Below are 57,364 nucleotides of genomic sequence, written 5' to 3' on the forward strand. Positions count from 1 at the left end.
CGCCCAACGTTGGCAATCCACTAGACCAACAATTTCATGACGGCATCGATGAGATCGCCCCTCAGATCAGCCGCTCCTGTCATCAGGCCGGTGACGTACGCGCCGTTGATGAGCAGCGCGATCTGAGACGCGGTACGGTCGGGATCACTGGCGCCAAGCCTGGCCACTATGGTCGCGAGCCTTGCCCGCATTTCCTCCTTGTTGTTCCGGGCGATGACCCGGCCAGGATGGTTGTCGTCAGGAAACTCCGTCACCAGGTTCAGGAATGGACAGCCGCGATAGTCGGGGTGCCCGATCCGCTTCGCGATGCCGGATAGCAGCGCGTCCAGCAAGGCGCGCGGATCATCTGCGTGCTGTTCTTCCGTGCGATTCCACCACGCCCAGAACAACCGATCCTGTTCGACAGCGACGGTGGCGATCAAGGCGTCCTTGGATTCAAACAGGCGATAGAGGCTCGTCTTCGACACGCCGGATCGCTCGACGACCGTGTCAACGCCGATGGCGCGGATGCCCTCGCGGTAAAACAATTCGCTTGCCGTCGCGAGGATGCGCTCGCGCGCGCTCACTTCGCCCTTCGGCGGGGCTCCCCGGCGGGGTCGGGCTCTTGCCTCCATCACTGCATGTTCCTCTCATTCCGATTTCTCGCTTGACAAAGTAACAGACCTGTTCGTAATATTCAAGCTACTTACAGGTTAGTCACTTTATGGAGAGTAGCCATGCAGGTGATAGAAGCAGAGACCTTCTCAGGCTGGCGCAGGACATCGTCGATGGCGAAGCCATTGCGCAAGGCTGGGACTGAATCATGAATCAGTTGAGCGAGCGCTATCTGGAAGATTTCGCAGTGGGGCAGATGTTCGGTTCAGGGCGGCTGCGCATCGACAAAGAACGGGTCCTCGCTTTCGCTGCTGAATTCGATCCACAGCCCTTCCACCTCGATGAGGCGGCGGCGCGCGGTTCGATTTTCGGTGGACTGGCCGCCAGCGGCTGGCACACAGCCGCCGTGACGATGCGGCTGCTGACAGAGAGCGAACTGAAGCCGGCCGGCGGCATCATCGGCGCTGGCCTCGACGAGTGCCGCTGGCCCCGGCCGGTGCGTCCCGACGACGAGTTGCGCATCGAGTGCGAGGTGCTCGAGGTGCGCCCGTCAAAGTCCCGTCCGGAGCAGGGCCTGATCAAACTCCGAACGACCACCCTGAACCAGGACGGCGAGGCCGTGCTGGTGCACGTCGTGAACCTCGTCGTGCTGCGCCGGAATCAACATTCGCGTTGATACCGCGAAGCGGGACGAATCTGGCGTGAACGAGCCAGGGAAGTGTCGCATTCGAAACCAGCTTCTCGTGTTCGCGGCAACGAATCCGACCGTGTCGCCACAAGCGACAACCGCCTTGGGATAGGGGTGAATATGGACATCGGTTTCATCGGTTTAGGTGTCATGGGACAGCCCATGGCGCCCGTCTCGGGCTCGCGCAAGCCCGCCGAGGCTGGCCAGCTCGTGGCGATGCTGGCGGGCGAAGACGCGGCCGTCGAAAGCGTGCGCCCTCTGCTCGAGCCAATGTGCCATCAGACGATTGTGTGCGGCCCGGTTCCGAGCGGGCTTCTCATGAAGCTCGCGGTGAACCTGTTTCTGATGACCACGGTCACCGGCCTTGCGGAAGCGGCGCATTTTGCCGAGCGGCATGGTCTGGACATGCAGCAGTTCCGCGCCATCGTGGACGCCGGTCAGATGGCGAGCGACATCTCACGCGTGAAAATGCTCAAGCTGGTGATGCGTGACTTCGATGTCCAGGGGTCGATCACCAATGTGCTGAAGGTCAATCGATTGATTGCGGAAGCGGCCAGGGAAGCCGGGGTCGCGTCGCCGCTATTGGATGTCTGCCATGCGCTATTCGGTGAGACGCTGGCGTTGGGGCACGGACAGTCCGACATCGCAGCCGTCGTCCAGGCACTCGAGGCAAGAACCGATTCCGGCAAATGAGGTCAATGGAGCAATCGCTATGGATAAGTTGCAGGGAAAGGTGGCCGTCATCACTGGCGGCTCGTCGGGGATAGGCTTCGCCGCGGCGAAGCTCTTCGTCGCCGAGGGCGCCTACGTCTTCATCACCGGCCGTCGCCAGAAGGAGCTCGATGAAGCCGTGAGGGCCATCGGAGACAATGTGACCGGCATCCAGGGAGACGTCGCCAATCTGGCTGATCTTGATCGTCTCTATGAGAACGTCAACGCGACAGGGCGAAGAATCGACATCGTCTTCGCCAACGCCGGCATCGCTGAGTTCGCCGCCTTGGGCAACATCACTGAAGCCCATTTCGACAAACTGTTCAGTACCAACGTGAAGGGAATGCTCTTCACCGTCCAAAAGGCACTGCCGCTCTTGAATGATGGCGGGTCGATCATTCTCACGGGTTCCGTCGCGAGCGCCAAAGGGACACCCGCCTTCTGGGTATACGGCGCGACCAAAGCGGCTATCCGCAATTTCGTGCGAGGATGGACCGTGGAGCTGAAGGACCGTCGCATCCGTTCAAACGTCCTTAGCCCGGGCCCCATCGATACACCGGCCATTGATCAGCAGCCTCCAGACGCGATAGCGAGAATCTTGTCTACCATCCCGATGGGACGCATGGGGGAAGCCGACGAAGTTGCCAAAGCTGCCCTGTTTCTCGCTTCGGATGACTCGAGTTTCGTCACGGGCATCGAACTCTTCGTGGATGGCGGCAGAGCGCAGATATGAGCGTCGATTGATTCGTTTGGCTGACATTCCGCAACCCGATGCCGTGTAAGGCATGCCCGGGCGCTGTACCTGCCTGGGCGTCCATCAAAGAGGAGTTTCATCATGAAAGGTGTTGTGCTCACCGCATATGGCGACCCGGCAACGGGACTTGAATTCCGTGAATTGCCAGAACCCGCCAGTCCGGGCGCGGGCCAGGTGCTGGTCGGGGTCGAGTACGCCCCAGTCAACTTCAGCGACATTCTCGTCGCGCGGGGCTTGTATCCGCTGCATCCCGAGTTGCCATCGGTGATCGGCAACGAGGGTGCGGGGCGTGTGCTGGAGATTGGTGCCGGAGTCAGCAACGTCAGGGTCGGCGATCGCGTGACTCTTCCGATGGGCAGCTTTACCTGGCGCGAGCGGATGGTCGTCAACGCGGACGGCCTGGTCGCGCTTCCTGCCGGTGCTGACCCTCGGCAGTTGGCAATGCTTACCATCAACCCGCCCACCGCGCATCTGCTGCTCGAGACGTACGTACAGTTACAGTCGGATGACTGGATTGTAATCAACGCAGCCAACTCGGCCATAGCACGCTGGATAATCAGTTTCGCCAGGCGAAAAGGTGTCAGGACGCTCGGACTGGTGCGCCGGGCCGAGGCAATGAGTGCCGCGCGAGAAGCGGGATGCGAGCTGGTCTTGCTGGACGACGATAACGCGCCCGCAAAGATCGCCGGGGCGCTGGGCGAAAAGCGCCTGCAGCTTGCGCTGGATGCTGTCAGCGGCGAGGCAACCAGCCGCCTGGCCAGGCTGCTGGGGCCTCGCGGTACCCTCGTGTCGTACGCTGCCGAGAGCTTTGCGACGATGACGATTAGCCCGTTCGATGTCATCTTCAATGACTTGACCGTTCGTGGCTTTTCTCTCGGTAATCCGGACTTTGCTGCACAGATTCCCGGCGCAATCATGCAGGCGGCAGAGATGGTGGCCTCGGGCGAAGTCGCGATTCCAGTGGCCGAAACATATCGGCTTGAGGAAATCGGCGCCGCAATCTCCCATCAGGCACGAGGAGGAAAAGTTCTTCTGAAAGTTGGGGACCAGGTGCAGCGTGCGAGGCCCTGACCGCTACCGAAAGACCGAACGTGTTGATGTCGCCTTAGCCCCTCACGAACACGGCGCCGTTGTACATCGTCGGGTCGATCGGCTCGCCTGGATTCGACGCGGAAATGTGAACATACCCTGTCAAATCTGCGCTCTGCGTGCTCTCGTCGTTTTGATGATCGGCCACAGAGAGGGGGACAGTCTAACGCCGTCGCATTTGGCCGGCCTCTCCACCGGACCCGCGCATGCCGCCGAAGCCGCGCTGCATCCCACCGACTCCGTGTATGCCTCCTGGGGGAAATGGTGCGCGGCGGAAGCCCGTCACGACGTGAACACTGAAATGGTTGTGATCGAGTTGACGGAATTTATTAAAGCGGTGAAAGCGGTGGAAATTGTCGACAAAAATGAAGCTCATGCCAGAGCTGATAAACAGCGGTGGTCCCCACCACCACGGATCAGAGTACGGGTAAGTCGCTACCGGATACCACATCACGTTGCCATCTGGGCTCTGCACGAACTGCCATGTCCCGTCAGGCTGCAGGCACGCACGTCCGACGACCTGCTGTGCCGTGCCGTCGATTTCCGCCTGCCCCACCACCGCGCGGCAATTGCCATAGTTGCCCGGCACATCTGAATCATCATATGTTTGCGCGAGGGCAGGCGCAGAAGCGCCTAGACAGAAGAGCAACGTCCCGATCCGAAATAACCTGTTCATGATGGGGTTCCGCGTGGATCCCCGACGTTTCGACGCGCGGCGTCACCGGCGTCGCCCAGCACATCGGTGTGCTTGCGCAACTTCGCGCCCCGGCGGGACAAGGCTTCCCGCCGGGGACATGGTTGCCTGCTGGTTAAACGACCGGATGCGCCGGTTTATTCCAGGGCCATATGTCGCGACGTCGCATCCCGCCGTCGTGCGAACCGACCGGCGGTCAATTGTCGAAACGGCACTGTGCATCATCAGCCTGTCATCTTGCCGCCTTAAGATGTTTTCCCCGTGCCCCTGGTCGCGGCCTCATTGTTACTGGGAGACGAACATGCTAAGTCCACACGAATTTGCCACCCTCATGCTGGTCCGCAGTGCACCGGACCAGATCGATATGAATCGCACCGAAGTCGACACGCTGCTGGAGCGCCAGCTCCTTCTGCTGGAGCAGATCGCTGGAGGGCATCAACGGCCTTCGCTGACACCAAGCGGCCACTCGTTACTGGAAGCCGCCAGCCGTCTCCCACGGGCGCATTCGCGATCACTGGCGGATTGTGAGTGGGGCGGCGACGAACCGTTTTAATTGCAAGACGTACGCCACAAGGTGGGTCCGGGTCCGGCGTCGGCCTGGCCATGGCGACAGAGACGCATTTAAATACGTAGCGCAGCCGGGAAGGGCCGGTGCACCCCGTGAACACCTGCATCGTCTGGGAGATTAACGGGACTGATCCCGTACGTCCGAAATTAAAAAACCGGGACCCATCTGGCTTAGCTCCAATCCCGCACCAAACGAGTCAACGATTCATGTGTACCGTGGTGGTGGCGTCCATCACGCCGAAAATGAATGGCAAAGGTTTCAAAGTGGACGGGGTTCGTTCGTTCTCTATAGATGGGGGCACCACGCGGTTTTCGGCTGGTGGCTGCTTGCATTGCATACGACCCTTTGCAGGGGCCGACATGCCCGGGGGCCGGGATGGCGTTCGACGCATGCCAGACGCTGCTCACGTGCGTTGACCCGGCGTGGGCTCGGCAAGCAGTGGCCGGACTTGATTAACCTGGCGGTCCGGTCGAACAGTGCGGCCTGCACGTTCATAAGGAACCCGATATGTTGACTCACATCCATATCCGCTTCGCTTTGAACCAGAAGGACGACAACGCTGCAATCCTCGCGGAGTTGAAGTCGGCCCTGAAGCTGGTCAAGAACGGCCCCATCTTCATCATCGGAAGCTGGCAGACGGGCGACTTTGGCCACGTCTATGCCGCAGCGGTGCGCCATTTCTCCATCGATGCGGTGACGCCGTTCTCCATCCTCGTCCTGCAAGCGGAAGGTTTCGGTGTGGGCGGGCTGCTCAAAGACATCGAGTTCAGCGTTCGCTCCGTCAGCGAGCGGCAGAACGGCACTTTCACGCTGCTGCACACTGACGCGATCAGCAAAAACCGCGCGATCGCCGCGATGACGGAGCTGATGAAGACGGTCGAGAACGCGCGCGAACCCTTCGACGCAACCTTCTGGGCAAAGACCGCCGTCCAAAGCATGACCCAGGGACAGCCGCTGACACCGGTCTGGGCAGACCTGGTGCGCGGGGGCTCATCGACTCATTACGATGCCTACACTGCGATATGCACTTCGTTCATGCAGGAATATATCGAGAGGTTCGGAATTTCGAAAGGTCGCGAAAAATTTGTCTGCCTGTGGGGCCGCACGTCCGGAATGCCAAAGCCGGGACGGCTACTGGGCGGTGCCAATCCTCAGTACGACTCATCCGAATCTGGCAACCAGCAGCTTTGTCTGAACCTCAAGTTCAAGATTCCATCAATCAAGGCCATTCTTATCGTTGGTGATGGATTCAATCACGAAACCAGGCAATTGAAACATGTGTTCAATCTCGGTGAATTCTGGAAGCGCCAGAGCAGCATCATGGGACGATTCCAGGAGAACGGTTTTTTCGACTATATGACGGCATTCTATGACTGTGATGTCGTCCACCTCGGCATGAAAAGCGGAGGTATGGATGTATTGGGGATCTGGGGCCAGAAAGTCGTTTTCATCGATTCCCTGAGATCGCCGGAGGTCACCAAGGCACGTGTCGGGGCCTGGACGACCAAGAACCTGCTGCCCGTTCCGATTAGCGAGATGCCGACATCAATGGGCAAAGCCATCGAAATAGCCCGAGCCAAAAATCCAAAATCCTTTAAGACCACGTTTTCAAGAGAAAAAGACGTTCAAGCCATGGAAAAAATAGCCCATGAGGAGAAGCTGGATGATTTGTTCAACAATGAAGATCTCGGCAAAATCGCATCAGCGGTAAGTCAAATGTTCGGTTAACTCGTGCAAGCGGCCTTCGCGCGCCGATCCTGCCCGTCACGTCGTCCGCCTTCGCAGACGTTCGCGACTCGCCCATCACCCGAGTTGCGAATACCAGCTTCATGGTTCGCGAGAGCCTCGTCTAGCCCCGAGAGAACGTGACCTCGTATGTGCAGCGCTTCCCGTCCATAGGGTCGACGGTCTCCGGCGTGGTGTAGATGAGTCGGTCGCCTCGAAACGCCAGGAAACGCACCTGCCGCGTGCCGGTCCAAAGCTCATTCCAACTACCGTCGAGAATGTGGATAACGCGATCGGATTCGACTACATACGTTCCGACGTAGGCGAACATCGGCTCAACGAGGCGAGATGACGATCGCCGCGCGGCGGTTCTGGGCCCGGCCGGTGGCCGTGCGATTGTCGCCCACCGGGTCGAGCTTGCCTCTCCCGATGATGTCGACGCTACCGGCAGGAAGCCCGGTGTCGACCAGTTCGTTCGCCACGGTCTCGGCACGGCGCTTCGACAACCGGACGTTGTAGGCCTCCGTGCCCACCCAGTCGGTGTACCCGTAGACGCGCACGCTGGTAAGCCCCACCGACACGAGCGTGTGGCCGATATGCTCGACGGTCCGGCGAACGTCAGGCTTGAGATCGTAGCGGTCGAAGTCGAACAGGATCGGTTCGCTCGAGCCGAACTCGAAGCCCTGCTCGGTCTCGTCGAATCCTTCCGACCTGAGCGCCTCGACCTGCGTATGGGTCAGACCGCGGTAAAGCGGCGGCGTATGGCAGCCCCCGAGCAGCATACACAAGAGCAGTGCGCTCCCAATGCCCACCCGCGAAATGCCTGCTGGAAACCAGTGTCTCATCATCGCATCCCCCTCGAGTGCGCCCGCCCTGCGCGCGCGCTGTTTCGCACCCTTGCGACGGCCCGGATGCTACGTCAGGTTCTGGCGTCACGCCTGTCCGGCGACGCTTTCGGCAAACTGCCACGAGCCCGGCCGCGCGCGCTTGGCCCGGTACATCGCGGCATCGGCGACGCGCATCAAACCGATTGCGTCGGTCGCATGATCGGGATACACCGCAACGCCGATGCTCATCGTGATGGCCACCGTACGGCCATCGGGCAAGGCGATTGTCGGCGCCATGGTGGCCAGTACGCCCTCGGCGATACGGCCGGCGCTGGCCACTTCGCGCATTGGCGCCAGCATCGCGGCGAACTCGTCGCCGCCCAGGCGCGCGACCAGATCGGCCTCGGGCAACTGCGTGCGCACCCGCGCAGCGATGCCGATCAGCACTGCGTCGCCTGCTTCATGGCCGAGACAGTCATTGACCTCCTTGAAACGGTCACAGTCGAGATATAACACGGCAACCCGCTGACCCGTCTGCGCGGCCCCGAAGAGGGCGCGCTCGAGGCGCGACTCGAACTGTACACGGTTGGGCAGGCCCGTCAGGGCGTCGTGGTTGGCCTGGTATTCGAGCGAGGCATTTTCTTCGCGCAGGGTGTTTTGCCATTCTTCGAGTTCATCGAGCAAGGCGTTGAAGTCGTCGCCGAGCTGGTTCAGTTCCGCGATCGCTACAGGCTCGACCCGCTGCTCGAACGCGCGCTCGCGCCGCACCGCGTGGGCGACGCCGGCCAGCGCGCGCAGCGGCGCGATGATGTTGCGCAGCAGGCGCTGCGAGCTCACATAGGCGCCGAGCACGCTGATGGCGAGGCCGGCCAGGATCCCGCCGATGCCACCGAGCAGGAAGCCGAAGAACTGGCGCCCCTGTCCGCGCACTTCGACCCGACCGACGACGATGCCGTCATGCAGCACCAACGTGGTCACGGGTCCCGGCAGCGCAATGCCGGCGACCTTCCGCTCGAGTCTGGCGATCGCGCTGTCGACGGGCAACTGCCACGCCGCGAACGGCAGGCCCTTGCCATCAGTGACGATGACCTCGGCCACATCCTCTTTGTTGGCGATCAGCCCGATCGCCTCGGCCGCCGCGATGCGGTCGCCGAACACCAGCGCCGCCTCGACCGTATAGCCGAGCGAGCGGGCCAGCAGGTTCAGATTATTGCCGGCATAGGCACGTAGCGCGATCACCGCGACTACGATCAGTGACACGGCGGCCATCGCGACGGCGACGAACGCCAGGCGCAGGTGCGCGCGGCGCAACACGCTTTGCAGCGTCGGGCGCGGAGGTGAAACGGGGGGCGCGGGCTGTCTCATGGCGTCAGTGGTCGCCGGGCGAGCTTGAGCACATTCGGCTGAACCCGTACGCCGCTGCGCGCCACGGCGTCGAGATTGATGTCGAACGTGATGGGTTCGTCATCGACATTGAGGCAGAACATGCTGCCGGTCGTGCAGGACGGGTTGTGTTCCGCGATGGTCAGGACCGGGTGGCCGGCCACGGCGGCTCTGACCTGCTGCCACTCATCGTCGCTCAGGTTGCCGGAATAGACGACGTCGCAGGCTGCACCGATGGCGGGATCGTCAAAGCCGATGCGCTGCGCGTCGAGCGGCGTCGAGCCAGCCTGCAGCGTGTCGACCAGGCCATGCGCGTAGTCAGGCCGGCCCGTCACGCACAGGCGCAGGCGCGCGGGCGGCGTCGGCCAGTGCGTGAAACTGATGATGCCCAGCACGACCTGACGCACGGCGGCGTCGCGCGGCGAAATGGTGGGATCGGCGCGGCTTGTGGTGTTGGCGGGCGCCTCGCTGGCTGGACCGGCTGCATTGGCGGGTGTCCCGGGGTGCGCGGCCGGTGCCGTAGCCAGCGCGCAAGCCACTGCGAGCAAGGCGTGACGAAGCAACGCGGCCCAGCCACGCCGACCGAACATCGTCTGCGCCGCGATCGTCGCCGCGCCCCCTGGCGTCATTGCGGCCGCACGAGGGGCAGCCGCCCAGCACACTCTCGCATGCATGATGAAAACACTCGTTGGCGTCGATCCTGGCGCTGCCTCCTGCCTGCCGTCATTCGCAAGCGCACGGAACGGTAATCTTACGCACAAAGTCGCGCGATCAACCAGTGGGAAACACCCGCCAGCACTTTGGGGAGAAGGTTGACGGCCTTCCCGATCACACAGGATTCACGCCGCAACGAATCGAGGTCCACGCCCGGTGATCAGCCGAATTTCGGCATATTGGTCAGCCTTGCATCGGCGACAACAGTGGCGACGGCTTGAGGTCCGACACGCTGCCTGTTGCTACCCACCTTGAAAGCAGGCTGGCGGGTCGAATCAGCGATCGAAGCGTACGGGTCATCAGATTGTTCGGCACGCCTCCGCGCACATCCGGCACGCATCGCTGCATGCACCGCAGTGCTCGGGTGCATGACCTGCGCATTCGTCCGCACACTCGTCGCAGATCCGCGCGCAAAGCGCACAAAACTCAGGGGCGAAACGGCTCTGCCGCGCCAGCGCGGCCGACGTAAGCCGGCATAGTGACGCGCAATCGATGTTGAGCCGAATGCATTTTGCCAAGGCCGCGACGCCGGGCTCTTCAAGGCATGCGGATGCGCAGCGGGCGCAGGCGGCGGCACACGCGTCGCATGCATCGATACACGGTTGATAGGCTTCGGGGTTCATTGTATCGAGCTCCAAATACGAGAAAGGTGGGCAGGCTTCGCACAGGCAGGCGCCCGCTTTTCGCCGGTGTACACGATCGCACGGCACGGCGCCCGCTTCCCGTTTGATGGACGAGAACTGCCGAGCCGGGCGGTACGGGGTGCATGTGTCGTACGGATTCGGCCAACGCTCTGCGTGGCAATGGACCCGCAGCCGACGGCATGCATCAGAATTTGCCCCGTGGTGCCAGTCCGGGCATACGGGTGCGCAGCGGCAGGCCATTACGCGCATATACGTGTAGACGAGTGTAGTCCACCGCAAGTAACGTCGGCGACGTCATCGTGTTGACTTGCCCACCCCCCGCATGGCCCCGCCTTCGGCCAGATTGTTGAGCCAATCTCGTACGCGCGCATCCGGACGGCGTCCCGGGGTAGTCGTACTTTTCGTGCGAAAACTGGCGATTACCGTGAGTCAGTGTCCGGTTCGCAAGCCCAGCGTCGACTACGGCGATTCCAGCAAGGGTTTTTAGGGTAAACGCTGAATAACAAAGTCCGCAGTTACGCCAGGTGTTTCTGACGGAATTCCTGTAGCGTCGCGCGCAATTTGACACAGTTTAGCGACTGATCAGAGAGAAGGTGAGTCGGGTCAGGTGGGAGATATCAGCGTCATATTGACGGCTTTGACTGCCCGATTGCAGGCAACCCACGCTTTCGCCTGGGCGGTCTCGATGCCGGTCGCCTGGTATCGATCCGAACCAGGTTGCGGCTGCCGCATCTGGCGGCATACGGGGCGCTGTCGGCTGCCGCTATTGACGCATCGGCGGTAGTGCCATGCAGCGCAAAGTCCCAATAGTTGAGGCTCCTGGACCACAACAGGACTACACTGGGGATGGGACAAATCCCGGAGTAGCGCCATGAGAAACATAGACCCTCGAAGCACCTTTCGCGGTCTTCCCTTGCCTCCGGAGCAAGACGCAGAAGTCAGACACTACATAAAGAGGCAAAAGCAGCGAGGCCTGCCCTGGGACACGCCTGAACTGGCGGCCATGCTTCGTGACATGCTGGAGCCACCGGGCAACGACGACGGTGAACCCAGTGCCACGGTCGACGAAGCGATAGCGGCCACAGAGCGCGCGTCGGCTTCCATAGACGAGGCCATGGACCCCATTGAGGCCAGCGAGGAGCGCAATGCCGCCATGGAAGCCGAGGGGATGAGGGGACCCAGGCGTTGAATTCCTGACGGGGCCTGCAACGGGCACGGAGATTCGCCTGGCGCGTCCAGATCGTAACGTGAGCCATTCAGGGACACCGTTCCCTTCGACGTGGACGCAGCCGACGACCAGCACGACGGCCGTGCGACAGAACAGTCAGGGCCTCGCGCTCCGAACCCGAACAGGTCACGTCCATGACCGCTCAAGGAAGACGCCTGGCAAGGCGTAGGGGCGAATTCCGCCGCTACGCGATCATCTCCTGATTCCTGCTCAAACTCCGCACATTCTTTTTCCTCGCCGACAGGCAGGCGCGATTTCCCGGCCTTTAACCTGAGTGCTGAAATGCGCATGCCAACCACGTTATTAAAACGTGGCGGAGCGTCTCCTCGGCACGGCACACAGGTTGAAAACACATCGGTCCGGGATCGTCTTAGGTAAGTAGCGCGCTCGCAATTCAGCGCGGAGTTTGAAGAACTGCCCGTGCTTATCCACAAGGCAGGTTGGACCACAATCGCTGAGGGGGCGCTGGTTGCTGCGATGCTCGCCACCCTGTCAGGATCAACGCAGGCGCGAGCGCTAACAATGGCGACTCGTTTCGATGGTTTGGTGCCGGCACATGGAGAAGGGTCCCAATTCCTTCAATAACACAACTAAATAAGCATAACGAACCATATGAATTGAGCGTTCATTGGTTCACTTCGCATGGGTCAGGAAGATTCTTACATGTGCGGGGGGAGGTAACCCAGGCATGATGCATTGGAACTGGAGGTGCCGAAATGACTGAAACCCATGTCGAGTTACCCGGCAGTCGTCGCCCGTCGAAGAGCGACGCGCGGCGAATGCGCGATGTCGACCCGCACGCGCACATCGAAGTCACTATCACGTTGAAGGCTCCGGCATTGCCGGATGTTACGGCGGCGTCGGGACCGGCATTGACTCCGGAGGAATTCGCACAACGTTATGGTGCGGCATCCGGGGATGTTCACGCGGTTGAGACAGTGCTGCGAGGATACGGACTGACGACAGAGGAACTGGCCCCGGACCGCCGCAGCCTCAGGATGAGCGGAACAGCAGCTGCAATGGAGGCAGCATTCCATCCGGGCCTCGGGATTTATCACAACGCCGAGCAGGGCGAATTTCGCGGCCGCGAGGGAACGCTGAAGGTACCCGCGGAGCTAGCCGGGATCGTGACCGGTGTGTTTGGTTTGGACCAGCGCCGGGTGGCGCGTCGTCGATCTGCGCAACAGGCGGAGTCCATCGGAAAGCCACTCACGCCAGCGGAGCTGGAAGTTCTATACAACTTTCCGCCGGGCGATTGCGCTGGCCAGAGCGTTGCCATCGCGGAATTCGGTGCTCCGCTTCAGTCGGGTTCCTTTCTCGCACCGGCCTATCTTCCTGACGATGTCAGTGCATTCTGCGCTGCGCAGGGCAGGGCGCTACCGAACATCGAGATCGTATCTGTCGACCTTGCGCCGCTGACTGCCGCGCAACTTCACAGCCTGCCAGCGAACGTGGGCAACGAAGTGTTGGACGAGACGGGCGAAGTCATGATGGACGTGGAAATTGTCGCGGCGTTGTGCACAAATGCGACCGTCTACGTCTACTTTGCCAGCTTCGATCAGAAAGGCTGGGTTGATCTGTTAACCCAGGTGGCGTCAGGTCAGCCTGCCACGCCGGTGAGCCTCTCGATCAGCTATGGCCTTGCCGAGGACTCGCCGGACTGGTCCGCAGCGGCCCTCAAGGCAATCAACAATGGACTGCAGGCGGCAGCTCTGCAGGGCATTACGGTGTGCGTCTCGGCCGGAGACGATGGCTCGGGGGCAGACATGAGCGGGACCCAGGCCCACGTGGAATTCCCGGCATCGAGTCCCTATGTGCTCGGCATTGGGGGCACGATGCTGACTGGCAGCGCCGCTTCAGAAGTTGTGTGGTGGGAGTCACCGGGAAGGCGAACCACGAAAGGGGGAGGCGCGACTGGTGGCGGCGTCAGCACCTTGTTTGCGCGGCCTGCATGGCAGAGCGTGAGCGTTTCTTCGCTCAACCGGGGTGGTATCGACGGCCGCGTCGTGCCAGATGTCGCGGCACTCGCCGGCCCTCCGCTCTACGATCTGATTCTCGACGGACAATCGTCGCCAAACGGTGGGACGAGCGCCTCGGCGCCCCTGTGGGCTTCGTTGATTGCCCGGGTCAATGCTGCGCTGCCCGCCGGCAAACGACAGCGTTTCATCACCCCTATGCTGTATGCGCAAGACGCCGATGGCCAGCCACAAGGGCAGGCAGTGTGCCGGGACATTACCAGCGGCCAGAACGCTTCTCATCCAAGACCTGGCAAGGGATATTCAGCCGGCCCAGGATATGACGCAGTGACGGGTTGGGGCGTACCGGACGGCAAAGCCTTGCTCGCTGCATTGACAAGGGCTTAGGGCCTGTTCACGCTAATAACGGGCTTGCGCTGGCCGCCAGAAGGGCCGAGCGCAAGGATTGGGACGAAGCGAATACTGGATGTATTCGCGAGGAGCATGACGCGGCGATCGGCCCTTCTGGCGGCCAGCCCCGCGAAGGTTTTTTTAATCAGGGGAACGTGCCTTTCCGCCCGCATTGCGGCGTCGGGCGTCGCTTGTTTGGCTCGGCCAAACGGCGCTCCTTCCTCCTTGCACTGCGGGCGGAAAGGCACGTTCGCAAGCCCGTTATTAGCGTGAACAGGCCCTAGGGCAGTGGGCTGGTTTTCGCGCATGTCCTGACGGTTTTTCACGCGGTGGCGTGATCTGATGCGCCTCGGTCCTGCCGTCGACACGGCGGATCAAATGAAGGCGATGTGAACCCATGACGCGACCTGGCTTCATCGGTTCAGAACTCTGCGAGGTAACGACAAATGTCAACAGCTGCAACTGCTATTCAACCCGACCAGCCCTATGCCGATCCCATTGCCTACGGCAACGGTCCCAACGATTCGATCACCGATAGCACGGAGCAGGCGGCGATCACACACCATCAGATCGTCCTGAGCGGGAAGGCGATCGACTACACAGCGACGGCCGGCCATCTTGTCACGCGCGATCCGAGTAGTGCGCAACCCGCGGCCAAGATCTTCTACGTGGCGTTCACGGCTGACGGCGCCGACCACAACACCCGGCCGGTCACGTTCTTCTATAACGGCGGACCCGGTTCGTCGTCGGTTTTTCTCCTGCTGGGCTCGTTCGCGCCGCAACGCATCAAGACGGAGATGCCGAAATTCACGCCGGCTGCGCCCTACACGATGGAGCCTAACCCGGACAGTCTGCTGGACAGAAGCGACCTCGTGTTCATTAACCCGGTCGGCACCGGTTATTCCGCCGCGATCGCACCGAACAGGAACAAGGATTTCTGGGGCGTCGACGAAGACGCAGGCTCGTTGCGGCAATTCATCGAGCGTTTCCTGACCGTATACGATCGCTGGAATTCGCCCAAATTCCTGTTCGGGGAATCGTACGGCACCGCCCGCTCGTGCGTGCTCGCCTGGTTGCTGCATGAAGCCGGCATCGACCTGAACGGCGTCACGCTGCAGTCGTCGATTCTCGACTATTCACAGGCCGGAAATCCCATCGGGCTGTTGCCAACCTGTGCCGCCGACGCCTGGTATCACCAGAAGATCAACGTCACGCCGGCCCCTGCCAACCTGCCGTCGTATACGCAGACCGTGATTCCGTTTGCGCTGACACCGTACGCGGCTGCCCTGGCGGCGTTTCCGAATCCCGATGCTGCGACTGTGCAGAAGCTCAGCGATTTCATCGGTATCCCTCCGGTGGTGCTCGATAGCTGGAGCCTGAATGTGGCAGCACCCAATGCGATCGGCAATACGGCATTCCTTACGACCCTGTTGCAGGCGCAAGGTCTTGAGCTTGGAGCTTATGACGGCCGGGTCACCGGCGTAGGGACGGGCATCGCTGCCGTGATCAATCCAAATTCGGGCGGCAACGACCCAACGATGACCGCGGTCAGCGGCGTGTACACAGCCATGTGGAACACCTATCTCAACGACACACTCAAGTTCACGTCGGTGTCGCCCTTCACGGACTTGAACGATCAGGCGTTTGCAAACTGGGACTTTGGTCACATCGACCCGACGGGTGCCCAGAAGGGGAAGGACGTGAACGGCAACATCGTGCTGTACACCGCTGGCGATCTCGCGGCGACGATGGCGCTGAACGTCGATCTGAAGGTTCTGTCGGCGAATGGTTATTACGATGCGGTCACGCCTTTCTATCAGACTACGATGGACTTGCAGAACATGCCGCTGCAGGACGCTACGGTGCGCAAGAATCTGACCGTCAAATATTACCCGTCGGGTCATATGATCTACCTCGACGGCGATTCGCGCACCGCGCTGAAATCCGACCTTGCGTCGCTTTACGACAGCACGACATCCGACCAGGCGGCCATGGCTCGGGTGCGCGTCCTGCAGGCGAAGAAAAGGCCGGCCACGGGATCCAGGACGTAGCAGATACTGCTCGTGGCGAAGCCGGAGGGACGCTCCGGCTTTGCCACAGGTGGCGCCGCCTGGCAGAACACGGATCGCAGCGAACGCCGGGAAGTGTTTTCGACCGTGTCTGGCAGCTCAACCATGCGCCGGGCGCGACGGGCGGCCAGGCACTTCCGGTCGCCAACCTGCCTCAGAGACTTCTGTTTGGCGATGAGAGTGTTTGAGCGTCTTTCGCACCCCGAGCCACGCGAACCGCACCCGTCCGGTGACAGTGTTATCGCGCCGCCGCAGAGGCGTTTTGCGCGAGGATGGTCGCGAATACTTCCGTCAGTGACGTCGTTCCGAAACGTCGTTCGGTGGCGTTCGTTTCGACGTCGATATGGCCCGCGTTGTGCGAGTCGTAGAGGTCCGTAATCAGTCGCGCGTGAAGCTCGCTCAAGCCCGTGCGCAGCAGCGTCGATGTCCACCGATCGCGCGGCAATTCATGCGCGACGATCTCCCGGCCTGCCGCTTCGCCAAGCGAGCGTGCCACATCGAGGGCGCAAGGCCGCCCGGGTCCTTCAATGCTGACGACGCGCACTTCCGAATCCGGCGCGCCTTCGAGCAGCAGCGCCGCGCACGCGTCGCCGACGTTATGCGCCGACACCGTCGGGAATTGTTTGGTCAGCGGGTGGTGAAAACTCGGCAGCACGCCTGTCGAGAGCGCAACCGGGAACACGCGCGCCCAGTTCTGCATGTGCTCGGCCGAGCGGAGCAGCGTCAGATGCGGCACGGCGCGTTTCAGCCGTTCCTCGAGATAATGGAAGAGTTGCGTGATGCCGGTACCGGCGTCGAGTTCAGCTCCGTAATCCGATATCGCAAGCACGTGCCGGGGCGGATTTGCACTCAACGCGTCGGCAGCAACGTCGATCATGTCACGCATCCCGCGTTCGGGATCCGGATGAGCCGACGGCACGGGGCACAGCATCTGTACTGCCTGCGCGCCCTGGATGGCTCTCGCGACGGAGTCGCGATCCAGCAGGTCCGCAACCACCACTTCACATCCCGACGCGGCGAACGTTCGACCCTGGTCCACAGTCCGCACGACTGCGCGCACGGACTGGCCCGCATCGCGAAGACGTTTTACGGCGACTTGTCCTGCCTTACCGGATGCTCCGAATATGACGTACATGAACCGCTCCTTGTCTGGTGGCTTGAGGGCATCATAGGAGCGTGTTGCAGGCGAGACGCGCGGGTGCGGATCAATTTGAGCAGATTCGGATGATTTTCATCTCGGCGATGTGACGCGACATCGGGGGCAAGCAGACTGGCCTGAAACGCATCACAATGCACGCACAAAGAGTGGACTTCCGGAAAGGAGATGTCATGCAACTCGCGACGCCGCATCTCACGTCGAATCTCACACCGCAAGCGGGTCGCACAGTCAGCCTGCGTTCCAGCGCGGCGCTCGGCTGGCAGGGTTTCGGCGTCGAAATGGTGGGCATTCCGGCGGGCGAGCACCGGATTCCTGCGACCACGCATCACAGGATAGGCGTACACGTCGGTACGCCCGTCAAGGCACGATGCCTGTGCAATGGGCGCCGGGTCGCCCGCATTCAGGCGCAGGGCGACGCCGACGTCATCCCCGCTGGCCTTGACGGCGTATGGACCGACGAGTCGGACTGCACGATTCTGCGCATCTGGATCAGCGATGAATTCGCACGCACGACCGCCGGGCAACTGGGCCTGAATCCTGAGCGTGCGCACATCAGGCCACAGTTCCAGCTTCGTGACCGGCGTCTGCAGCATCTCGCCTGGGCGCTGCGCGCCGAACTCGAAGCCGAGGAAGCATCGGATGCGCTCTATGCGGAGAGTCTGTGCACGGCAGTGGTCGTGAGGCTGCTGGAAGGGGCGCCCGAACCCGACAACCGCCGGCGCTCGCTCGCCCCCAACGCGGCGGCGCGTGTCATCGACTTCATCGAAAGCAATCTCGACAAACGCCTGACGCTCGCCGAACTGGCTGCGCTGGTCGACCTCAGCGTGCCGCACTTCAAGGTGTTGTTTCGCGAGACGCTCGGCATGCCGGTCCATCAGTACGTGATCCACCGCAGGGTCGAGCGCGCGAAAGCCCTGTTATTGCAGGGCCGTTTGAGCGTGACGCAGATCGCGCTTGAAGCGGGCTTTGCGCATCAGAGTCACATGGCGCACTGGGTGCAGCGGCTGCTCGGCGCAACGCCGCGCGAGATAGCGAAAAAGCGACGCGATGGCCTCGATGACGATCGGATCCTCCCGGCAGGCAAGGATTAGTCAACGGGGCAAGCAGGCGTTTGCCTTAAAGCGCTACGCGCGCTTCCTCTCCGCTCAGCTTTTGACGCGCTCGGAGCGAGGATCGTAGGGCGCCTTCAGATGAACGGTAGCCGGCAGCAGTTCACCAGCGACGTCGATTGCGTATCTGCCGCCTGTCAGATAGTCCACATCGGCGGCGCCGTCCGGATTATTGATGTAGCCCATCGCAACAGGACAGCCCAATGTATGGCCGAATGCGGCCGAACTGACGAAGCCCACGGGCACGCCATTGCGCAGGATCGCTTCGCCGCCCCAGAGCATCCGGTCGCTGGCGCCGTCGGCGGTCAGGATCGCCATGCGGCGGCGAACCGGCTCGTCGCGCAGAGTCAGCAGCGCGTCTCGGCCGCGGAACGGCATGTCCGTCTTCAGCTTGCAGGCGAATTCGAGCCCGGCTTCGAAGGGATTGACGTCCGGCGTGAGTTCGCGGCCCCACGCGCGATAACCTTTTTCGATGCGCAGGGAGTCGATCGCGTAGTAGCCTGCGTTGACGAGGCCGAAGGATTCGCCGGCAGCGTGCAGCGTTTCATACACACCGACCGCGAATTCGACGGGCACGTACAGCTCCCAGCCGAGCTCGCCAACGTATGTCAAACGCGTCGCGCGCACCGTCGCATAGCCGATGTCGACTTCGCGGCTTTGACCGAAGGCGAACGCCTCGTTGCTCCAGTCGGCTTTCGACACACTCTGCAGCAAGGCCCTTGAACGCGGCCCCATGACAGCCAGCACCGCATGCTGACCGGTGATGTCGACGAGCGTGCAGTGTTTGTCGACGGGGATCAGCTTTTCGATGGTGTCGAAATCGCGCGTGGTTTGCGCCGAGCCGGTGACGATCAGATATTGATCGTCGGAGAGTCGGCATAGCGTGAAGTCGGATTCATAGCCGCCCCGCCCGTTGAACATGCCGGTGTAGACAGTCGTGCCCGGCGGCACCGCCACGTCGTTGGCGACGATGCCTTGCAGGACCGCCTCCGCGTCGCGTCCTTTCACGAGGAATATGGAGAACGACGTCATGTCGAAGAGCGCCACGCTTTCGCGACACGCGCGATGCTCGGCACCGCTCCAGGGCAGCCAGTTCTGCTGGCCGAATGCGTAGTCGACGCGCGCCTCGGCAGGCGAGGGCGCGAAGAAATTTGCGCGCTCCCAGCCCATCTTGCTGCCGAAGCATGCGCCGTCGTCCTTCAGTTGCGAATAGAGGGGCGAGCGCCGGAACGGCCGGGCGGTGTCCAGCTCGCGATTCGGCCATGGCATGGCGTAGTGCAAGCCGAGCGTTTCCTTGACGCGATCGTGCAGCCAGGTGTCGTTGCCATTGAAACGCGCGAAGCGGCGGATATCGACGGGCCACAGGTCCATCGTCGGCTCTCCGGCGACGATCCATTCGGCAAGCGCCATGCCTGCGCCGCCGGCCGACGCGATGCCCATCGAATTGAAGCCGGCGCCGACAAAAAAGTGACGCAGTTCGGGGGCTTCACCGAGTATGAAATTGTTGTCGGGCGTGAACGACTCCGGCCCGTTGTAGAACTGCCTGACCTGCGCGGTCTCGAGCGCGGGCACCCGTTGCAGCGCGTTCTCCATCAGGATCTGGAATTGATCCCAGTCGTCGGGTAGCAGCTGGAATTCAAAGTTTTCCGGAATGCCGTCCATTCCCCACGGCTTCGCATTCGGCTCGAAACCGCCCATCACGAGCCCGCCCACTTCTTCCTTGAAGTAGATGTATCCATCGGGGTCGCGCATCACCGGCAGGTCGGGATGTACGCCTGCAATCCGCTCAGTCACGATGTAGTAGTGCTCGGCGGAATGCAGCGGCACCGTGACGCCGCACAGGCGGCCGATCGCTTTCGCCCACTGGCCCGCGCAGTTGACGACGATTTCCGCATCGATCGCGCCCTCGTCGCCGTCCTTGTTGCGCCATGCGAGGCCGCTGACTTCGCGGCCACCGGCGGCAGCCTGTCTGGTGTGGACAGCGGTCACGCGCGTGTTCTCGACGATGTGCGCACCGTGCGTTCTTGCGCCGCGTGCCAGCGCCTGGGTCAGGTCGGTCGGGTTGGCCTTGCCGTCGCCGGGGAGCCATACGGCGCCGAGCAGGTCGTCCGTGCGCATGACCGGCCACAACTCGCCGGCTTCGATCGGGCCGATCACGTCGCACGCGACGCCGTACGCACGCGCAACAGCCGCGGTGCGTTTCAACTGGGTCATACGCTCGGCCGTGCGCGCGACCGACAGTGATCCACACTGTTTCCAGCCCGTGGCGAGGCCGGTGTCGGCTTCGAGTTCGGCATAGAGCGCGGTCGAGTAGCGGATCAGCTTTGTCATGCTCTCCTGCGCGCGCAGCTGGCCGACGAGACCGGCCGCGTGCCAGGTCGTGCCGCACGACAGTTGCCCCTGCTCGAGCAGCACGACGTCGGTCCAGCCCATACGGGTCAGGTGATACGCCACCGAACAGCCGACGATGCCGCCACCGACGATCACCACGCGCGCATGCCCAGGAATATTCGTGGACTTATGTTGATCCATGTCTTAAATACGTTGAAGCATATGGAAATGTGTGTAGATTGCAACCAACCGACACAAAATGCAACATCGGCGCGAGAAATAGAGGATGCGGGGGCCAGGATTACGCTAGCCGGGAGCAGGCACTGCAAGGCGGAGCAAGCTGCTCCGATCGCTGATCAAGGGTAGCCGTAAGCCGGTAAAAACCTTGAGAGTCGGGCGCGAGAGCGCGAAAAATCATCTCGATCGCCTGTCGATCAACACAGTGCCACACCACGAACGTTGATTTGAGTGGATTTACGTTGAATTGTGTTTCCAGAGACCTTGCGCCTTTGCTAGACTGCCTCAGACCCCATAATTCCGGACTTTGCCACTATGTTCTCCACGCAACGGCAGGCTGAAATCATGCGCATCGTGCGGGAAAAACAGACCTGCACGATCAATGAGCTGGCCGACATCTTTGCGGTGTCCGACGAAACCATTCGTCGCACCATCAAGCCGCTGATCGGCGACGGTCTGCTGGTGAAGGTCCACGGCGGCATCATGCTGCCGGATCATCTCGACGAGCCGCCATTCCAGCGCCGGATGCAGGAAAACCGCGAGGGCAAGCAGATGATCGCGGCGCGCGTCGGCGAGATGGTGCAGGACGGAGACTCGCTGATCCTCGACGGCGGCACGACTTGCGTTCATATCGCGCAGGCGCTGTGTGCGCGCTCCCGCCTGACGGTCGTGACGAACTCCGCCGAGATCGCCCGCACGCTCGCGCCGCGCAACGAGAACCGCGTGTTCATGACAGGCGGCGAACTGCGTCCCGACGACGCGTCGGCCTTTGGGGAAAACGTGCTCACGTTCATCCGGCAGTTTCACGTTCGATACGCGATCCTCTCCGTAACAGCCATCGACAACCAGGGGCGTTTCATGGATTCGCTGCCGTGGGACGCTGCTTTCGCGCAGGCTGCTTTCGCGCAGGCCGAAGAGCGCGTGATAGCCGCCGATCACAACAAGTTCGGTCACAGCGCGCTAGTGCGCGCCTTCAATGCCGACGAGATCGACCAGTTGATCACGGACGCGCCGCCGCCCCCGGCGCCTGCTCAGGTGTTTGCGGCGGCAGGCCTGAAAGTGAGCGTCGGTGCGCCGGCGCAAGCCGGATCGCGTGAGCCGGTGGGCGTGACAGCCTGAAATCTGGCCAACACCGTCGCCCGAGCCGCGCTGCACATTCCCGGGAGCGCAAATAAACATTGCACGCTGTGCGAGGCTTTCCACCTTGATTGGTTTTCACATTGATTAACGATTTTGACGTCCTCGCTTTACGATTTCTGACGGTACTTTCTGATAGATGATCAAAAGATAATCACTGAGGCTTTGATAACCAGCGCGATCCACCCAGCTTGGGCCGGCGGAGCAATCGCCTGTCTGGCGGGGCTGGAGAACTGTGCAAAACCCCATCGCCCGGCTAGCTTGTTCAGATCGCCATTTGACAATTCTTAAACGATTTAATCTCGCACCCTCCTTATACTCTGGCGCACGATTGTCAATTTTCGTGAGAAAGTCGGACATCGATGGCGTCGAGACCGGCGGGCGCTGGAGCAGCGCGTATCGACCACCCGCACAGCCACGGTTGGCGCTTTTGAGAAACTGAATGCGTGGGCGCTGACGCAGCCCGACTACGCTCCGGCGGCGTGGAACCACGTGCAAATCCATCTGGACGCGGCACTCTCGCGTCGACAGGCCGCGCAGGGTAGCGAAGAAGGGCAGGAAAGGCGTGGCGATGATGCCGCAAGAACAGGCGGCGATCGCTTCGCTGGCCAGCCGGGAAATGGACGGCGCCAAAAGACGGGGTAAAACAGCGGCCGTGTGATCGAATCCAGCCTGTCGGCCATGACTAAGGGGATCAGATTACAGATCGACTTCATTTCCGGTCGGGTAGCGCTTTTCGATTATGATCAAATGCCCGTCCGGAAGTGTGCGTATCCGCCCTTAGAGCGGACTGTTTGCTGCGATATATCCATGGGAACTGCGTGCTTTATGCCGTTGCCAATCGGGTACTGGATGATTGAATAGATAGCGTGGCCAGCCAGTTACGAAAATGAGTTTGCGTTGCGGGGGTTTATGAGAATTGCTGTCCTGGATGACGATCAGGCCCAAACCGATTTTATCTGTCAGACATTATCGGGAGCAGGGCATATCTGCCACGCGTTTTCCTCAGGCCGCGAACTGGTGCGGCAGTTGAGGCGGCAGACGTTCGATCTGCTCGTGCTCGACTGGAACGTGCCGGACATGTCGGGCGAGGAAGTCTTGCGCTGGGTCCGGCAGAGCCTTTCCGAGCGACTTCCGATCCTGTTCATGACGAGCCGCAGCCGCGAAACGGATATCACGTCGATACTCAACCTTGGAGCCGACGACTACGTCGTCAAGCCGGTCGCCGGCAGCGTCCTGCTCGCGCGCATCGGTTCGCTGCTGCGCCGCGCCTATCAGTTCAGTGCGTCCTCCACGCGCGAAGTCTATGGAGACTACGACTTCGATCTGAGTGCGAAGCAGGTGCTCCTGAAGGGCAACGCCGTTGCGCTGACACAAAAGGAATTCCAACTTGCGCTGCTGCTGTTCCAGCATCTGAGCCGACCGCTGTCGCGCACTCACATTCTCGATGTGATCTGGAAGCAGGTCACCGAAATCCCGTCACGTACCATGGACACGCACGTGTCGATGCTACGCGCCAAGCTCAATCTGCGTCCGGAACATGGTTATCGGCTGACGCCGATATACGGCTATGGCTATCGCCTTGAACGGGTGGAAAGCACCGGGACGCCCGAGCGGGGTGACGCATGACGGGTGCCGGTGTGGCGGTAACGCGCACGCCGGCGCCAGTGCCCATGCGAAAAGCGCGCCGCACGGTGTCGTTGCTGGCGCCGTGTCTTGCCGCGGCGTTCGGCGCTTTGTGGACCTCAGCGTCGTTCGCGCAGACGCACCCGGCGCGTACCTCCAATGCCATGGCGCCGTACATCGCAAAGCGCGGCGACACGCTCTACGACATCGCAGGGCGCTATCTGCGCGATCCCTCGGACTGGGTGACCTTGAGCCGGCTGAACCATGTGCCCACGCCGCGCCGTTTGCAGCCTGGTGTGAAATTGCTGCTGCCCGTTGAACTGCTGAGGCGGGATCATCTGACGGCGCGCGTCGTCGCGACCAGCGGTCCCGTCGAACACGCGTTCCGCGATGGCCCATTCACGCCAGTCAGCGTCGACACGATGCTGACAGAAGGCGACCGCGTACGCACTGGTCATAACGGATTTGTCACGCTGGAACTGGCAGACGGCTCGCACATCGGCGTGCCGCAGGACAGCACGATCGGCATTGACACGCTGCGCCAGACCGCTCTCACCGGCGCAACCGACCGGGTGTTCGATCTGCGCGAGGGCGAAGTCCGCACCGAAGTGACGCACGCCACGAAGAAGGACGACCGCTTTCAGATCCGTTCGCCGTCAGTGGTGGCGGGCGTGCGAGGCACGAGCTTTCGCGTGCGTTACGATCGCGACGGGGCGTCGACGACAACCGTCGAAGTGCTCGACGGGGCGGTCGGCGTCGACGCTGCAAGCCGGGCTCCACGCGCGCCTGGGGTGCCGCTTCAGGCTTCGGCGCAACTCGTGACGGCGCACCATGGCAACGTGACCCGGGACTCGGGCGCAATCGGTGCTCCCGTCCCGCTGCTGCCCACGCCGGCGCTCGTCGATCCGGCGAAGCTTCAGGCCGCGAGAGAAGTCGCCTTCGACATCGTCCCGCAGCCGGAGGCGCACGCCTGGCGCGTGCAGATTGCGCGCGATGCGGGCCTGCTTGCGTTGATTCGCGAAACGCGCGTGACAGAGCCGCATGCGTCGTTTGGCGATCTGCCCGACGGCAGCTATTTCGTCAGCCTGTCCGCCATCGACAGTCACGAGCTCGAAGGCCTGCCGCAGGTGTACGCTTTCGAGCGGCGCCAGTTCGGACTGGCCGCTTCGGCCGCGCCGCGCACCGGCACCCGCGACTACGAATTCCGCTGGTTCGTGAGCCGTCAGGCCGACTCGACGCGGTTTCGCTTCGTGCTGGCGGACACCGCCGATCTGAGCCACCCGCTCATTGACCGGACCGATCTCGAGGGCGGCGAACTGGTCGTGAAAGATCTGCCGCGCGGCGTCTATTACTGGACCGTGATCGCCGAGCAGTTCGACAATGGCAAGTTCTACGAGACGGGCAGCGCGGTCCGGTCGTTCACGCTGGCCTACTGATCCATACAGGCAACGGCCAGCGCATGACTTTCGACCCACGCGCGCGACTCGGACGGCCAGTCGGTCGGCGCTTTTTCTTCGAGTGGCTGGCGGTCGGCTGTCTGGGCGTCGTGGTCATCCTGCTCGCGGCACTCTGGCGGCTGACGTCCGGCGTCGATCATCTCGTCTATGACCGCTTTCTTAGTGTCAGGCCGGTGCCGGTGTCGCCGGATATCGTCGTCATCGAAATCGACAACGCGAGCATCGCCCAGCTTGGACGCTGGCCGTGGCCGCGCAGCGTGCACGCGCATCTGCTCGACCAGCTCGCGAAGGTGCAACCAGCCGCCGTGGTCTACGACGTGCTGTTCACCGAACCCGCAGAGGACGACGCTCAACTCGCGCAGTCGCTCGGCGCGCATCCCACGTACCTGCCTATCCTGCTCAGCCCGGAAGGCGCCAACGGCGAGCGCGTCGCGGTCACGCCGGTCACGGCGCTCGCGCAGGCCGCGGCGGCGCTTGGCCACATCAACCTGGAAGTCGACGGCGACGGCATCGTACGCAGTGTCGCGCTCTTTGAGGGCGATGCGCACTCACGCTGGCCGCAACTGATGGTGCCCGTTTACCGGGCAGTGCGCGACGGCAAGCTCAGGCTCGCGGGCGGAAACGAGCGCTTGCGCGGCTTGCCCGATCATGCCGCGGGCGGCCACGACGGTGGTGAAGCGCGCTTCCTGATCCCGTTCAGCCCGCGCGCGGAAACCTACGCGAAGGTCTCGTTTGCCAGCGTGCTTGCCGGCGACGTGCCCGCGGAGATGCTGCGCGACCGGATCGTCCTGATCGGCGTGACCGCGTCGGGTCTTTATGACCGCTTCTCGACCCCGGTCTCAGGGGAGCTCGGACCGATGCCGGGCGTCTACATCCACGCGAACGTGCTCGATACGCTGCTGAACGGGCGCGCTATCCTGCCGGCCCACGCGTGGCTGCTTTTCGCAGTGTCGCTGCTTCCGCTTGGCGTGCTGCTCGGTGGGTTCCTGGTGCTGTCGCCGCGTCGCTCGCTGCTGCTCACAATGGGACTCTGTGCCGCGATGGCGGGCGGCAGCCTGGCGCTGTTGTACGGCGCGCGACTGTGGATGTCGCCGGTGCCCGCCATCTTCGGCCTCGTCGCCGTGTATCCGATCTGGAACTGGCGTCGCCTCGAGATGACGATGGCCTATCTGCGCAAGGAGTTGCAGAGCCTCGCCGACGAACCCCATCTGCTGCCTGAAGCGCCACAAGAGCGCAATGAATTCGCCGGCGATGTACTCGAGCAGCATATGGCGCTGATGGCGCAGGCGGCTCAGCGCGTGCAGGACATGAAGCGCTTTGTCTGGGACAGCCTCGATAGCGTGCCGGAACCGATTCTCGTCAGCGATCTGCGCGGCGTCATACTGATCGCGAACCACGCGGCAAAGTCCCATTTTGCACAGCTCGCCGCCCCCGCACCGGAGGGGCGCGCGATGCGGGATGCGCTCGGCGACCTCACTTTCGTGAAAACCGTCGATTCGCACGCGGACACCGACGCGTTCGCCCGCGGCCACTGGCCCGCGCCCCTCGATCCGACGCGACGCGACTATGCGGACATGATGGAGGAGGGCATCGAGGTGCGCGACCGCGACGGGCGCGACCATCTGTTGCGCTATGCAAGGTGCACCAACGCACAGGGCGAGGTGACGGGCTGGATTGCCGGGCTGGTCGACGTGACGGCGTTGCACGCGGCCGAACGTCAGCGCGAAGACGCGTTGCGTCTGCTTTCGCATGACATGCGTTCGCCACAGGCCTCGATTCTTGCGCTCGTCGAGATCGAGCGGGCGCGTATCGAGTCGGAGCATACGCGCGAGCTGCTGGATCGCGTCGAACGTTACGCGCAGCGCGCGTTGACGCTCGCCGACGACTTCGTGCAACTCGCGCGCGCAGAATCGCAGACCTATGTGCTTGAACCGCAAAGCCTCGTCGAACTGCTGATCGATGCAAGCGATGAAGTCTGGCCGCAGGCGCACGCGCGCCGCATCCGTCTGGAGACGGAACTGGAACAGGACCGTGACGATGCCGACGGTTACTGGATCTGTGCCGACCGTTCGCTCATGACGCGCGCGCTTGTCAACATCCTGAACAATGCGGTGAAGTACAGTCCTTCGGATACACGGATCGCCTGCACGATCGCCCGTGAGGCTGGCTTACCGGCTCGCGTGCAGTGCACGATTCGTGACGAGGGCTACGGCATTCCTGCCGAAGAGCAGGCGCAACTCTTTGAGCGTTTCCGGCGGTTTCATGAGACGGAGCGGCCGGAGGTGGGCGGCGCCGGGCTCGGGATGGCATTCGTCAAAACCGTGGTGACGCGGCACGGCGGCGATGTGCACGTCGAAAGCGAAGTGGGGCGTGGGACGGCGTTCACGGTGTCGTTGCCGGCATTCGATGAAGTGGTTGGTTGATCATCGCAAACACAATGAGCGCGAATAACTTTCAAAGCGGGACAAACGTGAAACCCCTGTTGATCCTCAGCACTGCGCTCGTCGCGGCGATGCTTGCCGGATGCGCCGGCGTCAACACCGATGTGCGCGTATCGCTCTTGTCCGCCACGCTGGCTGACGAGCGCACGTATGACTTCGCGCGTACGCCGCCCCAGGACGCGAGTGCCGAACATGCGCAATACGAAGCCCTCGTGCGCGAAGGACTCGCGCGCTACGGGTTCGCTGTGACATCGAAGGAGAGTGCGCGATATGTCGTGTCGCTGGCCTACGATACGCGGCCGGCGGCGGTCGGTGTCGATGTCGCGGGTTGTGAGAGCACCACCGAAGCCTGCGAGGCACCAGCGACGACGAGCGTTTTTCCTGGCCGACGGCTCTATCGTCACTCGCTGACCATGCGTTACTTCGAACGGACGAATGGTCAGGAAGTCTACAAGGTCACCGTGACGAAGAGCGATCGCGACGCGGACCCGCTCCACGCTGTGCCTTACCTCGTCAAAAGCGCGCTCGCCCGGATGCCTTATGCAGGGAACCGGGACTGGCGCGTAACGTTCGGAAACGTGGAGACGGGCAGGGTGCCTGGGATCGACTCCGTCAGCCCGGTCACGCCTTAGCTGTTGTGGCGGCTACGACTGCCGCTACGCGGAGTCAGTGCCGTCGCTTTCAGGCCAGCGGTTCTCGAACACGCACTGGTCGAGCGGCATCCGTGACGCCCAGCGTTCGGTTTCGAGCATCGGCTGCGCGTAAAACTCGTCGACGTGCCCGAGACACAGGATCGCAACCGGCCGTGCGCCAGCGGGCATGTGCAGCAGCGTGCTGACCACGTCGACCTCGAAGATCGACACCCAGCCCATCCCCAATCCTTCCGCGCGTGCGGCGAGCCACATGTTCTGGATCGCGCACGCAACCGATGCCAGATCCATCTCCGGCAGCGTGCGGCGGCCGAACACGTGTTTCTCGCGTCCATCCATCAACGCCACCACCAGTAGCTCGCCGCACTCGAGCATGCCTTCGACCTTCAGCTTCATGAATTCATCACGCCGCTTGCCGAGGGCGTCGGCGGTCTTGAGCCGTTCGCTTTCGACGGCGTCATGCAGGGCACGGCGCAGCGCAGCATCGGTGATACGCGCGATGCGCCATGGCTGCATGAAGCCGACGCTCGGCGCATGGTGCGCCGCATCGAGAAGACGCTGCAGCACGACGGGATCGACCGGGTCGGGCACGAAATGGCGCATGTCGCGCCGCTCGTGGATGACGCGATAGACTGCCGCGAGATCGGAATCGCTAAAACGCTTCGCCATGAAAGAGTGCGGCCGTGAAGGCCGGATTGGAGGGCCAGTAGCTGTGCATGTACGTTGCGACGATCTTACCAGTCCGGTACACCGCTTCGCCTCGCGCATCAGAGTGCGGACGTACGGACGTGAGGTACGGCGTCATGGTCGTCGTCATATGCGAGTAGTGAAACGTGTGGCCGGTCATCGTGCCGTGCATGCCGTCGAGTTGCTGCATCCCGAGCGACGCGAGCCGCGTCTGCATCGTTGCGTGGCCTGGCAGCACGCCTGGCATCGGCGTGCGTTTGCCGCTGGTGTCGGTCAATGTCTCCAGCAGATACAGCATGCCGCCACACTCGGCCACGAGCGGCTTGCCGGCCGCTGCATGAGCGCGAATGGTATCGGCGCTGCACGTGTTGCGCGCGAGCCGCTCTGCGTGCAGTTCGGGATAGCCGCCGGGCAGATAGAGCGCATCGGCGGATTGCGGCACGGGTTCGTCAGCGAGCGGGGAAAAATACGTGACGCGCGCGCCCAGTGTCTCCAGCAGCTGAACGTTGGCGGGATAGATGAACGCGAAGGCTGCATCGCGTGCTATCGCGATGTGCTTGCCGTCGAGAAGACGGGGGACCGCCGTGTGCACCACCGGTCCGAAGTCTACCGCTTGCGGCAGTTCGACCAGTTGCGTCTGCGCAAGCGCGTCGGCCGCGCGATCGAGCCGTGCGTCGAGGTCCGCTATTTCGTCCGCCTGGTGCAGACCCAGATGGCGATCGGGCAGTTCGATATCGTCCTTGCTTGCGATGTATCCGGTCCACTGGATTCCGGCCGGCAACGCTTCTTCCAGCATCTGCGCATGACGCGGCGACCCGACGCGATTGGCGAACACGCCATGAAACGGCACGTGCGGCCGGTAGTTCGCGAGCCCAAAAGCAACCGCACCGAAGGTCTGCGCCATCGCTTTCGCTGAAATCACGGCGACGACCGGTACGCCAAACGTCGTCGCCAGATCGGCGCTGCTCGGCGTGCCGTCATAGAGGCCCATGACGCCTTCGATCAGGATCAGATCGGCCTCGGCGGCCGCTTCGGCGAGCAGCGTGCGACAGGCCGCTTCGCCGACCATCCACAGATCGAGCGACAGCACAGGTGCACCGCTTGCGCGCGCGAGAATCATCGGGTCCAGAAAATCCGGACCGGTCTTGAAGACCCGCACGCGACGCCCCATCCGCTGGTGATAGCGGGCGAGTCCGGCCGTAATCGTGGTCTTGCCCTGACCCGACGCGGGCGCGCTGACGAACAGGGCGGGACACGCGGGCATCGCTCAGAACTCCACGCCGCGCTGCGCTTTCACGCCCTGCTCGCGATACGGGTGCTTGACGATGCGCATTTCCGTGACGAGGTCGGCGGCTTCGATCAGCGCGTCCGGCGCGTGACGTCCGGTCACGACGACGTGCAGCATGTCAGGGCGCGCGGTCAGCACGGCGAGCACTTCATCGAGCGGGAGGTATTCGTACTTTAATACCGTGTTCAGTTCATCGAGAATCACCATTTGATAGTCGCCGCTTTCGATCATCCGGCGCGCTTCGTCCCAGCCCTTGCGAGCGGTGGCGATGTCGGCTTCACGATTCTGCGTATTCCAGGTGTAGCCGTCGCCCATCGTGACGAAATCGCAATGCGCCTGGGCGCCCAGGAAATCGCGCTCAGACGTATGTAGCGCGCCCTTGATGAACTGCACGACGCCGAGCTTCATGCCGTGTCCGAGCACGCGCACGGCCATGCCGAAGGCGGCCGTGGTCTTGCCCTTGCCAGTGCCGGTGTTGACGATCAGCAGACCTTTCTCGACGGTTGCTGCGGCCTGCTTCTTTTCGTGGCCTTCGCGGCGGCGCTGCGTCATGCGTTGATGGGATTCGAGATCTGTTTTCATGGCGTCTCCTGTTGCCGGGATCCTGTGTGATGATGATGTGGTGATGGAGGCAATCGCGACGGTTACGCCGTCGACCACCGTTTTGCCGACGATCAATATCGAGTCGGGAGAAGCGAGAAGCGCGCAGGGCTCACAGACGCCGTCGACGCCTGCGAGCCCGCGAACTGTGTGAGAGGGCGTCGGCACCGCGCCAAACCCGGCGATCTGCTCGCGCGTAAACCTTCGCAACGGAAGGGCATGACGCGCACAGAATTCGATTAACCCAGGCTCCTCTGCTTTCGATTCGATCGTCGCAACCTCGCGAATGTTGTCGAACGGTATGCCCGCGAGCGCTACCCTCACCGCCGCCTCGATCTGTCGCGCCGAAGTCAGCCGCCTGCAACCGATGCCTACGGTGAGCGTCTTCATCGATCGTGGCTCGCCGATGGGATGCCGTGCGCCGACACACCGCCGATCACGACAATCGCGGGCGAACCGAGTCCGGCGCTGGCCACGTGGCCCGCGAGCGTATCGAGTTGGGCGAGCACATGGCGCTGCTCGGGGCGCGTCGCCGATTCGATCGCGGCGCATGGCGTTTGCGGATCCATCCCGGCCTGTAACAGCGCCGTGACGATCTCGTTCAGGCGACGCATGCCCATATAGACGACGAGCGTCATGCGTGTGGCGACCAGCGCGTTCCAGTCCGGCTCGCTGCTGCCCGCGCCATGACCTGTGACGAACACGACGCCCTGCGCGTGATCCCGGTGCGTCACAGGGATGCCGATCGCTGCCGGCGCCGCGATGCCCGCCGTAATGCCGTTGATGATTTCGACCTGAATGCCTTCGGCCCGCAGCGCCTGTTGCTCTTCGCCGCCACGGCCGAAGACGAACGGGTCACCGCCTTTCAGTCGTGCGACGCTGCGCCCGGCGCGCAGATGGGCAAGCATCGTGGCGACAATGTCGGCCTGCGAGGCCGATGGCTGGCCGCCGCGCTTGCCCACGTACACGACCTCGGCGTCGGTCCGCGCGAACTGCAGGACATCGGGATTCACGAGATCGTCGACGAGTACGACGTCGGCCTCGCCGAGCGCGCGCGTTGCCTTCAGTGTCATCAACTCGACGTCGCCGGGGCCGGCGCCGATCAGCCAGGCGCGGCTCATCGCGGGCAGCACGGCGCTCGCCGCGCCATGTTGGTGGGAGACGGGAGCGGGAGGGCCGTCACAAGGACGAGCCCGGAAAATGAATGGGTCATGCGATGCCACACGTCATGCGCAACGACGGCGCGTCTCGCGCGCGCGGCCGGTCGCGCTCAGGCACCAGGTTCCGTCCCCCGCGGATCCGGCGTTCGGCGAAAAGCGACGGTCGCCCCTTGCGTTGGCCGGTATCCGGGCTGACGACCTCATGCCATTCGCCTTCCCGGCTGCCAGACGCAGACAGTGGCGTTGAATGACATGCGCGGACCGAAGTCCGCAGGCCGCTTACCGTTGCGGGGACAGCACAGGCCGGGCGCGTTGCCGCGCTTCCTGTTTCCCGTTTAACTGCACATGCGAACGCACGTGCGGGCACCAAACGCGCGCATACGATAGCACGGCTTTGCCCAGCGCAGGCTGCAGGGGTCTTCAGTTGCCCTCAGTTCCCTTCAGGCAGGGCGTTTTCTTGACGTCGGGGTTGACGGAGCCTACACTCCCACGCACTCTGGTGCTCGCGTGCACGCTCTGTGCACGCAGTTAAACGGGAAACAGGGAGCCTGTCCTGCACGGATCGGGCCAACCTGTGCTGCCCCCGCAACGGTAAGCGAAGGCATCGTGAAAACGATGCAAAGCTGGCTTCAATGCGTGCACGTCATGACCTGACAGGCAGGCATCTGTCCACTGCGCGTGATGTCGAATGCGCGGGAAGGCGAAGCGGCGTTTTCGCGAGCCCGGATACCGGCCAGAAAATACGGGTTGGCGCCGCGGGGATGCGGCGCATGGTCCAGATAGTCCACGAATTCACTGAGCTTCCGGTTGTTTCCGTAAGGCCGTATTTCGTCCCCGCGTGTTGCCCGACGATCGTCTGACGTTGCGACTGTCGCATCGCGGCGTGAGCATGCCGCAGGGCGTTGCGGGCGGGCATCCGGTGAAGTTCGGGGCTTCATCCTTCAAACAGTCCACCACCCTGGAGTCAGGATGCAGACGCGCAAAATTCCCGTAACGATCGTCACGGGCTTCCTCGGCAGCGGCAAAACCACCTTGCTTCGGCACATTCTTCAACACGCGGGCGGACTCCGGATCGCGGTGATCGTCAACGAATTCGGCGAACTGGGGATCGACGGCGAGATCCTGAAGGGTTGCGGCATCGGTTGCGACGAGGAAGGCCGCGAGGTGGAAGGGCAACTGTACGAACTGGCGAACGGCTGCCTGTGCTGCACGGTGCAGGAGGAATTCTTCCCGGTCATGGAGCGACTGGTTGAGCGTCGAGGCCAGATCGACCACGTGCTGATTGAAACGTCCGGCCTTGCGTTGCCCAAGCCGCTCGTGCAGGCATTCAACTGGCCGCAGATCAAGAACAGCTTCACCGTCGACGCAGTGGTCACGGTAGTCGACGGGCCTGCCGCAGTGAGCGGCCAGTTCGCGGAGAATCCGCAGGCAGTCGATGCCCAGCGCAAGGCCGACCCGAATCTTGACCACGAATCGCCGCTGCATGAACTGTTCGAAGACCAGTTGTCCGCCGCCGATCTGGTGATTCTCAACAAGACCGATCTGCTTGACGATGCGCAACTCGCTGCGGCCGAAATGTTGATTCGCGAAGAAATTCCGCCTGAGGTCAAGGTGGTGCGTGCGCATAGGGGGCAGCTCGATCTGCACGCGTTGCTCGGGCTCGAGTCGGCTTCGGAGGACACGATTCATCTGCGTCACGACCATCACGGGTCCGCAGACGATCCCGATCACCACCACGACGATTTCGATTCCGTTGTCGTTCAGGCGCAGGTGTCGTCGCGTGAAGCGCTTATCGCAGCATTGCAGGGGCTGGTCGAGAACCACACGATCTACCGGGTGAAGGGTTTTGCGGCCTTGCCCGGAGCGGCGATGCGGCTCGTCGTTCAGGGCGTGGGGCGTCGCTTCGACAGTTACTTCGATCGTCGCTGGCAGGCCGGTGAGGCGGTAGCGAGCCGCTTTGTGCTGATCGGCGAAGACCTCGATCAGGCGACGCTGCAACAGGCGCTGACGGTCGCGCTGAGCGCCGAGCCGCAACAGGTATAACGCGGTATGCATCTGCTGCGCACCACGCCGGGGGGCTTCGTCGACGATACCGCCGGCGTCATACGGATCGACCAGCAGCCGGCGGACATCGTCGTGCTCAGTTCGGCCGATACCACGCTGTCCCTGCTGGCCAGCGTCGTTCCGCGGCTGGGCGCGGATTTTCCGAGCCTGCGGCTCGCGAACGTGACGTTCCTGCGGCAGCCGGCATCGGTGGATTTCTACGTCGAAGACGTGTTGCAGCATGCGAAGGTCGTGATCGTCGATCACCTGGGCGGCGAGGCGTACTGGCCTTATGGCATCGAGCAGGTGGTCGCGCTCGCCGGGCGCAGGCAGCAGCTGCTCGCGATGTTCTCCGGCGATCTGCAGGAAGATCCGAATCTGCTCGCGCGCAGCACGGCGGACGCCGCGCTATGCCATCAACTGTGGCGCTATCTGCGCGAAGGCGGCGCGCAAAACGCGGAAGCGTTCCTGCGCTTCATCGCCTTCCGCGCGTTCGGCTGGGGGCATGAGCCCGCACTGCCTCAGCCTTTGCCGGCGGCAGCGCTCTATCATCCCGCGCGCGACGTGCCCACGGTGGCAGACTGGCAGGCGCGCTGGCACCCCGGCGCGCCGGTTGTCGCGATCCTCTTTTACCGTGCGCATTTGCAGGCGGCGAACACGGCCGTGTTCGATGCGCTGATCGATGCGCTCGATGCACAGGGCCTGAATCCGCTGCCGCTTGCGATCACGTCGCTGAAAGACGCGGTCAGCCGCGACGTGCTGCAGCAGCTGTGCACACAGCACGACGTGGCGTTGGTGCTGAACACGACGGCGTTCGCCGCGTCGGCGATCGACGATCCCGAGCCGTTGGCGCTCGCCGGCGACGCGCCCGTCATGCAGGTGATCCTGAGCGGCGGCAACCGCGACGACTGGGTCAAGGACAATCAGGGCCTCAATTCCCGCGATATCGCGATGCACATCGCGTTGCCCGAAGTAGACGGCCGCATCATTACACGCGCCATCAGCTTCAAGGGGCTTGCCTATCGTTGTCCGCACACCGAAGTCGACGTCGTGCGCTATCAGCCGGACCTCGAGCGGGTGGCGTTTCTCGCCGAACTGAGCCGGCGCTGGTGCCGCCTGCGGGGCATCGCGAACGCGGACAAGAAACTCGCGCTGATCCTCGCGAACTATCCGGTAAGCGAAGGCCGTATCGGCAACGGTGTCGGGCTGGATACGCCGGCATCGGTGGTCGGCATACTCACGATGCTGCAGGAGCAGGGCTATCGCGTCGACGCTTTGCCTGCCGATGGCGATGCATTGATGCGCACGCTGACGCAGGGCGTGACGAACGATCCCGTTGTGCGTGATCTGCGTCCGGCATTGCAGAGTCTTTCGCTGGATGACTATCTGACGTATTTCCAGCAACTGCCCGCTGAAGCGCGCGACGCGCTCAATACACGCTGGGGCCCTCCAGAACAGGATCCGACGATCCGGCGTGGGCGCTTCATGATCGCGGGCTGGCGCTGCGGCCAAGTGTTCGTCGGCATCCAGCCGGCCCGTTCACGCGACGGCGGCGATTACGCGAGCTATCACGACGCCGATCTCGTGCCGCCGCACGCTTACCTCGCGTTCTATTTCTGGTTGCGGCACCGCTTCGGTATCGATGCCGTCGTCCATGTCGGCAAGCACGGCAATCTGGAATGGCTGCCGGGCAAGAGCGTCGCGCTCAGCAATACGTGCTGGCCCGATCTGATTCTCGGGCCGATGCCGCATCTCTATCCGTTTATCGTCAACGATCCGGGCGAAGGCAGCCAGGCCAAGCGGCGTGCTCAGGCCGTCATCATCGATCACCTGATGCCGCCGCTCACACGCGCGGAGAACTATGGGCCGTTGCAGGATCTCGAACGGCAGGTGGACGAATACTACGAGGCGTTGATGGTCGATCCGCGTCGTTCGAAGCTGCTGCGGCGAACGATTCTGGAGACGATCATCAAGCATCGCCTGCATGAGGAACTGAGTCTGAGCGTACCGGACGGGCAGGACGCTGAAGACATGCTGTTGACGCGTGCCGACGCGTACCTCTGCGAGTTGAAGGAAGCGCAGATCCGCGACGGGCTGCATACGTTCGGGCAATCGCCGCAGGGGGGGCAGCGCCGCGATACGTTGCTGGCGCTCGGGCGCTTTCCGGTGGGCGACGGGCAGGGCACGAAGGCCGGTCTGATCGATGCGCTCGCGCGCGACCTCGCGGTCGATCATCTTTTCGATCCCCTGTCTGCTGACTGGTCTGCAGCGTGGGACGGCCCGCGCCCCGACATCCTGCAGCGTGTCAGCGATGCGCCGTGGCGCCATAACGGCGACACGCGAGAACGTCTCGAACTGCTGGCGGCGGAACTGTTGCGGCGCGTGTGCGATGAAGATGCGCCCGAAGCTCCACATGAGGCCGGTACGCTGCCCCAGGCGGAACGGGTTCTGGAACGATTGCGCCACGACATACTGCCGCGTCTCGATGCATGCGGCCCGCAGGAAATGCTCCAGCTGAAGCGGGGACTCGAAGGACGTTTCGTGCCAGCAGGGCCGAGCGGGTCGCCTTCGCGCGGACGCCCGGACGTGCTGCCCACCGGCCGCAACTTCTATTCGGTCGACACGCGCGCGATTCCGACGCAGTCCGCATGGGCGCTCGGTCTCAAGTCCGCGCAGCAGCTTATCGAACGGCACGTCCAGGAGCATGGCGACTACCCGCGTGCGATCGGCCTCTCCGTGTGGGGCACGGCGACGATGCGTACCGGCGGCGACGATATCGCTCAGGCGCTGGCGCTGCTCGGTGTGCGACCGAAGTGGGCGCCGGGCAGCCATCGCGTCACCGACTTCGAGATCATGCCGATCGAGATTTTCGATCGCCCTCGCATCGACGTTACGCTAAGGGTGTCGGGCTTCTTCCGCGATGCGTTCGCGAACGTGATGCATCTGTTCGACGCCGCCGTGCAGGCGGTAGCCGAACTCGACGAACCCGAGGATCTGAATCCGATACGTGCACGCGTCATGCGCGAGCGGGATGCCTTGATCGCAGGTGGCATGGACGCAACCGAGGCACGCAGGCGGGCAGGCTGGCGCGTGTTCAGCGCGAAGCCGGGGTCGTATGGCGCGGGCCTGCAGGAAATGATCGATACGCGGCAATGGCAAACGGATGGCGATCTTGCGGGCGCGTATCAGGCCTGGGGCGGCTATGCCTACGCGCAGAAAAGCGCGGGCGAAGAGGCGCGGCAGGCGTTCGGAACACGCCTCGCATCACTGGACGTCGTGCTGCAGAACCAGGACAACCGCGAACACGACGTGCTCGACTCGAACGACTACTACCAGTTCCAGGGCGGCATGGTCGCAGCGGTACGGCATCTGGCCGGCAACCAGCCGCATGTCTATCACGCCGACCACAGCAATCCGGCCGCGCCCCGTATTCGCACGCTGCATGAGGAGATCGCGCGGGTCATCCGTTCGCGCGTCGTCAATCCAAAATGGCTCGATGGCGTCAAACGGCATGGCTACAAAGGTGCGGCGGAAATCGCCGCAACCGTCGATTATCTCTATGGTTACGATGCGACTGCGCGCGTGGTTTCCGATCATCAATACGCGCTCGTTGCCGATGCGTACCTGAATGACGCCGATACGCGTGCGTTCCTCGCCGGGCACAATCCACATGCGCTACATGGCATCTGCGAACGCCTGCTCGAGGCGATGCAACGCGGCCTGTGGCAGAACCCCGGCGACTATCGCGAGCAGGTCGAAGAACATCTGCTGGCGAGCGAGCAGCAACTCGAAGGAACATGACAATGAATGCATCGACGCAGCCCCGCGAAGCCGCGACGCCATCGCGTGCCAGCACCGCGTTTCCGTTCGCCGCGCTGATCGGTCAGGAGCCGCTGCAGCAGGCGCTGCTGCTGGCGGCAATCGATCCGGGGCTGGGCGGTGTGCTGGTCAGCGGCCCTCGTGGCACGGCGAAATCCACGACCGCACGCGCGCTCGCCGAACTGCTGCCCGAAGGGCAACTGGTGACCTTGCCGCTCGGCGCGAGTGAAGAGCGTCTGATTGGCACACTGGATATCGAAACGGTGTTGCGTGACGGGTCGGTGAAGTTTTCACCGGGATTGCTGGCGAAAGCGCATCGTGGTGTGCTGTATGTCGACGAGATCAACCTGCTGCCGGATGCGCTCGTCGATGCGCTACTGGACGCGGCGGCGAGCGGTGTCAACACCGTCGAACGCGATGGCATTTCGCACAGCCATGACGCGAGCTTCGTGCTGGTCGGCACGATGAATCCCGAAGAAGGCGAGTTGAGGCCGCAACTGATCGACCGTTTCGGCTTGATGGTGGAACTGCAAAACTGTTTCGATCCACAGATCCGTCAGCGGATCGTCAAGGCGCGGCTCGCGTTCGATTCAGATCCACAGGCGTTCCGCGCCGCGTATGCCGCGCAGCAGGCCGCCTACGTGCGGCGCATTCACGCGGCACGCGAACGCTTGCCGCGTCTCGTATTCGACGATGCGCTTCACGATCACGTCAGCAAGGTGTGTATCGAGGCCGCCGTGGACGGACTGCGCGCGGACCTGGTGATGCTGCGCGCGGCGCGCGCGCTTGCCGCGCTGGAGGACGACGCGGCAATCACGACCGGTCATGTCGATCGCGTTGCTGACGCCGTGTTGCTGCATCGCCGCCATCCGCGCGATGCGCATACCGCGCCGCAAACGCCGCAAACGCCGGAGCGTCAGCCGGCTCCGCCTGCGGATCCGGCAGCGTCGCAACAGGCGTCTGTGCCGCCTGACCACGAGAAAGGTCGAGGTCAGGGGCAGGGCGATTGGGGCTATCTGGAGCCGGAACCGACAGGAACCACGACGGTAAAAGGCGTCATCCCGTTACCAGCAAAAAAAAGCTGAGCCATCGACAGAGCGCCGCCGCTGGATTCCCCAGCGCTGTTCGATGGCCGCAGGCAGCAGGCGCAGGCAGGCGTGGCGCCATGCAACGCACGCAACGCACACGCATCGACTGGACGGCCACGCTCGCCGCCAAACGGCGCGAGCGCCTCGCGCCGGAACACCTGCGCTTCGTGCATGAAGCAGCCACGGGCAGCGTGTTGCACTGCTTCGTACTCGATTGTTCCGGATCGATGTTGAGCGGTCAGCAACTGGCGCTGGCCAAGGGCCTGCTCGTCGCGATGTTCGATCAGGCTGGCAAGGCTCGCGCGGAGGCGGCGCTCGTGTGTTTCGGTGGCGTACGCGCCGATGTGCGCTTTGGGCCGTCGGTGCCGCGCTGGTGGAATGAGCGCTGGCTGCGTCCGGTGGGTGGCGGGGGCGGCACGCCGCTCGCACTCGGCGTACGCCGTGCGGCGCAGTTGCTCGAACGTGCGGCGCGCAGGAGACCGGGGCAGCAGCGCTGGCTGTGGATGCTGACCGACGGGCGCAGCGGCAGCATGCCGGCGCGGCCCGCGATTGCCGATCAGATCGTTGTGGTCGATTTCGAGCGCGGGGCGCTCAGGCTCGGCCGGAGCGAACGGTTGGCGCGGGCGTGGGATGCAGCGTGGTGCACCCCTGAAGACCTGCTCGCGTAGCCGCTCGACTGACCGGTTCAAACCGATTCAGACTAATGAGGACCGCTGGTTCAGCGGGTCATGTTGGTCCAGATGTACGCGTCATCCTGGCGATCGAACACGAACGCCTTGAGCGCGGTTTGCTGCCCCGGTTCCAGCACATCGAATTCCAGGCCGTGCATCGTCAACCCCTTTTCCATCTCGTCGGCTTGCAGGTTGCGGATAACCGCACGCGTTTCGATCAACGTTTCGACGTCCCCAGACTTGACCCAGAACGACAGGCGCAGGCGCTCGCCCACACGGCCCAGCGTTTTCGAAGCGGCAAGCGACAGGCCCAGCGCGCTGATGCCGTTGGCAATCCCGAGACCGTCGTAGAGGTCATTCGCCTCGCTGCCGTAGCGGACCGCGAGGTGGGCCCGCACGCGGATCGAGCGACGTTCACGCAGCCGCCGGATGGCACCGGGCGGCGACAGGACCACGTAGTTGAATGGATAGGTGCACAGGGCCTCGACGGTGCATGTAAAGCGGTACACGGCCTGGCTGGCGATCGCAACGATATCGACGTTTTCATTCACGGCGAGCGGTACCGGCCGGCCGTCCTGAAGCGGCGGCGTCACGAAGAGCGTCTGATTGGGCGCGAAGCCGATCACGCGGCTCGGATGCATCGGCCGGCCCATGCCGATCTGCGAGCGCATGCCGAGCAGCGCGCCGATGGTGAGATGCATGTCGGCGAGGCAGGTCGGCTGCGGCAACTCGGTTGTGGCAGCCAGAGACGCTCCGCTCCTCGCCGCTTCATCGATATCCCGGCGCCGCGGCTTGAAATGCTGGAAAAGGAAATCACGGTCCCCTTCGGTTGAGACAAGCGCATCCTTTTCCAGCAGGACGGTGCCGTCATGATCGGTGACAGCCCACGCAAGCGGTGTGCCTACGGGCAGATCTTCCCGGGCGAGAGCGGCGCTGGGCGTTGCCGCGACAGGCTCTTCTACGATGCTGGAAGACATGGACGGACGACCTCTTTTTTGGTTCATACCGGTCGTATACGGCCGCGCCGGAATAAAACTTTAGTGAGATTTCTAAAAGAATTGCACGAGGTCGATATTTATTCGATTGGCATTAAATGCGCAACCGTTTGCGCAGACTTTACGAAGCCGATAACAACTTCAGTTAAATCCTTGTGATCACTTATACCAGCGCGGTGTATAAGTCCATTCACGATTGCCATGGAGCGAATAAGAGCGTGTCAGGGAAGAGCCGACTATAACCATGGTCCGCATATCGACGCTCTCCGCCCGCAGTTCGCCGAGCGTCGTGTGAGTGAGGGCTGCGCCGGGCCTGCCGATATCCCTTCCGAGCACGACTCTCGTCGATGCCGAGCGAAATTCGCGGATGATATCCAGCGCCTTGTCGAGTTGCCACGGCCGCGCGCGCGAAACTGGATTATAGAAAGCCATCGCGAGATCGGCTTCGGCGGCGTGTCTCAAGCGCTTTTCGATAATGCCCCACGGCTTGAGATTATCGGAGAGCGAGAGCATGCAGAAATCGTGGCCGAGCGGGGCACCCGCTTGAGCGGCAGTGGCCATGGCCGCAGACACGCCCGGCTGAATATCGAGTTCGACGGCCGCCCATTGGGCGTTATTCGAGGTTTCGAGCGCTTCGAGGACGGCGGCGGCCATCGCAAAGACGCCAGGATCGCCGGACGACACCACCGCCACCGTTCGTCCGATGCTCGCAAGTTCAAAAGCGTGCCGTGCGCGCTGCATCTCCTCGCGGTTGTCCGTGCCGTGCACCTGCTGGTCGGCCCGGAACGGTCCGGCCATCTTCACGTAGGTTTCGTAGCCGAGAATGTCGGTCGCGGCGCTTAGCGCCGAGCGTACCGCCGGCGTCATCAGGCTGGCGTCGCCAGGACCGAGGCCCACGACGGTCAGCCGTCCGCGTGCGTGGCCAACCGAGGCCGGATCGACCGGCGCGCGCGTCAGCGCCAGCGCCACGTCTGTTTCGCCGTGCAGCGCTTCATAGGGCATGCGCATCGCTGTTTCGAGCAGCCGCTCAGGTTCCGCATCGCTTGCCGCGACAGAGGAGAAGCGCAGCGGGACACCCAGAACAATGGCGGCGTCGGCCAGCGCCGCGTTGCTCATGTGTTCAACCGGCGCGAGCAGCGCGGCCAGCGAAAGCGGCGCGAGCCGATGTGCGTCGAGCGCCAGCCGAACACGTTCGACGATGCTTCCGTCGACAACACCGGTCGCCGCCACAACGGTCTTCGGATGAATCAAAAGCTCGTCCGTGCGGCCGTCCCACGCGGCGGGGGTGATCCGTATCGCCAGACGGGCCGAATCCGAACGCGGCAACTGCGCATCGTCGAGCCACGGTGCGTCGCCTTCCACGCGGGTGCTTTCGCCGCCCAGCAGATCCGATACGAAGCGCTTGCCTTGTTCGAGACTCGAGAGCGCGTAGCCATCGGGCGGATTGAGGACGCAGGTGCCGAAACGCAATTCCCCACTGGTCGTGATGGCTGGTGTAACGTCCAGCGCTTCCGCGATTTCGCGTGCCATGACATTGACGCCAGCAAGGCCGCCGAGCAGCGGCACAACCGCGCTGCCGTCTTCGGCAACGGCGAGCACAGGCGGCTCGGCGCCCTTGTTCGACAGCAGCGGTGCGATGCAGCGGATCACGATGCCCGCCGCACACAGGACAACGAGCGGCGTGCCGCGCGCATACAGTTCACGCAGATGCACACTGAGTTCCGCGTAGGCGATGTCGGCTTCCACGCGCCCCTGCAAACCGTGCACCTGAGCGCCCGGATAACACGCCTGGATGCGACGCGCCGTGTCTAGCGCGCCTGTGCCGAGAATTACGATGGCCGGTGCGGGCACGTTCATCATCCTTGCCATTTTTCCCCCGGCACCACGAGCAGCGAAAAATACGGCGACGCCATCGGATCTACTTCGGCAAGCGGCACGATCCGCTGGTTTGTCATCGTGGCGCGTTCGACGTAAAGCGCGCGCCCGTCCAGCCCGAGTTCGCATAGCACGCGGCGCACCTTGTCGAAGTTTCGGCCGAGCTTCATCACGACGGCGGCGTCCGAGTCGGCGAGCCGCCGCTTCAGTTCATCTTCCGGCAACACGCCGGACAGCACCGAAAGGCTCTGGTTGCGATAGACGAGCGGCGACCCGAGCACGGCCGCGCCGCCGAGCATCGAACACACGCCGGGCACCACTTCGGCTTCGAAACGGGCAGCGAGACGGTCGTGCAGATACATGTACGAGCCGTAAAAGAATGGGTCGCCTTCGCAGATCACCGCGACGTCGCGGCCGGCGTCGAGATGGGCGGCGACGAATTCAGCGGCGGTGTCGTAGAAGTCGGCGATCACCGTTTCATAGGACAGCGGCGGTTCGAGTGCTTCGGTCGTGACGGGGTAGATGAGAGGCAGACGCGTTTGCGCATCGTCCAGATGCGCTTCGATGATGCCGAACGCGTTACCCTTTTTTCCTTTCGCCGCAAAGTAGGCGACGACCGGCGCGGCCTTGAGCAGGCGCACCGCTTTCAGCGTAATCAGTTCCGGGTCGCCGGGGCCGACGCCGAGTCCGAAGAGACGTCCTCGTACCGTCATTTACTCCACCTCCGTCGCGAGTGCGTTGACCGCGGCAGCCGCCATCGCGCTGCCGCCGCGCCGGCCCGCGACGATCACGAAAGGGACGCCGCGACTCTCTTCAGCCAGCATCGCCTTCGATTCCTGCGCGCCGACGAAACCCACCGGAAAGCCAAGAATCAGCGCCGGGCGCGGTGCGCCGGCATCGAGCATGTCGAGCAGATGGAACAGCGCCGTGGGCGCATTGCCGATCACGACCACGCTGCCGGCGAGGTGCGGGCGCCACAGTTCGAGCGCGGCGGCGGAGCGCGTGTTGCCGATTTCGCGCGCCTTCGCGGGCACCGACGCATCGCCCAGCGTACAGATAACCGGATTGTCGGCCGGCAGACGCGCACGCGTGATCCCTTCAGCGACCATGCGCGCATCGCAGAGAATCGGCGCGCCGCGCGCGAGTGCCTCGCGGCCCGCTGTGCCGGCTCCGCGCGAAAACCGCAGGTCGTCGACGACGTCGACCATGCCGCACGCGTGGATGACGCGCACCGCGAGCTTTTCGAGGTCGGCGGGAATCCGGCTCAGGTTGGCCTCCGCGCGGATCGTCGCGAAAGATTGGCGATAGATCTCCTGACCGTCGCGAATGTAATCAAGCATCGAGGGGGCTCCGGGCCAACCGCTCCAGAGAGTCGGCGGCCTGTTCGATTGTCAGATGGTGCGCGATGCACTGCCCGAATCCGGGTGTGCCATCGCGACGATAAAGGTCGTAGCGTCCTGGCGCGACTGCGAGCAGCGTATAGGGTGCGCAATGGGCCGCCGCGCATGAACGCGGGCAGCCGCTCAGGTGCACTTCGACACGCTCGGGCAGCCGCGCGGCGAGCAGGCGTGCGTCGGCTTTTGTGTCGGCGTTGCCCTTCGCGCAGCCGGTCGAACCGGCACAGGCGATGACGCGTGTGAGCGGATCGGCTGGTTCGCAGGCGAGTCCTAATGACGCGAGTCGTTCAAGCGCGCCCGGCACGGCATGAGGCTCGATGTCCGGTAACAGCACACCTTGCCAGGGCGTCATGCGAAGTGTTCCATTGCCGGCTTCGGAAGCAAGCCCAGCAAGGCCATGGAGCATCGACGAGTCCAGACGCCCCAGCGGCGGCTGTCCGCCCACATGCCACAAACCGTTTGCAATTTGCTGATGTGCGCCGAGTCGAAATGACGCGTCAGCAGGAGCGCGATGCCACGTCTCTACGGATTGCTCGCGCAACAGGGTGAAATTGACTCGCCGCTTCACGCGTTCCAGAATGGTGTCCGAAGAATGTGTCGCGAGCAGGTTGCGCATGCGGGTGTCGTCGGGGGAAGCCAGCTCCAGGAACGTGTCCAGCAGCGCGCAGACAAGCTCTGGCACTTCGGATGGCTCGACCGCGGCAAGCGCTGGAGGAGGTGCGGCGTCACTTCCGGCAACAGGCGGGCAGCCCGCCAGACCGAATGCGAAGCGCACGCGAGCGCCATCGGGCATCGCGGCAAGCCAGATATCGTGGGGATGATCGAGCATCGCGAGCCGCTCGCCGCCGTCGAGCAGCAGTGCAAATTTTGGGGACAGCGCGGCGAAACGCGGCGTGCCTTGCAGCAGCGCGAGAATGTGCGCCGCAAGCGGCGTCGTGTCGATCAACGCGTGGGGGTCTCGTCCCGCGAGCGGGCTTGTCATCAGGTTGCGGATGTCGTCGCGGGCGCTGGCGCTCATGCTATCCATGGCCTCTGCGCCGCCGCGCGGCCCGAGCCCCGCTTCCAGCAGGTGTTCGATCAGCGCCGTTTCGTGGCCTGCCCGTACGCCGCGTATCTGCAGGTTCGAGCGATTGGTCGCCTCGATCACCCCGGATGCGTGTTGCCGCGCGGCGTCCGCGATCGCGAGTGCCTCTGGCGCACGCAGTTCTCCGCACGGCAGTTTGATCCTGCAGATACCGCCGTCGCGCGCCGGCACGATGCGCAACAGGCCGGGACAGGCCGAGGGGCGCAGCGTAGCGGGCAATACGGCGGGAGACGAAGTGTGATTCAAGGGGGCACCGGGTTAGCGTCGCGCGACGGCCCGAGCAACCCGCGAAAGGGGCAATGCTGCGGCATCGGTACACCCCGCCCGATGTTGGCTGGCACGAACAGTCTCGCCGGCAGGTCTCCTGGCTGGCAGGTCGTCGTCTGCACCGGCCTTCCCGGTCGAACCAGTGGCGCGGGTAAAGTGCGGACTCGCTGCATACAGTTGCGGGGGCAGCCACAGTGGCACTGTGTTCCCTCTTCGGCCCCGAAGGGCACCGGCGAACGCTGTATTATGCCTTTTTTCGAACAATGCAAGTACGCTGCGGCCTTGGTTGGCGCGCCGCAGCAGAGATATCGGGATTCAGAATGGAGAGGGATGCATGCCGGCATGGCTGACCGTGGTGGGGATGGGCGATGACGGTTTTGCCGGTCTGGGACGGACGGCGCGACGCGCACTGCTCGATGCGTCCGTGGTCTACGGCGGCGAGCGCCATCTTGCGATGCTGCCCGCGCGTCTGCGCGCCCGGCGCGAGCCCTGGCCGCGGCCGTTCGACGTGGCGTCCGTGCTGGCGCATCGTCACGCGGCCGGCTCGATCTGCGTGCTGGCAAGCGGCGACCCGATGCTGTTTGGCGTCGGCGCGACGCTCGCGCGCCAGTTGCCCGCCGACGAGCTGCGTGTGCTGCCCGCGCCGTCGTCGTTGTCGCTTGCGGCCGCGCGTCTTGGCTGGCCGTTGCAGGACGTCGCGACGGTGTCGCTGGTCGGCCGGCCGCTGGCGAGCGTGAATACGCATCTGCACGACGGGACGCGCCTTTTCGTCCTGAGCAGCGACGGCGGCACGCCCGCTGCGATCGCGGCGCAACTCAGCGCACGCGGCTTCGGCCCCAGCCGGATGATCGTGCTGGAGCATCTGGGCGGCGCGGCGGAGCGGCGCATCGACGGTCGCGCCGAGGCGTGGAGCGCCGACAGTATCGCCGCATTGAACCTGATCGCCATCGAATGCCGTGCGGCGGACGATGCCCGCGTGCTGCCGCTGACCAGCGGGCTTCCCGACGATGCCTGGATGCACGACGGCCAGCTGACCAAGCGCGACATCCGCGCGATCACGCTCGCGCGTCTTGCGCCGAGCCCAAACGAGTTGCTGTGGGACGTGGGCGCGGGTTGCGGCTCCATCGGCATCGAATGGATGCGCGCGCATCCATCCTGCCGGGCGCTTGCCATCGAGGCCCATCCCGAACGTCAGCGCTTTATCGAACACAATCGCGATGCGCTGGGGGTGCCGGCGTTGCAGATCGTCGCTGGCCGGGCGCCCGACGCGCTCGACGGGCTCGCTGCGCCCGATGCGATCTTTATCGGTGGCGGCGTGACGGTACCCGGCGTGCTCGACACATGCTGGGAGCGGCTGAAAAGCGGCGGCCGGCTGGTCGCCAATGCCGTGACGTTGCAGGGCGAAGCGGCGCTGGTTGCGTGGCGCGACAGCCATGGCGGCACGTTGACGCGCATCGCGCTTGCGCAGGCGCAACCACTCGGCGGCTTCGATACATGGCGCCAGGCGTTGCCGATTACCCTGCTCGAATCCCGCAAGCCGTGATGCGTGACGAAACCCCCGAACAGCCCGCGCCACTGCGCAGCGGCTATACGACCGGCAGCTGCGCGACGGCGACGTCGCTCGCCGCTGCGCGGCTGCTGCTGACAGGCGTCGCAAGCGACGTGGCCGAAATCGTCCTGCCGAAGGGCCAGCATGTGCCGATGCCGCTCGTGTTTTGCCGCCTGACCGGCGACGGCGCGGAAGCGGGCACGATCAAGGACGCAGGCGACGATCCCGACGTCACGCATGGCGCCGTGGTGTTCGCCCGCGTGCGCCTGCGCGCGGAGCCAGGCGTGAGTTTTCATGCGGGCCCCGGCGTCGGCACGGTCACGCGCGCCGGGCTGACGCTGGCCGTCGGCGAACCCGCGATCAACCCCGTGCCGCGTCAGATGATGACGACGCACCTCACCGAGCTTGCCACCGAACAGGGCTATGCGGGCGGATTCGAAGTGACGGTCGGCGTCGAAGGCGGCGAGGCGCTCGCGCTGAAGACAATGAACCCGAGGCTTGGCATCGTCGGCGGGCTGTCGATTCTGGGGACGACGGGCATCGTCCGGCCGTTTTCGTGCTCGGCGTATATCGCGTCGATTCATCAGGGCATCGATGTCGCGCGGGCCAACGGCTACATGCATATCGCCGCGTGCACAGGAAATGCAAGCGAAGAGGCGATGCGCAAGCATTACCAGTTGCCCGATATCGCCCTGATCGAGATGGGCGATTTTGTCGGCGCTGTGCTCAAGCATGTGCGTCGCGCGCCCGTCGAGCGCCTGAGCGTGTGCGGAGGTTTCGGCAAGCTCAGCAAGCTCGCCGCGGGGCATCTCGATCTGCATAGCCGCAACTCGAGTATCGATCTCGCTCAACTCGCGGCGTGGGCTGCGGAGCACGGCGCGCACGACTCGTTGCAGGACGCGATCCGTGCGTCGAACACCAGCCAGCAGGCGATGGCGATCGCGCGCGCTGCGGGCATCCCGCTCGGCGATATCGTGTGCGGCCACGCGTTGCGGGTGGCACGAGATATCGTGCCGGCGAGCGTGAAGGTCGAGATGTTCACCATCGACCGGCAGGGCAACATCACGGGCGTCGCGCAATGACACGCATCCTGTTGCTCGGCGGCACCGGCGATGCGCTGCAGATCGCACGGCAACTCGGTCCCAAACACGTCTATAGTCTTGCCGGTCTCGGCAAGGTGCCGGCGGATCTGGCTTGCACGGTGCGTGTCGGTGGCTTTGGCGGACGCGAGGGGCTGGCTGATTACCTGCGGGCGGAGGGCATCGGACTGCTGGTCGATGCAACCCATCCGTATGCCGCGCAGATCAGTGCCAATGCCGCGGCTGCGTGCGCGGCGGCTGGCATTCCGTGCTGGGGCATGCGGCGCTCACCCTGGCAGCCGCAGGCGGACGACGACTGGCGCGTGGTCGACGACTGGGCTGGCATTGTCGCCGCACTTGCTTCGTTCCATCGACCGCTTTTCACGCTCGGGCGCGAGGCGCTTGCTCATCTCGACGAGGTGCCCGTCCATCAGTTCTGGATCGTGCGCTGTCTCGACGCGCATGCGGGTACCGCACGCGTCCGCGTGATGGATGCCCGCGGGCCGTTTACCGTCGATGGCGAACGCAGGCTCTTCGACGAGCATCGGATCGACGTGGTGGTCAGCAAGAACAGCGGCGGCAAGGCGACCGAAGCCAAACTGGAGGTGGCGCGCGCGCTCGGTTTGCCGGTCGTGATGCTGCGTCGTCCGACACTGGCGGCGGTGGATCGCGAGTTCGACGGCCCGGCTGATCTGCTCGGCGCGTTGCGAATTGAGCTTCCCTAAAGCACTGAACACACTCAAAACGCGTGCAGATCATCATGCAATTCACGCGGATCGAATCACGGAGTCGTACATGACGGTATTTTTCATCGGCGCAGGGCCGGGCGATCCTGAACTGATCACGGTCAAGGGGCAGCGACTTGTGCGCAGTTGCCCGGTCATCCTGTATGCCGGGTCGCTGGTTCCTGAAGCCGTGCTCGAAGGCAATAGCGCGGAGCGCGTCGTGAATACGGCTGAACTGAATCTCGACGAAATCGTCGCACTGCTCGAAGAGGCGCATGAGAAAGGACAGGACGTCGCGCGCGTGCATTCGGGCGATCCCTCGCTGTACGGCGCAATCGGCGAGCAGATTCGCCGGCTGAAGGAATTGAACATTCCATACGAAATCGTGCCGGGCGTGACGGCGACGGCTGCGTGCGCGGCCTCGCTCGGATGCGAACTGACGTTGCCGGACGTCTCGCAGACACTGATCCTGACGCGCTACGCGAGCAAGACGACGATGCCGGAAGGCGAGTCGCTCGGCGACCTCGCGCGGCATCGCGCCACGATGGCAATTCATCTGGGCGTAAGACATCTGGCCAGAATCGTCGATGAACTGCTCCCGCACTACGGCGCGGATTGTCCCGTTGCGGTCGTCTATCGGGCGAGTTGGCCCGACGAGGAACGCGTGAGCGGGACCTTGGCCGACATCTGTGAAAAGGTGCGGGGCACGCAGATCGAGCGCACGGCGCTGATACTCGTCGGGAGAGTGCTGGACGCCGATGCGTTCAGCGATTCCTCACTGTATGCGAAGACTCATCGACAGGCTGTCTGACGGAATGGCGGCGTTGGTCCGCGTGGGTCGATCCGTTGCGGCGCCCTGATCCGCTTCAAGCGAAAGCAGGGAAGCCGCGACGAACGATACTTGCGGGAAGGCCTAGTGCAGATGGGCGTGTGAAGCTTTTGCTGCCGCTCGCGGCTGGGTTACGGCGCTGACGGCAATGAACACGATCACGTTCACAGCAAGCGCCAGAAACCCGATGTTCACGTCCTTGAAGCCATCGGACAGGAACGGGAACAGTTGCCCCACGCTCAGGTGCATCGTGCTTGTCAAGGCGACAACCGCCACACCCGCCAGAATCCCGCAGAACGCACCCTGTTTCGTCGCCCGGTTGCGCTTGAAGAGACTGCACAGCAGGGCAGGGAACAGTTGCGTGACAAAGCTGTATCCCATCAGCAGCAGCGCGACGATCGTCTCCCCTCCGTTGAGCGTGAAGGTGACCGCAACCAGTGCGACCACCGGAACCAGCAGACGCGCGAGCCTGCCCACCGTGGCGTCGGAGGCCTTCTTCTGCAACGCGCCGCGGTAGACGTCATTCGCCAGAAGCGTGGAAGCGCTCGTGAGAATCATCGAGCCCGGCACGAGCGCCGTAAGCACGCCCGCCGCGCCGATCACGCCGACGAGCCACGGGTCGAACGTCAGGATGGACAGGCGGAACAGCGACAGGTCGATATCGCCGCCTTTCAGACCCGGCACCCTGAGCGTTGCCGCAAAACCGACGAAAAACACAAACAGCAGGATCAACTGATAAAGCGGCAGCACCATCGCGTTGCGCCGGAAGATCCGCTCGTCGCGTGCCGTGAAGATCGAGCCGAACGTGTGCGGCCACATGAAGAAGCCGAGCGCGGTCAGGAGCACCGTCGACTGGAACCACGAGACGCTCGAACCCTTGGCCGGGAAGGTCAGGAAGCCGGGACGGGCGGCGTCGATGGCGCGGAACATGTCGCTCAGGCCGCCGTAGTGATGAATCGGCAGATAGATGCCGAGGAACAGCACGATCGCAAGAATCAGCACATCCTTGACCACCGAGTTCCAGGCCGATCCGCGCACGCCTGAAACCATCACGTACGCAGTGACGACAGCCGCCCCGATCCAGATCGCCGCGGTCGACGAAATCACGCCATACGAAGCAGTCGCGACGATGATGCCGAGCCCCTTCAGTTGCAGCACGAGATACGGGATCAGCGCGGCGACACCGACGAGCGCGACCAGCACGCCCAGCGCGGGACTATCGTATTTGCGGGAGAAGAAGTGCGACTGGGAAACAAGCCGTTGCGCCTTGGCGTAGCGCCAGATCGGCGGCAGCATCCAGTACGACAGGATGTACGCGAGCGTCCCGTAGGCCAGAATGTAATAGACCGGCGCACCTTTGCCGTAAGCGAAACCGCTGCCGCCGAGAAACGTGAACGTCGTGTAGATTTCGCCCGCCATCAGCAGGAACACGAACGCAGTGCCGAAGCTGCGGCCGCCGACGGTCCATTGCTCGAGGTTCATGTCGTGCCCGCGCCGGGCACGCACGCCAAGGAACAGTGCGAACGCCGTCACGGCCGCAATCAGGATGAGTGCGCTGCTCATGAGTGCACCTCGGCTTCGTCGACGGGTTCGCGGTTGGCTGGGTCGAAGGCATAAATGATCGCCATGATCGCAGCGCCGAGCACGACCCACATCACAATCCAGGCGAGGACGAGCGGCATGCCGAGCACGAGCGGCTCGACGCGGTTGACGAAGGGAACACCAAGCAGGATACCAATGAAGGGTAAGGCAGCCAGCAAACGCAAAGGCATGGACGACTCCTCGAATGCGGTTGGTACGTCTCGTGGTTCTTTTCCGGAGAGCGACGCCGTGATGAACGCGTGCTATCGCGGCGACTTTATGCCTGATACATCCCGTCCGTAAAGGCGATCAAAAATACTGAAGGCGAATCGAAAGGGTCCGGCGATCCGCGGTAATCTGGCCTTGCTGTCTGTTTTGCGTACACAGGTTGCCGGGGATGTCGCCAAAGACTTCGTGACAGAGTGAGGGCATCGATGCTGCAACCGTTCCTGCTACGGTCGCCCGATGATACATTTCAGGTCGCTGCCTGACATTCTGCATTGCGTCAAACGAAGGCGGCGCGGCGCGGGTGAAAAGTAAGCGGGATGTCGTGTCGATTGGTGTATCGATGCCCTCCTGTCGTACAACAACCGGCTGCTCGATCCGCTTCCACGAGGGCGGTGCGAGCCAGTCGCCATACGCGGATCGCACACATGGTACAGAGCCTGATCTCCGACATCCTGTTCGGCTTCACGGGATTGCTCGCCATCATCAACCCGTTTGGCATCGCGTTCGTTTTCCTGGACCGGACCGACACGCTGACCTATGAAGAACGGGCCGCACTGGCGAAGAAAGTCGCCATCAACGCCTGCATCGTGCTGCTGGTCGCGTTTTTTCTGGGCACCCCGGTACTTCATTTCTTCGGCATCTCGATTCAGGCACTGCGCATCGGCGGCGGGCTTGCGGTCGCGGTCGCCGGCTGGCAGATGCTGAACGCGCCAGAGGTCCGGCCCAATGCAACGGCGGTGAGAAACGTCGATGCGGATAACGCGATGTCGAAGGCGTTTTTCCCGCTCACCGTGCCGCTGACGACGGGTCCAGGCTCGATCGCGACGGCGATCGCGTTGAATGCAAACCGCACGCGCAAGCTCTCGGACTTCGTCGTGTCGTCCATTGCATCGATCGCCATTTCAGTGCTGATCGCCGTCGTGGTCTACCTTGTCTACAGCCGCGCATCGCACTTCGCGCGTTATCTTGGGGTCGATGGCACAAAGGTCGCCATGCGTGTATCGTCGTTCCTGCTGCTCTGCATCGGCGTGCAGATCATGCTGACGGGCCTTCAGGAGTTTCTGACGCCGATTGCCCAGCTACGGTGAGGTAAAGCCCGTCGCGCAGGCGTATCAGAGGAGACGGATCATGTGTCGCTGGCTGGCTTACACAGGAAACCCCATCCAACTCGAAGCAGTGCTGTTTCGCGCCGATCATTCGCTGATCGACCAGAGCCTGCATTCACGCATGGGCCACACGACGACCAACGGCGATGGCTTCGGCGTGGGCTGGTACGGCCATCCTACGGATATTCCGTTTCGCTACCGGTGCATCCAGCCCGCGTGGAGCGACCGCAATCTGCGCGAAGCCGCGCGTGCGATCAAGGCGCCGCTCTTCGTCGCGCACATTCGCGCCGCAACGGATACGCCCGCGCAGGAAACCAACTGCCATCCGTTTCGCTACGGGCGCTGGCTCTTCATGCATAACGGGCTGATCCGTCATTACCCGAGCGTCCGACGTGACCTGATGCTGGCGATCGATCCTGATCTGTTTCCGTCGATCGAAGGTTCGACCGATTCGGAAGTGATGTTCTTTCTGGCGTTGACCTTTGGCCTCGAAATCGCACCGGTGCTGGCGCTCGAACGAATGGCCGGCATGATCGAAGAGACGGCCCGGCGACGGGGCGTGAAAGATCCGCTGAACATGACCGTGTGCGCGACGGACGGCGAGCAGATCGTGGCCGCGCGTTATTCGAGCGAGTCGCAGTCGCGCTCGCTGTTTCATAGCACGTCGATTCGACATCTACGCGAGTTGTATCCGGAAGACGCGCGCATGAAGGCCGTCGGCGACGATGCTTACCTTGTACTGTCGGAGCCGCTCGTTGACCTGCCGGGTGCCTGGGAGGAAATCCCGGAGAGTACGGCCGTTGTCACCAAAGGTCCAAATATCGAGCAGTTTTCGTTCAATCCGGCGCTGCCTTGAACTGAAGCTGGGACGGGCGCCAGGGAGGCGGCGCCCCGGCAGGGGCGTGCGCCGTTCAGATCGCGCGCCGGATTTCAGCCACGCCGAATGCCGCCAGCGCGAGGCCGGCGACACGGTCGATCAGATGGCGAATCTTCGCGCCAAGTGCATGGCGGGCGCCCGATACCACCGTGACCAGAAAGCACCACCACGCGATCGAGCCGCTGAAGACGCCGGATACCGTGGTCAGTGCGATGCTCGTCGAAAAGGCCCCGCGCGGCGCAAGCGTTGCGAACAGCGCGGCGAACATGATGACGGTCTGCGGGTTCGTCAGCGTGAGCAGCAGTGCGCTTGCGTAGGTCCGCACCGTGCCGGTTGCGGCGCCATTGGTCGCCGCGTCGGTCGCCGGCTTCTGCACGAACGTGCGAACGCCGAGATACAGCAGGAAGAGGCCGGCTACGAGATGCAGCGGCCTGTCGTGCGCGAGCATGAACTGCGACACGCTGACCATGCCCAACGCTGCGACGAGTCCATAGAGCGCGTCGCCGCTGGCAATGCCGAAGCCGATTGCGAGCCCGGCGCGCGGTCCCTCGGCCAGCGTGCGCCGGATGCACAGCATGCCCATGGGGCCGACAGGAGCGGCAACCGCGAGACCAACGCCCGCAGCCGTGAGAAAAAGACCAACACCAGCCATGCGTGCTCCACGGTGAAATGAATGACGCCACTTTGCGGACGCGAGTCCTGGCGAGCCTGTTCGGCCGCGCGGACCCAGCCTGATCCGCACCGGAAAGAGAAGCTGGCAAGTGTCCCGCAAGGACCGGAATTTTACAAGGCTGGCCCGAGGCGTCACGCGTAGCAGACGGCTTCGATCCGGTATCCGTCCGGATCGGTCACGTATGCGGCGTAGTAAGTCGGCCCGTAAGCCGGCCGCGGCCCGGGTGGCCCATTGTCGGCCCCGCCAGCGCCGAGGGCTGCGCGATGGAACGCGTCGACAGAGGCGCGATCGTTTGCCTTGAAGCACAGATGCAGGCCGGATTCCGGATCCGGTGCGACGGGATGAGGTGCCATGGCCAGCCAGAGGACGGGCGTATCGGGGCCGTACGCGATGGCGTCGTCTGCGTCACTGAGACGTTTGTAGCCGAGCGCGCCCAGCGCGGCATCGTAGAACGCACGTGTTTTCGGCAGATCGGCGACGCCGATGGAAAGATGGTCGATCACGATGACGTCTCCAGTCAAAGTTGTCGGAGTCACGCAAACCTAACTATTATGGCAGTTAGATTAGGACGCACTTCGGCGCTCTGTCAACCGTCATGACGGTTAGGTAGAATGAAGCATGGTTACTGCTCAAAAAACAGATAAAAGCTTTCTGGTTGCGGGGCCTTCGGAAACGCTCAGTCTTGATTTTGCAAACACACGCTACTGGCGCGGCGAAGATGAGCCCACGGAAAGCTTCAATACACTCGACGATGTGCTCGCCTGGTGCGAGCAATCTGGCACGATCCCGCTGGAGATGGTGAGCGCGTTCCGGCAGGCATATGCCAGCGACAAAAGCGCGGCGGGCAACGCATTTTCGTCGGCATGCGCGCTTCGCGAAACGCTGTACCGCTTGCTACTGGTCAGCGCGAAAGGAGGCGGTGTGGGGCCGCGGGACGTGGCTGCGTTGAAAGCGTCTTTCGCACGCGCCGCGAGCCGCTCCGAGCTGGTGATGGCGGACGGCAGATTCATGTGGGCGATCGGGCACGGGCATGTCGACATCGAACGCCTGCTGAGTCCGGTGCTGTGGTCGGCGGCGGACCTGCTGGGCGGTCCGCGGCTCGCCAGACTGAAATGCTGCGCCAACGACCGCTGCCGATGGCTCTTTATCGACGACAGCAAGAGCGCGAATCGAAGATGGTGCTCGATGTCGTCGTGCGGGAATCGTGCGAAGGCGCATCGGCACTATCACAGCAAGCGCGAAAGGTGACATTGCACTATTCTCGCTGCGACAGCCTGCTTACCGGAACAGGAGGCGAAGTCCTGATGGATACTCACGACGACTTTCGCGACGGCATGCTAGACGTCGGCGCCGGGCACTCGATCTACTGGCGCAGCCAGGGCAACCCGGACGCGCCGGCGATCGTCGTTCTGCACGGCGGTCCGGGCGGCGCGATGAACTTGCAATGGGCAGATTTTCTGGATGCCCGGCAGTGGCACATCGTATTCTTCGATCAGCGCGGATGCGGCCGCTCGACGCCGTTTGGCGAACTACGCAACAACGGGTTGGCGGACCTCGTCGGTGACATCGAGAAGTTGCGCGAGCGGCTCGGTATCGAGCGCTGGGCGGTCTTTGGCGGATCGTGGGGCACGACGCTCGCGCTTGCTTACGGCGCAGCACATCCGTCGCGCTGTCTGGGTTTTTTGCTGCGCGGCGTTTATCTCGCCCGCAGCGAAGACACCGACTGGTTCCTGTGGGACGTCCGGCGCGTTTATCCCGACGTGCACAACACGTTTCTCGACGCCATCGAACGCGCAGCGGGCCGGCGGCCATCGAACGCGGACGAATTGCTGGACATGACTGCGGCGCCGCTCGCCCGCTTCGACGCGGCCAGCACGGCGCTGGCACGCGCATGGCGCGATTACGAAGCGACGCTATCGCGCGTCAGTCATGACGCGCCCGGGCCGGAGACCGAGGCGCGCAGCGAGGAAGAGTCGTCGCGGGCCGCAATCGCAATGGCATTGCTCGAACGGCACTATATGGCCGACGAATTGCCTCCGCCGCCGCTGCTGGCATGTGTGGAGCGTTTTGCGCGATTGCCCTGCCATATCGTTCACGGCCGCTTCGACATGGTGTGTCCTGCCGATCAGGCGAAAGCGCTGGCCGACGCGTGGCCGCGCGCCGAGCTACAGATCGTCGATGCGGCCGGGCACTGGACGTTCGACCCGCACATTGCCGCGGCGTTGGGGCCGGCGGCGCAAAGGCTGCGGGCGGGTATCGGCGATGCCGCCGGCTGAATCCGGATGGCGGCGTTCTTTCAGGCGCCTTGCTCCAGAGCCGGATCGTACAGTCCGAAGCAGGCGGCGCTGTTCAGTTGCGCGCGTTTGAGCAATGCTTTCTGCGCGGCCTCCACATTGGCTGCGAGTCCTTTCCATGCGGCGAGCGGCGGCTCCTGCAAGGCCCGGCCGTAAGAGAAGCTGAGTCGCCAGGGCAGAGGGCCGATCCGGTTCATTGCGTCGAGATTGGCGGTTGCCTCTTCGGGCGTCTGTCCGCCGGACAGAAAGACAATGCCGGGAACCGCCGCCGGCACGGTGCGCTTGAGCGTGCGGACGGTCTGCAGGGCGATTTCATCGGCGGGCGCGTGCTGCGCGTGCTGTGCTCCAGCGAGCACCATGCTGGGTTTGAGCAGCATGTGTTCGAGAATCACAGCGTGGCGACGCAATGCGTGAAAAACTTCATGCAGGACGGACTCGGTGACTTCCGCGCAACGTTCGATCGTGTGGTCGCCGTCCATCAGCACTTCGGGCTCGACGATCGGCACCACGCCCGCTTCCTGGCAGATCGCGGCGTAGCGGGCGAGAGCGTCGGCATTGGCTTTGATCGCGAGCCGTCCCGGCAATCGGTCGGAGATGTGGTAGACCGCGCGCCACTTGGCAAAGCGGGTGCCTTGCCGGCGGTACCCATCGAGGCGTTTCGCCAGGCCGTCGAGACCCTCCGTGATTTCATCGCCGGGTGCGTGGGCGAGCGCGATCTTCCCCAGGTCCACCTTGATGCCCGGGACGATATGCTGCCGGGCGGCCAGTGCGGGCAATGCCTCTCCGTCGTTCGAGCGTTGGCCCAGGGTTTCCTCATAGAGAATCACGCCGCAGATGAATTCACCGAGTCGCGGTGTGGAGAGCAGCAGGCTGCGCCACGCGCGCCGGTTCTCCTCGCTGGATTCAATGCCGATCGCCTCGAAACGCCTGGCGATCGTCGGACCGCTTTCGTCGGCGGCGAGAAGACCTTTGCCGGGTTGAGTCATGGCCTCGACGGTGGCCTGAAGTTCGGCTGGGTTGCTCATCACGTCTGCCCCCTTTTTCAACGGTACAAAGCGGTATCGATAAGCTTAGTTGAGCAGGAAACTCTCTGCCAGCTTCAGTGGGGATGACCACAAGGACGTATCGCGAACTCCGGCACATCGATGCGGCACAACTCATGCGGACCTGGCTTCACTCTCCGATCAGGTGCAGGACAACATCGCGCCGCTGCGTCCTACGCCGGTGTTCGAACAGGTAGATGCCCTG

At 63.4% G+C, this 57,364-nt stretch carries 48 protein-coding genes, 3 pseudogenes and 3 riboswitches (1 of these 54 cut by a window edge); of the genes and pseudogenes, 27 read left to right on the forward strand and 24 right to left on the reverse strand.

What is annotated here, in order from left to right; translation table 11 throughout:
- Positions 1-20: 20 nt before the first annotated feature.
- Positions 21-566 (reverse strand): TetR/AcrR family transcriptional regulator, encoded by a 546-nt coding sequence (locus tag P3T23_RS14805; protein WP_429316914.1) that lies wholly within the window; start codon positions 564-566, stop codon positions 21-23.
- A 245-nt stretch (positions 567-811) separates the two neighbouring features.
- Here P3T23_RS14805 and P3T23_RS14810 point away from each other — a divergent pair, with 245 nt between their 5' ends.
- The 4 genes and pseudogenes from P3T23_RS14810 to P3T23_RS14825 all read left to right on the forward strand — a co-directional run bounded on the left by P3T23_RS14810 (position 812) and on the right by P3T23_RS14825 (position 3,818).
- Positions 812-1,270 carry a MaoC family dehydratase gene (locus tag P3T23_RS14810; RefSeq protein WP_429316915.1) on the forward strand — a complete coding sequence of 153 codons (459 nt, stop codon included), beginning with the start codon at positions 812-814 and terminating at the stop codon, positions 1,268-1,270.
- Between the two features lie 177 nt (positions 1,271-1,447).
- Positions 1,448-1,975: pseudogene (locus tag P3T23_RS14815) on the forward strand (NAD(P)-dependent oxidoreductase); the annotation flags it as partial.
- Between the two features lie 19 nt (positions 1,976-1,994).
- Positions 1,995-2,726, forward strand: coding sequence for an SDR family NAD(P)-dependent oxidoreductase (locus tag P3T23_RS14820; RefSeq protein WP_429316916.1), 732 nt, complete (start codon positions 1,995-1,997; stop codon positions 2,724-2,726).
- A 195-nt stretch (positions 2,727-2,921) separates the two neighbouring features.
- A complete protein-coding gene (locus P3T23_RS14825; RefSeq protein WP_429316917.1) occupies positions 2,922-3,818 on the forward strand; it encodes a zinc-dependent alcohol dehydrogenase family protein in 897 nt (298 codons plus the stop codon).
- A gap of 181 nt (positions 3,819-3,999) precedes the next feature.
- Here P3T23_RS14825 and P3T23_RS14830 read toward each other — a convergent pair whose 3' ends face one another.
- Entirely contained in the window at positions 4,000-4,425 is a 426-nt protein-coding gene (locus tag P3T23_RS14830) for a hypothetical protein (protein ID WP_429316918.1), read from the reverse strand.
- A gap of 406 nt (positions 4,426-4,831) precedes the next feature.
- Here P3T23_RS14830 and P3T23_RS14835 point away from each other — a divergent pair, with 406 nt between their 5' ends.
- Entirely contained in the window at positions 4,832-5,083 is a 252-nt protein-coding gene (locus P3T23_RS14835; protein WP_429316919.1) for a hypothetical protein, read from the forward strand.
- A gap of 522 nt (positions 5,084-5,605) precedes the next feature.
- Positions 5,606-6,826 carry a hypothetical protein gene (locus tag P3T23_RS14840; protein WP_429316920.1) on the forward strand — a complete coding sequence of 407 codons (1,221 nt, stop codon included), beginning with the start codon at positions 5,606-5,608 and terminating at the stop codon, positions 6,824-6,826.
- A 121-nt stretch (positions 6,827-6,947) separates the two neighbouring features.
- Here P3T23_RS14840 and P3T23_RS14845 read toward each other — a convergent pair whose 3' ends face one another.
- The 4 genes from P3T23_RS14845 to P3T23_RS14860 form a co-directional block, all read right to left on the reverse strand.
- The gene (locus P3T23_RS14845) at positions 6,948-7,154 is read right to left on the reverse strand and encodes a lipocalin-like domain-containing protein (protein ID WP_429316921.1); all 207 of its coding nucleotides are present in this window, start codon (positions 7,152-7,154) and stop codon (positions 6,948-6,950) included.
- 4 nt (positions 7,155-7,158) lie between these two features.
- Positions 7,159-7,668, reverse strand: a complete 510-nt coding sequence (locus P3T23_RS14850; RefSeq protein ID WP_429316922.1) for an OmpA family protein — start codon at positions 7,666-7,668, stop codon at positions 7,159-7,161.
- Positions 7,669-7,755: 87 nt separating this feature from the next.
- On the reverse strand, positions 7,756-9,015 hold the full coding sequence (locus P3T23_RS14855) for a diguanylate cyclase domain-containing protein (protein WP_429316923.1): 1,260 nt from the start codon (positions 9,013-9,015) through the stop codon (positions 7,756-7,758).
- Positions 9,012-9,707 carry a YfiR family protein gene (locus P3T23_RS14860; protein WP_429316924.1) on the reverse strand — a complete coding sequence of 232 codons (696 nt, stop codon included), beginning with the start codon at positions 9,705-9,707 and terminating at the stop codon, positions 9,012-9,014. Before P3T23_RS14860 ends, P3T23_RS14855 begins: the two co-directional genes overlap by 4 nt.
- Positions 9,708-11,262: 1,555 nt before the next feature.
- On the opposite strand from P3T23_RS14860, the gene P3T23_RS14865 reads away from it, so the two are divergent.
- From P3T23_RS14865 to P3T23_RS14875, 3 genes and pseudogenes are all read left to right on the forward strand, one after another.
- Positions 11,263-11,580, forward strand: a complete 318-nt coding sequence (locus P3T23_RS14865; RefSeq protein ID WP_429316925.1) for a hypothetical protein — start codon at positions 11,263-11,265, stop codon at positions 11,578-11,580.
- Between the two features lie 755 nt (positions 11,581-12,335).
- Complete coding sequence (locus P3T23_RS14870) at positions 12,336-13,982, forward strand: S53 family peptidase (protein ID WP_429316926.1); 1,647 nt, start codon at positions 12,336-12,338, stop codon at positions 13,980-13,982.
- Between the two features lie 479 nt (positions 13,983-14,461).
- Positions 14,462-16,036 (forward strand): annotated as a pseudogene (locus P3T23_RS14875) (S10 family peptidase); the annotation flags it as partial.
- Positions 16,037-16,292: 256 nt separating this feature from the next.
- Here P3T23_RS14875 and P3T23_RS14880 read toward each other — a convergent pair.
- The gene (locus P3T23_RS14880) at positions 16,293-17,189 is read right to left on the reverse strand and encodes an NAD(P)H-binding protein (RefSeq protein WP_429316927.1); all 897 of its coding nucleotides are present in this window, start codon (positions 17,187-17,189) and stop codon (positions 16,293-16,295) included.
- Positions 17,190-17,383: 194 nt separating this feature from the next.
- Between P3T23_RS14880 and P3T23_RS14885 the strand changes: the two genes are divergently transcribed.
- On the forward strand, positions 17,384-18,304 hold the full coding sequence (locus tag P3T23_RS14885; RefSeq protein ID WP_429316928.1) for a helix-turn-helix domain-containing protein: 921 nt from the start codon (positions 17,384-17,386) through the stop codon (positions 18,302-18,304).
- 54 nt (positions 18,305-18,358) lie between these two features.
- Here P3T23_RS14885 and P3T23_RS14890 read toward each other — a convergent pair whose 3' ends face one another.
- Positions 18,359-20,854, reverse strand: coding sequence for a GcvT family protein (locus tag P3T23_RS14890; RefSeq protein ID WP_429316929.1), 2,496 nt, complete (start codon positions 20,852-20,854; stop codon positions 18,359-18,361).
- Between the two features lie 351 nt (positions 20,855-21,205).
- Here P3T23_RS14890 and P3T23_RS14895 point away from each other — a divergent pair, with 351 nt between their 5' ends.
- The 5 genes from P3T23_RS14895 to P3T23_RS14915 all read left to right on the forward strand — a co-directional run bounded on the left by P3T23_RS14895 (position 21,206) and on the right by P3T23_RS14915 (position 28,183).
- Positions 21,206-22,009 (forward strand): DeoR/GlpR family DNA-binding transcription regulator, encoded by an 804-nt coding sequence (locus P3T23_RS14895; protein WP_429316930.1) that lies wholly within the window; start codon positions 21,206-21,208, stop codon positions 22,007-22,009.
- Positions 22,010-22,939: 930 nt separating this feature from the next.
- The gene (locus P3T23_RS14900) at positions 22,940-23,656 is read left to right on the forward strand and encodes a response regulator transcription factor (protein WP_429316931.1); all 717 of its coding nucleotides are present in this window, start codon (positions 22,940-22,942) and stop codon (positions 23,654-23,656) included.
- Positions 23,657-23,700: 44 nt separating this feature from the next.
- The gene (locus tag P3T23_RS14905; RefSeq protein ID WP_429316932.1) at positions 23,701-25,089 is read left to right on the forward strand and encodes a FecR domain-containing protein; all 1,389 of its coding nucleotides are present in this window, start codon (positions 23,701-23,703) and stop codon (positions 25,087-25,089) included.
- A gap of 23 nt (positions 25,090-25,112) precedes the next feature.
- Positions 25,113-27,533 carry a CHASE2 domain-containing protein gene (locus P3T23_RS14910; protein ID WP_429316933.1) on the forward strand — a complete coding sequence of 807 codons (2,421 nt, stop codon included), beginning with the start codon at positions 25,113-25,115 and terminating at the stop codon, positions 27,531-27,533.
- 47 nt (positions 27,534-27,580) lie between these two features.
- Positions 27,581-28,183 carry a DUF4136 domain-containing protein gene (locus P3T23_RS14915; protein ID WP_429316934.1) on the forward strand — a complete coding sequence of 201 codons (603 nt, stop codon included), beginning with the start codon at positions 27,581-27,583 and terminating at the stop codon, positions 28,181-28,183.
- 24 nt (positions 28,184-28,207) lie between these two features.
- Here the strand turns inward: P3T23_RS14915 and bluB are convergent, their stop codons facing one another.
- The 5 genes and pseudogenes from bluB to cobA all read right to left on the reverse strand — a co-directional run bounded on the left by bluB (position 28,208) and on the right by cobA (position 31,897).
- Positions 28,208-28,870 carry a 5,6-dimethylbenzimidazole synthase gene (gene bluB, locus P3T23_RS14920; RefSeq protein ID WP_429316935.1) on the reverse strand — a complete coding sequence of 221 codons (663 nt, stop codon included), beginning with the start codon at positions 28,868-28,870 and terminating at the stop codon, positions 28,208-28,210.
- The gene (locus P3T23_RS14925; RefSeq protein ID WP_429316936.1) at positions 28,854-30,152 is read right to left on the reverse strand and encodes a cobyrinate a,c-diamide synthase; all 1,299 of its coding nucleotides are present in this window, start codon (positions 30,150-30,152) and stop codon (positions 28,854-28,856) included. The genes bluB and P3T23_RS14925 overlap by 17 nt, the downstream gene beginning before the upstream one ends.
- Positions 30,153-30,155: 3 nt before the next feature.
- Positions 30,156-30,758 carry a cob(I)yrinic acid a,c-diamide adenosyltransferase gene (gene cobO, locus P3T23_RS14930; protein ID WP_429316991.1) on the reverse strand — a complete coding sequence of 201 codons (603 nt, stop codon included), beginning with the start codon at positions 30,756-30,758 and terminating at the stop codon, positions 30,156-30,158.
- A gap of 108 nt (positions 30,759-30,866) precedes the next feature.
- A pseudogene (locus P3T23_RS14935) lies at positions 30,867-31,166 on the reverse strand (cobalamin biosynthesis protein); the annotation flags it as partial.
- Positions 31,163-31,897, reverse strand: coding sequence for a uroporphyrinogen-III C-methyltransferase (gene cobA, locus P3T23_RS14940; RefSeq protein ID WP_429316992.1), 735 nt, complete (start codon positions 31,895-31,897; stop codon positions 31,163-31,165). The pseudogene P3T23_RS14935 and the gene cobA, both read right to left, overlap by 4 nt.
- Before the next feature lie 199 nt (positions 31,898-32,096).
- Positions 32,097-32,323, reverse strand: a riboswitch (cobalamin riboswitch).
- Positions 32,324-32,416: 93 nt separating this feature from the next.
- Positions 32,417-32,688: riboswitch (cobalamin riboswitch) on the forward strand.
- 217 nt (positions 32,689-32,905) lie between these two features.
- On the opposite strand from cobA, the gene cobW reads away from it, so the two are divergent.
- From cobW to P3T23_RS14960, 4 genes are all read left to right on the forward strand, one after another.
- The gene (cobW, locus tag P3T23_RS14945) at positions 32,906-33,979 is read left to right on the forward strand and encodes a cobalamin biosynthesis protein CobW (protein WP_429316937.1); all 1,074 of its coding nucleotides are present in this window, start codon (positions 32,906-32,908) and stop codon (positions 33,977-33,979) included.
- Between the two features lie 6 nt (positions 33,980-33,985).
- Positions 33,986-37,780: a cobaltochelatase subunit CobN gene (gene cobN / locus P3T23_RS14950; RefSeq protein ID WP_429316938.1), complete on the forward strand. Its 3,795-nt coding sequence runs from the start codon at positions 33,986-33,988 to the stop codon at positions 37,778-37,780.
- Positions 37,781-37,782: 2 nt separating this feature from the next.
- Positions 37,783-38,883, forward strand: coding sequence for an ATP-binding protein (locus tag P3T23_RS14955; RefSeq protein ID WP_429316939.1), 1,101 nt, complete (start codon positions 37,783-37,785; stop codon positions 38,881-38,883).
- An 80-nt stretch (positions 38,884-38,963) separates the two neighbouring features.
- Positions 38,964-39,554, forward strand: a complete 591-nt coding sequence (locus P3T23_RS14960) for a vWA domain-containing protein (RefSeq protein ID WP_429316940.1) — start codon at positions 38,964-38,966, stop codon at positions 39,552-39,554.
- Positions 39,555-39,604: 50 nt separating this feature from the next.
- Here the strand turns inward: P3T23_RS14960 and P3T23_RS14965 are convergent, their stop codons facing one another.
- From P3T23_RS14965 to cobG, 5 genes are all read right to left on the reverse strand, one after another.
- Positions 39,605-40,534, reverse strand: a complete 930-nt coding sequence (locus P3T23_RS14965; RefSeq protein ID WP_429316941.1) for a flagellar brake protein — start codon at positions 40,532-40,534, stop codon at positions 39,605-39,607.
- A 177-nt stretch (positions 40,535-40,711) separates the two neighbouring features.
- Positions 40,712-42,421, reverse strand: a complete 1,710-nt coding sequence (gene cobJ / locus P3T23_RS14970; RefSeq protein ID WP_429316942.1) for a precorrin-3B C(17)-methyltransferase — start codon at positions 42,419-42,421, stop codon at positions 40,712-40,714.
- Entirely contained in the window at positions 42,409-43,140 is a 732-nt protein-coding gene (locus P3T23_RS14975) for a precorrin-2 C(20)-methyltransferase (protein WP_429316943.1), read from the reverse strand. The genes cobJ and P3T23_RS14975 overlap by 13 nt, the downstream gene beginning before the upstream one ends.
- Positions 43,141-43,767 carry a precorrin-8X methylmutase gene (locus tag P3T23_RS14980; RefSeq protein ID WP_429316944.1) on the reverse strand — a complete coding sequence of 209 codons (627 nt, stop codon included), beginning with the start codon at positions 43,765-43,767 and terminating at the stop codon, positions 43,141-43,143.
- Positions 43,760-45,154 carry a precorrin-3B synthase gene (cobG, locus tag P3T23_RS14985; protein ID WP_429316945.1) on the reverse strand — a complete coding sequence of 465 codons (1,395 nt, stop codon included), beginning with the start codon at positions 45,152-45,154 and terminating at the stop codon, positions 43,760-43,762. Before cobG ends, P3T23_RS14980 begins: the two co-directional genes overlap by 8 nt.
- Positions 45,155-45,245: 91 nt before the next feature.
- Positions 45,246-45,424, reverse strand: a riboswitch (cobalamin riboswitch).
- Positions 45,425-45,509: 85 nt separating this feature from the next.
- Between cobG and cbiE the strand changes: the two genes are divergently transcribed.
- The 4 genes from cbiE to cobM all read left to right on the forward strand — a co-directional run bounded on the left by cbiE (position 45,510) and on the right by cobM (position 49,339).
- On the forward strand, positions 45,510-46,718 hold the full coding sequence (gene cbiE / locus P3T23_RS14990; RefSeq protein WP_429316946.1) for a precorrin-6y C5,15-methyltransferase (decarboxylating) subunit CbiE: 1,209 nt from the start codon (positions 45,510-45,512) through the stop codon (positions 46,716-46,718).
- The gene (locus tag P3T23_RS14995; RefSeq protein WP_429316947.1) at positions 46,718-47,806 is read left to right on the forward strand and encodes a cobalt-precorrin-5B (C(1))-methyltransferase; all 1,089 of its coding nucleotides are present in this window, start codon (positions 46,718-46,720) and stop codon (positions 47,804-47,806) included. Before cbiE ends, P3T23_RS14995 begins: the two co-directional genes overlap by 1 nt.
- Entirely contained in the window at positions 47,803-48,528 is a 726-nt protein-coding gene (locus P3T23_RS15000; protein ID WP_429316948.1) for a cobalt-precorrin-6A reductase, read from the forward strand. Before P3T23_RS14995 ends, P3T23_RS15000 begins: the two co-directional genes overlap by 4 nt.
- Before the next feature lie 70 nt (positions 48,529-48,598).
- The gene (gene cobM / locus P3T23_RS15005; RefSeq protein ID WP_429316949.1) at positions 48,599-49,339 is read left to right on the forward strand and encodes a precorrin-4 C(11)-methyltransferase; all 741 of its coding nucleotides are present in this window, start codon (positions 48,599-48,601) and stop codon (positions 49,337-49,339) included.
- 102 nt (positions 49,340-49,441) lie between these two features.
- On the opposite strand, the gene P3T23_RS15010 is transcribed toward cobM, so the two are convergent.
- Positions 49,442-50,920 carry a sodium:solute symporter family protein gene (locus P3T23_RS15010; RefSeq protein ID WP_429316950.1) on the reverse strand — a complete coding sequence of 493 codons (1,479 nt, stop codon included), beginning with the start codon at positions 50,918-50,920 and terminating at the stop codon, positions 49,442-49,444.
- Positions 50,917-51,129 (reverse strand): DUF3311 domain-containing protein, encoded by a 213-nt coding sequence (locus P3T23_RS15015; protein ID WP_429316951.1) that lies wholly within the window; start codon positions 51,127-51,129, stop codon positions 50,917-50,919. The genes P3T23_RS15010 and P3T23_RS15015 overlap by 4 nt, the downstream gene beginning before the upstream one ends.
- Before the next feature lie 462 nt (positions 51,130-51,591).
- Between P3T23_RS15015 and P3T23_RS15020 the strand changes: the two genes are divergently transcribed.
- Both P3T23_RS15020 and P3T23_RS15025 read left to right on the forward strand, forming a co-directional pair.
- The gene (locus P3T23_RS15020; protein ID WP_429316952.1) at positions 51,592-52,254 is read left to right on the forward strand and encodes a MarC family protein; all 663 of its coding nucleotides are present in this window, start codon (positions 51,592-51,594) and stop codon (positions 52,252-52,254) included.
- 40 nt (positions 52,255-52,294) lie between these two features.
- Positions 52,295-53,128, forward strand: coding sequence for a class II glutamine amidotransferase (locus tag P3T23_RS15025; RefSeq protein WP_429316953.1), 834 nt, complete (start codon positions 52,295-52,297; stop codon positions 53,126-53,128).
- A gap of 55 nt (positions 53,129-53,183) precedes the next feature.
- On the opposite strand, the gene P3T23_RS15030 is transcribed toward P3T23_RS15025, so the two are convergent.
- The gene (locus tag P3T23_RS15030; protein WP_429316954.1) at positions 53,184-53,801 is read right to left on the reverse strand and encodes a LysE family translocator; all 618 of its coding nucleotides are present in this window, start codon (positions 53,799-53,801) and stop codon (positions 53,184-53,186) included.
- Positions 53,802-53,953: 152 nt separating this feature from the next.
- Positions 53,954-54,325, reverse strand: a complete 372-nt coding sequence (locus P3T23_RS15035; protein ID WP_429316955.1) for a VOC family protein — start codon at positions 54,323-54,325, stop codon at positions 53,954-53,956.
- 115 nt (positions 54,326-54,440) lie between these two features.
- On the opposite strand from P3T23_RS15035, the gene P3T23_RS15040 reads away from it, so the two are divergent.
- Both P3T23_RS15040 and pip read left to right on the forward strand, forming a co-directional pair.
- Entirely contained in the window at positions 54,441-55,070 is a 630-nt protein-coding gene (locus P3T23_RS15040; protein WP_429316956.1) for a CGNR zinc finger domain-containing protein, read from the forward strand.
- A gap of 56 nt (positions 55,071-55,126) precedes the next feature.
- Positions 55,127-56,098: a prolyl aminopeptidase gene (gene pip / locus P3T23_RS15045; RefSeq protein ID WP_429316957.1), complete on the forward strand. Its 972-nt coding sequence runs from the start codon at positions 55,127-55,129 to the stop codon at positions 56,096-56,098.
- A gap of 20 nt (positions 56,099-56,118) precedes the next feature.
- Here pip and P3T23_RS15050 read toward each other — a convergent pair whose 3' ends face one another.
- Both P3T23_RS15050 and P3T23_RS15055 read right to left on the reverse strand, forming a co-directional pair.
- Complete coding sequence (locus P3T23_RS15050) at positions 56,119-57,141, reverse strand: class I fructose-bisphosphate aldolase (protein ID WP_429316958.1); 1,023 nt, start codon at positions 57,139-57,141, stop codon at positions 56,119-56,121.
- 148 nt (positions 57,142-57,289) lie between these two features.
- Positions 57,290-57,364, reverse strand: partial view of a secondary thiamine-phosphate synthase enzyme YjbQ gene (locus tag P3T23_RS15055; RefSeq protein ID WP_429316959.1) — the end only. The gene runs 345 nt beyond the window's last position; the window shows 75 of its 420 coding nt (coding positions 346-420); its start codon lies beyond the right edge, outside the window — the gene reads right to left on this strand; it ends in the stop codon at positions 57,290-57,292.

Origin of the sequence: Paraburkholderia sp. GAS448 (assembly GCF_050435685.1) — a bacterium.
GTDB lineage: Bacteria > Pseudomonadota > Gammaproteobacteria > Burkholderiales > Burkholderiaceae > Paraburkholderia.

What these genes read in the sequence shown, in the direction of transcription:
- P3T23_RS14820 (WP_429316916.1), top strand. Translation starts at nt 1,995, where the DNA reads ATGGATAAGTTGCAGGGAAAGGTGGCCGTCATCACTGGCGGCTCGTCG.
- P3T23_RS14835 (WP_429316919.1), top strand. Translation starts at nt 4,832, where the DNA reads ATGCTAAGTCCACACGAATTTGCCACCCTCATGCTGGTCCGCAGTGCA.
- P3T23_RS14840 (WP_429316920.1), top strand. Translation starts at nt 5,606, where the DNA reads ATGTTGACTCACATCCATATCCGCTTCGCTTTGAACCAGAAGGACGAC.
- P3T23_RS14845 (WP_429316921.1), bottom strand. Translation starts at nt 7,154, where the DNA reads ATGTTCGCCTACGTCGGAACGTATGTAGTCGAATCCGATCGCGTTATC.
- P3T23_RS14850 (WP_429316922.1), bottom strand. Translation starts at nt 7,668, where the DNA reads ATGAGACACTGGTTTCCAGCAGGCATTTCGCGGGTGGGCATTGGGAGC.
- P3T23_RS14855 (WP_429316923.1), bottom strand. Translation starts at nt 9,015, where the DNA reads ATGAGACAGCCCGCGCCCCCCGTTTCACCTCCGCGCCCGACGCTGCAA.
- P3T23_RS14860 (WP_429316924.1), bottom strand. Translation starts at nt 9,707, where the DNA reads ATGCATGCGAGAGTGTGCTGGGCGGCTGCCCCTCGTGCGGCCGCAATG.
- P3T23_RS14865 (WP_429316925.1), top strand. Translation starts at nt 11,263, where the DNA reads ATGAGAAACATAGACCCTCGAAGCACCTTTCGCGGTCTTCCCTTGCCT.
- P3T23_RS14870 (WP_429316926.1), top strand. Translation starts at nt 12,336, where the DNA reads ATGACTGAAACCCATGTCGAGTTACCCGGCAGTCGTCGCCCGTCGAAG.
- P3T23_RS14880 (WP_429316927.1), bottom strand. Translation starts at nt 17,189, where the DNA reads ATGTACGTCATATTCGGAGCATCCGGTAAGGCAGGACAAGTCGCCGTA.
- P3T23_RS14885 (WP_429316928.1), top strand. Translation starts at nt 17,384, where the DNA reads ATGCAACTCGCGACGCCGCATCTCACGTCGAATCTCACACCGCAAGCG.
- P3T23_RS14890 (WP_429316929.1), bottom strand. Translation starts at nt 20,854, where the DNA reads ATGGATCAACATAAGTCCACGAATATTCCTGGGCATGCGCGCGTGGTG.
- P3T23_RS14895 (WP_429316930.1), top strand. Translation starts at nt 21,206, where the DNA reads ATGTTCTCCACGCAACGGCAGGCTGAAATCATGCGCATCGTGCGGGAA.
- P3T23_RS14900 (WP_429316931.1), top strand. Translation starts at nt 22,940, where the DNA reads ATGAGAATTGCTGTCCTGGATGACGATCAGGCCCAAACCGATTTTATC.
- P3T23_RS14905 (WP_429316932.1), top strand. Translation starts at nt 23,701, where the DNA reads ATGCGAAAAGCGCGCCGCACGGTGTCGTTGCTGGCGCCGTGTCTTGCC.
- P3T23_RS14910 (WP_429316933.1), top strand. Translation starts at nt 25,113, where the DNA reads ATGACTTTCGACCCACGCGCGCGACTCGGACGGCCAGTCGGTCGGCGC.
- bluB (WP_429316935.1), bottom strand. Translation starts at nt 28,870, where the DNA reads ATGGCGAAGCGTTTTAGCGATTCCGATCTCGCGGCAGTCTATCGCGTC.
- P3T23_RS14925 (WP_429316936.1), bottom strand. Translation starts at nt 30,152, where the DNA reads ATGCCCGCGTGTCCCGCCCTGTTCGTCAGCGCGCCCGCGTCGGGTCAG.
- cobO (WP_429316991.1), bottom strand. Translation starts at nt 30,758, where the DNA reads ATGAAAACAGATCTCGAATCCCATCAACGCATGACGCAGCGCCGCCGC.
- cobA (WP_429316992.1), bottom strand. Translation starts at nt 31,897, where the DNA reads ATGAGCCGCGCCTGGCTGATCGGCGCCGGCCCCGGCGACGTCGAGTTG.
- cobW (WP_429316937.1), top strand. Translation starts at nt 32,906, where the DNA reads ATGCAGACGCGCAAAATTCCCGTAACGATCGTCACGGGCTTCCTCGGC.
- cobN (WP_429316938.1), top strand. Translation starts at nt 33,986, where the DNA reads ATGCATCTGCTGCGCACCACGCCGGGGGGCTTCGTCGACGATACCGCC.
- P3T23_RS14955 (WP_429316939.1), top strand. Translation starts at nt 37,783, where the DNA reads ATGAATGCATCGACGCAGCCCCGCGAAGCCGCGACGCCATCGCGTGCC.
- P3T23_RS14960 (WP_429316940.1), top strand. Translation starts at nt 38,964, where the DNA reads ATGCAACGCACGCAACGCACACGCATCGACTGGACGGCCACGCTCGCC.
- P3T23_RS14965 (WP_429316941.1), bottom strand. Translation starts at nt 40,534, where the DNA reads ATGTCTTCCAGCATCGTAGAAGAGCCTGTCGCGGCAACGCCCAGCGCC.
- cobJ (WP_429316942.1), bottom strand. Translation starts at nt 42,421, where the DNA reads ATGGCAAGGATGATGAACGTGCCCGCACCGGCCATCGTAATTCTCGGC.
- P3T23_RS14975 (WP_429316943.1), bottom strand. Translation starts at nt 43,140, where the DNA reads ATGACGGTACGAGGACGTCTCTTCGGACTCGGCGTCGGCCCCGGCGAC.
- P3T23_RS14980 (WP_429316944.1), bottom strand. Translation starts at nt 43,767, where the DNA reads ATGCTTGATTACATTCGCGACGGTCAGGAGATCTATCGCCAATCTTTC.
- cbiE (WP_429316946.1), top strand. Translation starts at nt 45,510, where the DNA reads ATGCCGGCATGGCTGACCGTGGTGGGGATGGGCGATGACGGTTTTGCC.
- P3T23_RS14995 (WP_429316947.1), top strand. Translation starts at nt 46,718, where the DNA reads ATGCGTGACGAAACCCCCGAACAGCCCGCGCCACTGCGCAGCGGCTAT.
- P3T23_RS15000 (WP_429316948.1), top strand. Translation starts at nt 47,803, where the DNA reads ATGACACGCATCCTGTTGCTCGGCGGCACCGGCGATGCGCTGCAGATC.
- cobM (WP_429316949.1), top strand. Translation starts at nt 48,599, where the DNA reads ATGACGGTATTTTTCATCGGCGCAGGGCCGGGCGATCCTGAACTGATC.
- P3T23_RS15010 (WP_429316950.1), bottom strand. Translation starts at nt 50,920, where the DNA reads ATGAGCAGCGCACTCATCCTGATTGCGGCCGTGACGGCGTTCGCACTG.
- P3T23_RS15015 (WP_429316951.1), bottom strand. Translation starts at nt 51,129, where the DNA reads ATGCCTTTGCGTTTGCTGGCTGCCTTACCCTTCATTGGTATCCTGCTT.
- P3T23_RS15020 (WP_429316952.1), top strand. Translation starts at nt 51,592, where the DNA reads ATGGTACAGAGCCTGATCTCCGACATCCTGTTCGGCTTCACGGGATTG.
- P3T23_RS15025 (WP_429316953.1), top strand. Translation starts at nt 52,295, where the DNA reads ATGTGTCGCTGGCTGGCTTACACAGGAAACCCCATCCAACTCGAAGCA.
- P3T23_RS15030 (WP_429316954.1), bottom strand. Translation starts at nt 53,801, where the DNA reads ATGGCTGGTGTTGGTCTTTTTCTCACGGCTGCGGGCGTTGGTCTCGCG.
- P3T23_RS15040 (WP_429316956.1), top strand. Translation starts at nt 54,441, where the DNA reads ATGGTTACTGCTCAAAAAACAGATAAAAGCTTTCTGGTTGCGGGGCCT.
- pip (WP_429316957.1), top strand. Translation starts at nt 55,127, where the DNA reads ATGGATACTCACGACGACTTTCGCGACGGCATGCTAGACGTCGGCGCC.
- P3T23_RS15050 (WP_429316958.1), bottom strand. Translation starts at nt 57,141, where the DNA reads ATGAGCAACCCAGCCGAACTTCAGGCCACCGTCGAGGCCATGACTCAA.